The organism is Prevotella sp. P4-67 (genome assembly GCF_002251325.1).
Lineage (GTDB): Bacteria > Bacteroidota > Bacteroidia > Bacteroidales > Bacteroidaceae > Prevotella.
The window spans coordinates 1-57,671 of the sequence record NZ_NPJL01000068.1 but is presented as its reverse complement, the minus strand read 5'-3'; the positions used below and the strand labels follow the sequence as shown (position 1 = coordinate 57,671).

At 51.8% G+C, this 57,671-nt stretch carries 44 protein-coding genes, 9 tRNA genes and 2 pseudogenes (1 of these 55 running past the window's edge); 32 read left to right on the top strand and 23 right to left on the bottom strand.

What is annotated here, in order from left to right:
• The 7 genes from CIK92_RS12100 to mnmG form a co-directional block, all read right to left on the bottom strand.
• Positions 1–187, bottom strand: the 5' portion of a protein-coding gene (locus tag CIK92_RS12100) for a nucleotide pyrophosphohydrolase (protein WP_022311227.1). The gene continues 134 nt to the left of window position 1, outside the view; 187 of the gene's 321 nt are visible here — the first part of the coding sequence; its start codon is at positions 185–187; its stop codon lies off the left edge, out of view.
• 2 nt (positions 188–189) lie between these two features.
• The gene (locus CIK92_RS12095) at positions 190–432 is read right to left on the bottom strand and encodes a hypothetical protein (protein WP_022311226.1); all 243 of its coding nucleotides are present in this window, start codon (positions 430–432) and stop codon (positions 190–192) included.
• Positions 433–462: 30 nt separating this feature from the next.
• Positions 463–756, bottom strand: a complete 294-nt coding sequence (locus tag CIK92_RS12090; protein WP_094389236.1) for a hypothetical protein — start codon at positions 754–756, stop codon at positions 463–465.
• A gap of 9 nt (positions 757–765) precedes the next feature.
• Positions 766–1,218 carry a D-aminoacyl-tRNA deacylase gene (gene dtd / locus CIK92_RS12085; RefSeq protein ID WP_094389235.1) on the bottom strand — a complete coding sequence of 151 codons (453 nt, stop codon included), beginning with the start codon at positions 1,216–1,218 and terminating at the stop codon, positions 766–768.
• A gap of 466 nt (positions 1,219–1,684) precedes the next feature.
• Positions 1,685–3,520 carry an excinuclease ABC subunit UvrC gene (gene uvrC, locus CIK92_RS12075; RefSeq protein WP_094389233.1) on the bottom strand — a complete coding sequence of 612 codons (1,836 nt, stop codon included), beginning with the start codon at positions 3,518–3,520 and terminating at the stop codon, positions 1,685–1,687.
• 179 nt (positions 3,521–3,699) lie between these two features.
• A complete protein-coding gene (locus tag CIK92_RS12070) occupies positions 3,700–4,230 on the bottom strand; it encodes an adenine phosphoribosyltransferase (RefSeq protein WP_094389232.1) in 531 nt (176 codons plus the stop codon).
• A 43-nt stretch (positions 4,231–4,273) separates the two neighbouring features.
• On the bottom strand, positions 4,274–6,145 hold the full coding sequence (gene mnmG / locus CIK92_RS12065; protein WP_094389231.1) for a tRNA uridine-5-carboxymethylaminomethyl(34) synthesis enzyme MnmG: 1,872 nt from the start codon (positions 6,143–6,145) through the stop codon (positions 4,274–4,276).
• Positions 6,146–6,366: 221 nt separating this feature from the next.
• On the opposite strand from mnmG, the gene CIK92_RS12060 reads away from it, so the two are divergent.
• The 7 genes from CIK92_RS12060 to CIK92_RS12030 all read left to right on the top strand — a co-directional run bounded on the left by CIK92_RS12060 (position 6,367) and on the right by CIK92_RS12030 (position 16,787).
• Positions 6,367–7,044: a fumarate reductase transmemBrane cytochrome b subunit gene (locus tag CIK92_RS12060; protein WP_022311220.1), complete on the top strand. Its 678-nt coding sequence runs from the start codon at positions 6,367–6,369 to the stop codon at positions 7,042–7,044.
• A 49-nt stretch (positions 7,045–7,093) separates the two neighbouring features.
• On the top strand, positions 7,094–9,076 hold the full coding sequence (locus CIK92_RS12055; protein WP_094389230.1) for a fumarate reductase/succinate dehydrogenase flavoprotein subunit: 1,983 nt from the start codon (positions 7,094–7,096) through the stop codon (positions 9,074–9,076).
• A gap of 5 nt (positions 9,077–9,081) precedes the next feature.
• Positions 9,082–9,840 (top strand): succinate dehydrogenase/fumarate reductase iron-sulfur subunit, encoded by a 759-nt coding sequence (locus tag CIK92_RS12050; RefSeq protein ID WP_094389229.1) that lies wholly within the window; start codon positions 9,082–9,084, stop codon positions 9,838–9,840.
• A 963-nt stretch (positions 9,841–10,803) separates the two neighbouring features.
• Entirely contained in the window at positions 10,804–13,548 is a 2,745-nt protein-coding gene (locus tag CIK92_RS12045; protein ID WP_144289422.1) for a hypothetical protein, read from the top strand.
• A gap of 19 nt (positions 13,549–13,567) precedes the next feature.
• The gene (locus tag CIK92_RS12040) at positions 13,568–13,780 is read left to right on the top strand and encodes a hypothetical protein (RefSeq protein WP_094389227.1); all 213 of its coding nucleotides are present in this window, start codon (positions 13,568–13,570) and stop codon (positions 13,778–13,780) included.
• 755 nt (positions 13,781–14,535) lie between these two features.
• Positions 14,536–15,771, top strand: coding sequence for a class I SAM-dependent methyltransferase (locus tag CIK92_RS12035; protein ID WP_254046088.1), 1,236 nt, complete (start codon positions 14,536–14,538; stop codon positions 15,769–15,771).
• A gap of 62 nt (positions 15,772–15,833) precedes the next feature.
• The gene (locus CIK92_RS12030) at positions 15,834–16,787 is read left to right on the top strand and encodes an N-acetyltransferase (RefSeq protein ID WP_254046087.1); all 954 of its coding nucleotides are present in this window, start codon (positions 15,834–15,836) and stop codon (positions 16,785–16,787) included.
• 1,358 nt (positions 16,788–18,145) lie between these two features.
• Here CIK92_RS12030 and CIK92_RS13520 read toward each other — a convergent pair.
• Both CIK92_RS13520 and CIK92_RS12020 read right to left on the bottom strand, forming a co-directional pair.
• Positions 18,146–18,442: a hypothetical protein gene (locus CIK92_RS13520; RefSeq protein ID WP_144289420.1), complete on the bottom strand. Its 297-nt coding sequence runs from the start codon at positions 18,440–18,442 to the stop codon at positions 18,146–18,148.
• A 316-nt stretch (positions 18,443–18,758) separates the two neighbouring features.
• The gene (locus tag CIK92_RS12020) at positions 18,759–18,941 is read right to left on the bottom strand and encodes a hypothetical protein (RefSeq protein WP_094389225.1); all 183 of its coding nucleotides are present in this window, start codon (positions 18,939–18,941) and stop codon (positions 18,759–18,761) included.
• A gap of 303 nt (positions 18,942–19,244) precedes the next feature.
• On the opposite strand from CIK92_RS12020, the gene CIK92_RS12015 reads away from it, so the two are divergent.
• The 5 genes and pseudogenes from CIK92_RS12015 to CIK92_RS11995 all read left to right on the top strand — a co-directional run bounded on the left by CIK92_RS12015 (position 19,245) and on the right by CIK92_RS11995 (position 24,630).
• Complete coding sequence (locus CIK92_RS12015) at positions 19,245–20,612, top strand: ATP-binding protein (RefSeq protein WP_094389224.1); 1,368 nt, start codon at positions 19,245–19,247, stop codon at positions 20,610–20,612.
• A 333-nt stretch (positions 20,613–20,945) separates the two neighbouring features.
• Complete coding sequence (gene ruvB, locus CIK92_RS12005) at positions 20,946–21,983, top strand: Holliday junction branch migration DNA helicase RuvB (protein ID WP_022311211.1); 1,038 nt, start codon at positions 20,946–20,948, stop codon at positions 21,981–21,983.
• Entirely contained in the window at positions 21,980–22,426 is a 447-nt protein-coding gene (gene coaD / locus CIK92_RS12000) for a pantetheine-phosphate adenylyltransferase (protein WP_094389222.1), read from the top strand. The genes ruvB and coaD overlap by 4 nt, the downstream gene beginning before the upstream one ends.
• Positions 22,423–22,842, top strand: a pseudogene (gene ybeY, locus CIK92_RS13925) (rRNA maturation RNase YbeY); the annotation flags it as partial. The gene coaD and the pseudogene ybeY, both read left to right, overlap by 4 nt.
• Before the next feature lie 51 nt (positions 22,843–22,893).
• Positions 22,894–24,630: an alpha-amylase family glycosyl hydrolase gene (locus tag CIK92_RS11995; RefSeq protein ID WP_173823849.1), complete on the top strand. Its 1,737-nt coding sequence runs from the start codon at positions 22,894–22,896 to the stop codon at positions 24,628–24,630.
• Between the two features lie 167 nt (positions 24,631–24,797).
• Here CIK92_RS11995 and CIK92_RS11990 read toward each other — a convergent pair whose 3' ends face one another.
• Positions 24,798–25,832 (bottom strand): helix-turn-helix transcriptional regulator, encoded by a 1,035-nt coding sequence (locus CIK92_RS11990; RefSeq protein WP_158214792.1) that lies wholly within the window; start codon positions 25,830–25,832, stop codon positions 24,798–24,800.
• A 438-nt stretch (positions 25,833–26,270) separates the two neighbouring features.
• Between CIK92_RS11990 and CIK92_RS11985 the strand changes: the two genes are divergently transcribed.
• From CIK92_RS11985 to CIK92_RS11920, 14 genes are all read left to right on the top strand, one after another.
• Positions 26,271–27,848, top strand: a complete 1,578-nt coding sequence (locus CIK92_RS11985) for a hypothetical protein (RefSeq protein WP_158214791.1) — start codon at positions 26,271–26,273, stop codon at positions 27,846–27,848.
• Positions 27,849–27,928: 80 nt separating this feature from the next.
• Positions 27,929–31,009 (top strand): SusC/RagA family TonB-linked outer membrane protein, encoded by a 3,081-nt coding sequence (locus CIK92_RS11980; protein WP_094389218.1) that lies wholly within the window; start codon positions 27,929–27,931, stop codon positions 31,007–31,009.
• A 13-nt stretch (positions 31,010–31,022) separates the two neighbouring features.
• The gene (locus CIK92_RS11975) at positions 31,023–32,423 is read left to right on the top strand and encodes a RagB/SusD family nutrient uptake outer membrane protein (RefSeq protein ID WP_094389217.1); all 1,401 of its coding nucleotides are present in this window, start codon (positions 31,023–31,025) and stop codon (positions 32,421–32,423) included.
• 7 nt (positions 32,424–32,430) lie between these two features.
• Positions 32,431–32,889, top strand: a complete 459-nt coding sequence (locus CIK92_RS11970) for a Calx-beta domain-containing protein (RefSeq protein WP_022310115.1) — start codon at positions 32,431–32,433, stop codon at positions 32,887–32,889.
• Between the two features lies 1 nt (position 32,890).
• Positions 32,891–34,405, top strand: a complete 1,515-nt coding sequence (locus CIK92_RS11965; protein ID WP_094387607.1) for a hypothetical protein — start codon at positions 32,891–32,893, stop codon at positions 34,403–34,405.
• Positions 34,402–35,904, top strand: a complete 1,503-nt coding sequence (locus tag CIK92_RS11960; protein ID WP_094389216.1) for a calcineurin-like phosphoesterase C-terminal domain-containing protein — start codon at positions 34,402–34,404, stop codon at positions 35,902–35,904. Before CIK92_RS11965 ends, CIK92_RS11960 begins: the two co-directional genes overlap by 4 nt.
• A gap of 83 nt (positions 35,905–35,987) precedes the next feature.
• Positions 35,988–36,308, top strand: a complete 321-nt coding sequence (locus CIK92_RS11955; protein ID WP_094387609.1) for a metal-sulfur cluster assembly factor — start codon at positions 35,988–35,990, stop codon at positions 36,306–36,308.
• A 12-nt stretch (positions 36,309–36,320) separates the two neighbouring features.
• Complete coding sequence (locus tag CIK92_RS11950; protein WP_022310111.1) at positions 36,321–37,085, top strand: UDP-2,3-diacylglucosamine diphosphatase; 765 nt, start codon at positions 36,321–36,323, stop codon at positions 37,083–37,085.
• 39 nt (positions 37,086–37,124) lie between these two features.
• Complete coding sequence (locus CIK92_RS11945; protein WP_216821923.1) at positions 37,125–37,475, top strand: Fic family protein; 351 nt, start codon at positions 37,125–37,127, stop codon at positions 37,473–37,475.
• A gap of 298 nt (positions 37,476–37,773) precedes the next feature.
• Positions 37,774–39,549, top strand: coding sequence for an L-fucose isomerase (gene fucI / locus CIK92_RS11940; protein WP_094389215.1), 1,776 nt, complete (start codon positions 37,774–37,776; stop codon positions 39,547–39,549).
• Positions 39,550–39,683: 134 nt separating this feature from the next.
• On the top strand, positions 39,684–40,988 hold the full coding sequence (gene fucP, locus CIK92_RS11935) for an L-fucose:H+ symporter permease (protein WP_094389214.1): 1,305 nt from the start codon (positions 39,684–39,686) through the stop codon (positions 40,986–40,988).
• A gap of 210 nt (positions 40,989–41,198) precedes the next feature.
• Positions 41,199–42,008 (top strand): hypothetical protein, encoded by an 810-nt coding sequence (locus tag CIK92_RS11930; protein ID WP_144008238.1) that lies wholly within the window; start codon positions 41,199–41,201, stop codon positions 42,006–42,008.
• A gap of 822 nt (positions 42,009–42,830) precedes the next feature.
• Complete coding sequence (locus CIK92_RS11925) at positions 42,831–45,527, top strand: SusC/RagA family TonB-linked outer membrane protein (RefSeq protein WP_094389213.1); 2,697 nt, start codon at positions 42,831–42,833, stop codon at positions 45,525–45,527.
• Positions 45,528–45,539: 12 nt separating this feature from the next.
• Positions 45,540–47,156 (top strand): RagB/SusD family nutrient uptake outer membrane protein, encoded by a 1,617-nt coding sequence (locus CIK92_RS11920; protein ID WP_094389212.1) that lies wholly within the window; start codon positions 45,540–45,542, stop codon positions 47,154–47,156.
• Between the two features lie 89 nt (positions 47,157–47,245).
• On the opposite strand, the gene CIK92_RS11915 is transcribed toward CIK92_RS11920, so the two are convergent.
• From CIK92_RS11915 to CIK92_RS11905, 3 genes are read right to left on the bottom strand one after another with little or no spacing between them, the layout of a single operon-like run.
• Positions 47,246–48,079 carry a CPBP family intramembrane glutamic endopeptidase gene (locus CIK92_RS11915; protein ID WP_094389211.1) on the bottom strand — a complete coding sequence of 278 codons (834 nt, stop codon included), beginning with the start codon at positions 48,077–48,079 and terminating at the stop codon, positions 47,246–47,248.
• Positions 48,076–49,008, bottom strand: a complete 933-nt coding sequence (locus CIK92_RS11910) for a bifunctional riboflavin kinase/FAD synthetase (protein WP_094389210.1) — start codon at positions 49,006–49,008, stop codon at positions 48,076–48,078. The genes CIK92_RS11915 and CIK92_RS11910 overlap by 4 nt, the downstream gene beginning before the upstream one ends.
• Entirely contained in the window at positions 49,005–49,619 is a 615-nt protein-coding gene (locus CIK92_RS11905; protein ID WP_371594238.1) for an HAD family hydrolase, read from the bottom strand. Before CIK92_RS11905 ends, CIK92_RS11910 begins: the two co-directional genes overlap by 4 nt.
• Before the next feature lie 306 nt (positions 49,620–49,925).
• Between CIK92_RS11905 and CIK92_RS11900 the strand changes: the two genes are divergently transcribed.
• The 5 genes from CIK92_RS11900 to CIK92_RS11875 all read left to right on the top strand — a co-directional run bounded on the left by CIK92_RS11900 (position 49,926) and on the right by CIK92_RS11875 (position 53,955).
• Positions 49,926–49,999 (top strand) — tRNA-Ile (locus tag CIK92_RS11900).
• A 635-nt stretch (positions 50,000–50,634) separates the two neighbouring features.
• Entirely contained in the window at positions 50,635–51,255 is a 621-nt protein-coding gene (locus CIK92_RS11890) for a hypothetical protein (protein WP_094389209.1), read from the top strand.
• Positions 51,256–51,303: 48 nt separating this feature from the next.
• Entirely contained in the window at positions 51,304–53,097 is a 1,794-nt protein-coding gene (locus CIK92_RS11885; RefSeq protein WP_094389208.1) for a tetratricopeptide repeat protein, read from the top strand.
• Between the two features lies 1 nt (position 53,098).
• Positions 53,099–53,608 (top strand): hypothetical protein, encoded by a 510-nt coding sequence (locus tag CIK92_RS11880; protein WP_094389207.1) that lies wholly within the window; start codon positions 53,099–53,101, stop codon positions 53,606–53,608.
• Positions 53,605–53,955 (top strand): hypothetical protein, encoded by a 351-nt coding sequence (locus tag CIK92_RS11875; protein ID WP_158214790.1) that lies wholly within the window; start codon positions 53,605–53,607, stop codon positions 53,953–53,955. Before CIK92_RS11880 ends, CIK92_RS11875 begins: the two co-directional genes overlap by 4 nt.
• Before the next feature lie 522 nt (positions 53,956–54,477).
• On the opposite strand, the pseudogene CIK92_RS11870 reads toward CIK92_RS11875, so the two are convergent.
• Positions 54,478–55,059, bottom strand: a pseudogene (locus CIK92_RS11870) (IS982 family transposase); the annotation flags it as partial.
• A 127-nt stretch (positions 55,060–55,186) separates the two neighbouring features.
• The gene (locus tag CIK92_RS11865; RefSeq protein ID WP_094389276.1) at positions 55,187–56,110 is read right to left on the bottom strand and encodes an IS982 family transposase; all 924 of its coding nucleotides are present in this window, start codon (positions 56,108–56,110) and stop codon (positions 55,187–55,189) included.
• Positions 56,111–56,268: 158 nt separating this feature from the next.
• On the opposite strand from CIK92_RS11865, the gene CIK92_RS11860 reads away from it, so the two are divergent.
• The gene (locus CIK92_RS11860; protein ID WP_025002845.1) at positions 56,269–56,685 is read left to right on the top strand and encodes a hypothetical protein; all 417 of its coding nucleotides are present in this window, start codon (positions 56,269–56,271) and stop codon (positions 56,683–56,685) included.
• A 49-nt stretch (positions 56,686–56,734) separates the two neighbouring features.
• Here CIK92_RS11860 and CIK92_RS11855 read toward each other — a convergent pair.
• The 8 genes from CIK92_RS11855 to CIK92_RS11820 all read right to left on the bottom strand — a co-directional run bounded on the left by CIK92_RS11855 (position 56,735) and on the right by CIK92_RS11820 (position 57,413).
• A tRNA-Cys gene (locus tag CIK92_RS11855) sits at positions 56,735–56,808 on the bottom strand.
• Positions 56,809–56,815: 7 nt separating this feature from the next.
• Positions 56,816–56,888, bottom strand: a tRNA-His gene (locus tag CIK92_RS11850).
• A 7-nt stretch (positions 56,889–56,895) separates the two neighbouring features.
• Positions 56,896–56,982 (bottom strand) — tRNA-Met (locus CIK92_RS11845).
• Between the two features lie 6 nt (positions 56,983–56,988).
• Positions 56,989–57,061 (bottom strand) — tRNA-Trp (locus CIK92_RS11840).
• 4 nt (positions 57,062–57,065) lie between these two features.
• Positions 57,066–57,147, bottom strand: a tRNA-Tyr gene (locus tag CIK92_RS11835).
• A 9-nt stretch (positions 57,148–57,156) separates the two neighbouring features.
• Positions 57,157–57,229, bottom strand: a tRNA-Phe gene (locus CIK92_RS11830).
• Positions 57,230–57,234: 5 nt separating this feature from the next.
• Positions 57,235–57,322 (bottom strand) — tRNA-Ser (locus tag CIK92_RS11825).
• Between the two features lie 6 nt (positions 57,323–57,328).
• A tRNA-Ser gene (locus tag CIK92_RS11820) sits at positions 57,329–57,413 on the bottom strand.
• Between the last annotated feature and the right edge of the window lie 258 nt (positions 57,414–57,671).

The window sequence follows — 57,671 nt, the reverse complement described above, 5'->3', positions numbered from 1 at the left end:
TCTCTTCGCCCAGGTTGGGCTTTTCGCCCGCCTTGAAGCTCTGGTCGCCATAGGTGCGCGCCATGACGCGTGCCAGTTCGCCCACCTCTTCGGTGAGGCAAGCCATATTGGTGAGCTCAGAGAAGTAGCGCACTCCATACTGCCTTATCCATTCGTCTACTCGTTGTTGTGCTTCTTGTATAGTCATAATCAGTGGGTTAGGAGGTATGCTGCGATTATGCCCAAGAGCGTCAGGGCCATGATGAGGTAGACCACGGCGCTTCGGCGCTTGTCCTTCCAGTTGCGCAGGGCGGTGATGGTGTAGTAGATGGTACACAAGATGCCGCCTATGATGAGCCATGTGGCGCTCTTCATCAAGATTCCGCCCACCACGATGGCGAGCATGCCCAGGATGTTGATGAGCCAGATGGCCGTTTCCTTGATTTCGTTCATATCTATCACTTAGTTGAAGGCTGCTGTGGTTCAGGCTATTACGCCGTCTATCATAGCCCGCATGGCGAGCATCACGGTCAAGAAGGCGAAGATGAGGGTAATCACCGCATAGTAGGCGAGCATGCCCTTGTGCCACACGCCCGTAGCGATGCCGATGCGGAGAATCTGGATGAGCGTCTGGAGCAATATGCCGAAGAAGATGGCAAAGCCCACGCACGCTACGGCTGCTGCCGAGAGGTGGAGCAGGCGCCCCAGAGTCTTGCTGAGCAGTATGATGGCAAGCGCCACAATTTTTGCGATAGTCTTGATATTCATGTTGTTCATTGCTATAGTTTACTCTTTGTTCTTGGTGTCCATACAGATGGTCACAGGGCCGTCGTTGACCAGTTCTACCTTCATGTCGGCGCCAAACTCGCCCGTGCCTACCTGCTTGCCGAGCGCCTCGCTCATTCGGGTGCAGAAGTAGTTGTACAGGGGCACCGATACGTCGTGCGTAGCGGCTCGGAACCATGCCGGGCGGTTGCCCTTCTTGTAACTCGCGAAGAGCGTGAACTGTGATACCACGAGTATCTCGCCCTGTACCGACAGGATATCACGGTTCATGACTCTCTGTTCGTCCTCAAAGACGCGCAGACCTATAACCTTGTGTACCAGCCAGTCGGCATCCTCGCGGGTGTCGGCGCCTTCTATTCCCACAAGGATAAGGTAGCCTTTGCCGATGGATGATTTGACCTCGCTGTCTATGGTGACCGATGCGCGCGAAACGCGCTGTATGACAATTCTCATAGTGACTATCGTTGTGCTATAATCTGCAAATATACTAAATTTGCCATAATTTAACCCATCATTTGTTTTATTTTTGCTCGCGAGGGTCGAAATATCGTCTGTAACAGCCATTCTGAGCCCTCCGAGAGCCTCTGTAGCGGCGTTTTGGGCTGCCGTGGGTATGGAGGTACCCTCCAGCCTCGCAGAGGGGCTCTCCAGCCTCGCAGAGGTACCCTCCAGCTTTGTAAAGGTACCCTCCATGATTGTAGATGCAAACTGCATGCTTTCAGATCTAAACTGCATGGTTGGCGATGTAATCGCTATGATTGCTGTGAAGGTCGGAAAGGTGGTCGTGGTGGGCTGTTGTTATATGTAATACAGTACCGCTGAAGCTGTCACTGACGGCGCGGCATAAAAAGACTATCAGCGCAGTGGTGGAGGCTACTGCGCTGATAGTCAATGGGTTAACGAGTGGAGTGGGAGAGAGCTACTCGCTCGCAGGGTGGAAATGGTCGTAAATCACCTTGGCTTTGGCGTTACCCACTGAGGCAGAGAGGGTTGGGAGCGAAGCCTCGCGGATGGCCTTGACCGTCTTGAACTGCTTTAGGAGCGCCTCGCGCGTCTTGGGGCCTATGCCTCGGATGTCGTCGAGCTGAGAGTGGAGCGCGTGCTTGGACCGCTTGTCGCGGTGGAAGGTGATGGCGTAGCGGTGAACCTCGTCCTGGATGCGCGTGAGGGCATGGAAAAGCTCGCTCTTGACATCGAGCGCCACCGTGCAAATGGGGTCGCCGAAGAGCAGTTCATTGGTGCGGTGGCGGTCGTCCTTGGCGAGTCCAGCCACGGCAATATTGAGTCCCATCTCGCCATTGACCACAGCCGATACGACATCCATCTGGCCCTTGCCACCATCGGTGATAATCAGGTCGGGCAACGGCTGGTGTTCGTCGGTCATGCGCTGATAGCGGCGGCGCACTACCTCCTGCATAGACGCGTAATCGTCGGGTCCGACGACGGTCTTGATGTTGTATTTGCGGTATTCCTTCTTGGCGGGGCGCATGCCCTTGAACACCACGCAACCCGCCACGGCGTCGGAGCCAGAGATATTGGAGTTGTCGAAACACTCGATGTGGTAGGGGAGCTTGGGCAGCTTCAGTTTGGCCTGCAGCTCCTTCATCAGGCGCGTCTGCTTCTGCTCAGGGTTGAGCTTTTCAGCTTGTTTGAGCCTGTCGAACTTGTACTGACGGCTGTTCATTTCAGATAACTCCAGCAGATGGCGCTTGTCGCCCCGTTTCGGCACGGTGAAGGTGACGTTGCTGAGCTGCCACGACAGTTCGAACGGCACTATTACTTCGCGTGCCGTGCTTTGAAAACGCTCGCGAATCTCGGGAATGGCGTCAATGAGCAGCTCTTCGCACGTTTCATCGAGCTTACGCTTATATTCAAAGGTGAAACTCTGGTTGATGGTGCCGTTTTTCACGTGAATATAGTTGATATATGCATTCCGTGACGCCTCGTCGTCAATAATGCTGAATACATCGACGTCGGTAATGGTGTGGCTCACCACCTCGCTGCGGCTCACGAAGCCCTGGAGCAGCATATAGCGCTGCTTGACCTGCTCGGCCTCCTCGAACTTGAGCGCTGCAGACAGTTGCTGCATCTGCTGATACAGCAACTCGCTCAACTCGCGCGTATTGCCCTTGAGAATTTCGCGTGCCTGGCGGATACATTCCATATAATCATCGTAGCTCTGACGACCACAACACGGCGCACCACAATTATGAATGTGGTATTCGAGGCAAGGCTTGTACTTACCGGCAGCGATGCCTTCGGCGGAAATAGGGAACTGACACTTGCGCGGCTTGTAAATTTTGCCGATTAGGTCGAGAATATTGTACATGCTACTGATGTGGCTGTAGGGGCCAAAGTATTGTCCGCCCTTGCGGTTGATGGTACGCGTCTTGAAAATTCGGGGCAGATATTCCTTGGTGATACAGATGCTGGGGTAGGTCTTGCCGTCTTTGAGCAGCACATTATAGCGCGGGTTGTAACGCTTGATAAGGCTGTTTTCGAGCAGTAGCGCGTCTTCTTCGGTGTTGACCACGGTGTAGGTGATGTCGCAGATTTTGGACACCAGCACCTTGGTCTTGAACCTATCGACCTCGGTATGGAAGTAAGACGAAACACGGCTCTTCAGCCTTTTGGCTTTTCCCACGTAAATGATGGTGTGGTCCTTGTCATAGAACTGATAACTGCCCGGTTTCTCCGGCATATTGAGGACAATGTTTTTGAGTCTTGCCAATAGTTCCTCTTTCTCTTTCTTCATGCTTAAACCTATTGGAAACAAATGAAATAGCCGCTTAAAGTTTCACGTGAAACTTTAAGCGGCCTTTAATCTTTGCCGTCATTGTTTCATGCTCGCCGCCGATGGTTCCGACAGTTGTCGGGATGGTGGAGTGGGGCACGGGAATGATGCAAAGCCTAAAGGCCGCTCTCGCTAAAATATTAAACCTGTATGAGAGATGTCACTTCGATATCGTCGTCGAAAGCATCTCGGCCATTGAGACCCTCATTGACAAGCTCGATGATGAAGTTGCAGTACACCTTTTTGGGGTTGAACTTCTTGACCAGGTCACAGGCAGCCTTCATGGTTCCGCCGGTAGCGAGCAGGTCGTCGTGGAGCAACACCACATCGTTCTCGTTGATGGCGTCCTTGTGGATTTCGATGGTGTCGATGCCATACTCCTTGGCGTAGCTCTCCTGTACGGTCTCGCAGGGCAGCTTGCCAGGCTTGCGGCAGAGCACGATGCCTGCGTTGAGCTGGAGTGCCACTGCCGACGACATCACAAAGCCTCGGCTCTCGATACCCACAATCTTGGTAATGCCCTTGTCCTTGTAGAGGTCTACCATCTCATTGGTAATAATCCTAAGACATTCGGCGCTCTTGAAGAGCGTGGTTACATCTCTGAAATTTACGCCCTTGATTGGCCAGTCGGGAATGCAGCGTAAATTCTTCATTAATACTTCGTTGTTCATTGCAATTATAATATTTATAGATTTATCCTTGTTTCACGTGAAACTATCTTCCCATAAGTACCAGCAGCACATTGATGTCGCTGGGTGACACTCCAGGGATGCGGCTTGCCTGTGCCAGGGTCTCGGGGTTAATCTTCTCGAGCTTCTGGCGACCCTCGGTCGAGATTTCGTGGAGCTCGCTGTACTTGAAGCGACCCCTAATCTTGATATTCTCCAGTCTGTGCATCTTGTCGGCAATGATGCGTTCGCGCTCGATGTAACCCTTATACTTGATTTTGATTTCTGCCGCCTCGCTGGTTTCCTCCTTGCGGTTGGGCAGACCCTCTATCAGTGCGCGGAGCTGGGGCACGGCGTCGGCCATCTGCTGGATGCTCACCTGGGGACGGCTGACGAGGTCGGCGACCTTGCATCCCATGCGGAGTGGGGTAGTGCCGATGCTCTCGAGCCACGGGTTGATGTCGGCGGGCTTGACGCTGGTGCTGGCGCAGAAGTCGATGATGCGCTCTATGCCCTCGCGCTTCTGCAACCACCAGTCGTAGCGCTCGCGCGATGCCACTCCGAGGTGATAGGCACGCTCAGTGAGTCGGGCGTCGGCATCATCCTGTCGCAGAAGTATACGGTATTCTGCGCGCGAGGTAAACATGCGGTAAGGCTCGTCGACCCCCTTGGTGGTGAGGTCGTCGATGAGCACACCTATATAACTCTCGTCGCGCGCCATGACAAACGGCTGGCCTCCGCCACACTTGATGGCAGCGTTGATGCCCGCCACGAGACCCTGTCCTGCAGCCTCTTCGTAGCCCGTGGTGCCATTGACCTGTCCGGCGAGGAAGAGCCCGCTGACGACCTTGGACTCCAGCGAGTGGTCGAGCTGGGTGGGGTCGAAGTAGTCGTACTCGATGGCGTAGCCCGGGCGATAGAAGCGCGCGTCGCGCAGTGCGGGGATGGCGTGGAGTGCCTGCAGCTGTATGTCGATAGGCATGCTCGACGAGAAGCCATTGAGATACATCTCATTGGTATTCTCCCCTTCGGGCTCGAGGAACAGTGGGTGCTGCTCCTTGCCGGGAAAGGTGACGAGCTTGGTCTCTATCGACGGGCAGTAACGCGGTCCGGTGCTCTGTATCTGCCCGTTGAAGAGCGGCGAGTCTGCCAGTCCGCTGCGGAGTATGTCGTGAGATTGCTTGTTGGTATAACAGGTCCAACAAGGCAGTTGCTGCAGTGTGCGGAGAGGAGCCATATAACTGAACTGATGAAATCCCTGTTCGCCGGGTTGCTCCTCTGTGTCTTCGAAGTGTACGCTTCGTCGGTCGATGCGTACGGGTGTGCCCGTTTTCATACGTCCTACGCGTATGCCGTGGCTGGCTATGCTCTCGCTGAAGTTCAGGACAGCCGGCTCGGCGCATCTGCCACCCGGCACCTTATGCTTGCCGATGTGCATGAGTCCGTTGAGGAATGTGCCTGCCGTCACCACCACCGCGCGGGCATGGAATGTTACTCCCCAGATGGTGGTAACTCCCACAGCCACACCGTCTTTGACGATGAGTGTGTCTGCCTGGTCCTGCCAGATATCCAGATTGTCGGTGTGGTCAAGTATTTCGCGCCATTTCCAGATGAACTTTCCCCTGTCGCATTGCGCCCTTGGCGACCAAACGGCTGGGCCTTTTCCCTGATTGAGCATTCTGAACTGTATGGCAGTGGCGTCGGTGACGATTCCGGTCTGACCGCCGAGAGCATCAATCTCCCTGACTATCTGTCCTTTAGCTATGCCACCGATGGCCGGGTTACAGCTCATCTGTCCAATCTTGTTCATGTCCATAGTAATCAGGCACGTCCGAGCGCCCATCCGGGCAGCTGCGGCAGCGGCTTCGCAGCCTGCGTGTCCGCCTCCGATTACTATCACATCATAATCAAATTTCATTATGTTGTAATATTTTCCGCAAAAGTAAGAAATTAAATCCAATTTTTTGATGGTTTTGCTTTGAATTATAATAAAAATATAGTATTTTTGCATCCGCTGAGCCTCTATCATACCTTATAATAATGTGCGAGCAGTCATTTTAGGGTCTATGATAGTGGCTCTCGGTAGTATTGTCATGATATAACATTACTAACAATTAAATAATTAAATTACAATCATTTATGTGGTTAATCAATTCATCTATTGGTAGAAAGGTAGTGATGTCTGTAACCGGCATTGCGCTTATCCTTTTTCTGACGTTCCATTGCTGTATGAACGTTGTAGCCCTATTTTCGGGTAAAGCCTACAACATGATTTGTGAGTTGCTTGGTGCCAACTGGTATGCCCTCGTGGCTACTCTTGGTCTGGCTGCTCTCGCAGTGTGTCACATCGTGTACGCGTTTATCCTCACCGCACAGAACCGTCGTGCGCGTGGCGCTTCACGCTACGAGGTAACCGTCAAGCCCGAGAAGGTAGAGTGGGCTTCGCAGAACATGCTCGTGCTGGGTATCATCATCCTGCTGGGTCTGCTGCTCCACCTCTTCAACTTCTGGTACAACATGATGTTTGCCGAGCTTACCGGCATGGCTGTTGGTCATCTGCCCTCTGACGGCTTTGCCTTCATCCAGGACACCTTCAAGAATCCTGTTTATGTAGTGCTGTATCTCGTGTGGCTTGCCGCTCTGTGGTTCCACCTCGCTCACGGTTTCTGGAGTTCTATGCAGACCCTCGGCGTAAGTGGCAAGGTATGGTTCAAGCGTTGGCAGTGCATCAGCGTGGTTTACACCAGTCTGCTCATGCTCGCCTTTGTAGTAGTGGTTCTGGCTTTTGCCTTCAATTGTGCCCCCAGCCTCTGCTGAATCGCCTAAGTAATTAATTCATGTAACAATCGAAAAAGTAATAGTAATTATGGCTAAGACTTTAAATTCAAGAATACCCGAGGGTCCAGTAGCTGAGAAATGGACCAATTACAAGGCTCATCAGCGCCTGGTTAACCCCAAGAACAAACTCAAGCTCGATGTCATCGTCGTAGGTACAGGTCTGGCTGGTGCCAGTGCTGCCGCCTCACTCGGTGAGATGGGATTCAACGTGCTCAACTTCTGCATCCAGGACTCTCCCCGTCGTGCTCACTCTATCGCCGCCCAGGGTGGTATCAATGCCGCCAAGAACTATCAGAACGACGGCGACTCAGTATATCGTCTTTTCTACGACACCGTAAAGGGTGGTGACTATCGTGCCCGCGAGGCCAACGTATACCGTCTGGCTGAGGTGTCTAACAATATCATCGACCAGTGTGTAGCCCAGGGTGTGCCTTTCGCCCGCGAGTATGGTGGTATGCTTGCCAACCGCTCTTTTGGTGGTGCCCAGGTTTCACGTACCTTCTATGCCAAGGGTCAGACCGGCCAGCAGCTGCTGCTCGGTGCCTACTCTTCTCTGAGCCGCATGGTTCAGGCTGGCAAGGTGAAGCTCTACACCCGCTACGAGATGGAGGATGTGGTAATCGTTGACGGCCACGCCCGTGGTATCATCGCCAAGAACCTGGTGAGCGGCGAGCTCGAGCGCTTCTCTGCCAATGCTGTGGTTATCGCCACCGGTGGTTATGGCAACACCTACTTCCTCTCTACCAATGCTATGGGTTGCAACTGTACCGCTGCCGTTCAGTGCTACCGCAAGGGCGCATACTTTGCTAACCCCTGCTACGTACAGATTCACCCCACCTGTATCCCCGTTCACGGTGACAAGCAGAGCAAGCTGACCCTGATGTCTGAGTCGCTGCGTAACGACGGCCGTATCTGGGTTCCCAAGAAACTTGAGGACGCCAAGCGTCTGCAGGCTGGTGAAATCCAGGGTTCTGATATCCCCGAGGAAGACCGCGACTACTATCTGGAGCGCCGCTATCCCGCCTTCGGTAACCTCGTTCCGCGCGACGTGGCCTCACGTGCAGCCAAGGAGCGCTGCGACAAGGGCTACGGTGTCAACAATACCGGTCTGGCCGTATTCCTCGACTTCTCTGAGTCTATCAACCGTCTCGGTATCGACGAGATTCTCCAGCGTTACGGCAACCTCTTCGACATGTATGAGGAGATTACCGACGTCAACCCCGGCAAGCTGGCCCGCGAGATTGACGGCGTGAAGTATTACAACCCCATGATGATCTTCCCCGCCATCCACTACACTATGGGTGGTATCTGGGTAGACTATGAGCTTCAGACCACCGTTCCCGGTCTGTTTGCTATCGGTGAGTGTAACTTCTCTGACCACGGTGCCAACCGTCTGGGTGCTTCAGCCCTCATGCAGGGTCTCGCCGATGGTTACTTCGTGCTGCCCTACACCATCCAGAACTATCTGGCTGACCAGAGCCTCTGGCCCCGCCTTTCTGTCGATATGCCCGAGTTTGACGCGGCTGAGAAGGGCGTTCAGGCCGAGATTGACCGCCTGATGAACATCCACGGCAAGCGCTCTGTAGACTCTATCCACAAGGAGCTTGGCCATATCATGTGGGAGCACGTAGGTATGGGCCGTACCAAGGAAGGTCTGGAGAAGGGTCTCGAGCTGCTCAAGGCACTCCGCGACGAGTTCAACAGCAACCTCTTCATCCCCGGCACCAAGGAAGGTCTCAATGTCGAGCTCGACAAGGCCATCCACCTGCGCGACTTCATCCTCATGGGCGAGCTTATCGCTTACGACGCCCTGCACCGCGAGGAGAGCTGCGGCGGTCACTTCCGTGAGGAGCACCAGACTGAGGAAGGTGAGGCCAAGCGCGACGACGAGCACTTCTTCTATGTAGGCTGCTGGGAATACCAGGGCGACGACAACAAGGCCCCTGAGCTCATCAAGGAGCCTCTGGAGTACGAGGCAATTAAGGTTCAAACACGTAACTATAAGAATTAATAATCATGGCTAAGAATATATCATTCACACTAAAGTATTGGAAGCAGAACGGACCCAAAGACAAGGGCCATTTCGATACACACGAGATGAAGAACATCCCCGACGATACCTCGTTCCTTGAGATGCTCGACATCCTCAACGAGGAGCTTATCGAGGCTGGTCAGGAGCCTTTCGTTTTCGATCACGACTGCCGCGAGGGTATCTGCGGTATGTGCTCACTCTACATTAACGGTGTGCCCCACGGCAAGACCGAGCGTGGTGCTACCACCTGTCAGCTCTACATGCGCCGCTTCAACGATGGCGACGTGATTACTGTAGAGCCCTGGCGTTCGGCTGGCTTCCCCGTTATCAAGGACTGCATGGTAGACCGCGGTGCTTTTGACAAGATTATCCAGGCTGGTGGCTACACTTCTATACGTACTGGCCAGGCCCAGGATGCCAACGCCATCCTTATCTCCAAGGAGGCTGCCGACGAGGCTATGGACTGCGCTACCTGTATCGGCTGCGGTGCCTGCGTGGCTGCCTGCAAGAACGGCTCGGCCATGCTCTTCGTCAGCTCTAAGGTAAGTCAGCTCGCACTGCTGCCCCAGGGCCGTCCGGAGGCTGCCAAGCGTGCCAAGGCCATGATAGCCAAGATGGATGAACTCGGATTTGGTAACTGTACCAACACCCGTGCCTGCGAGGCCGTGTGTCCTAAGAGCGAGTCTATCGCTAACATAGCTCGCCTTAACCGCGAGTTTATCTGCGCCAAGCTCAGCGACTAACACGTCGTCACAGCATACAGCTAAAGAGCCCTGCAAGCACCCTCACCGGGTAGCCTTGCAGGGCTCTTTTTTAGTCTGTCGTCATCGCGGGCTCCGCTGTAGCTCTCCCTCGCCACCGCCTTATAACTTACTTTCTACATAAGGTCTCCCCGTGATTTATAACTGCCACTGTTTTAGTGGTTATAAATCTCTCTCTTCATACGGATACACTTTTATGAGGGAATGTCTGCTGCAAGTGTACATTTTTATGGGGGGGAATAATCAAGCTAGAGGCACACTTTTATGAGGCAATGTGGGCTCCTGGCCCCCTTAGCGTCCTCGCCGTAGGCAGGGGCATATCCTTTCATAGCCTGTCCTAAGTCTCCCCCTGCGCCCTTATTCTCCGCAAAAACGGGGCGAATATGCGGAGAATAGCACAGCTAATTTCCTATCCGCCCGTGCCGGTCGCGGGAAATGGGGAGACCGACCTTTACGTTTCCCGGAGCCGTCATTAGCGAGCTGGGAGCCGTCATTAGAAACGTGGAGACCGGTCTTTTCTTCTCTCGTGGTGTCCACTCTGGCAGTGCTTGCCTTTTCACATCCCCCATTGGAGGCTTGGGGGCCACTTACTTTTTTACTTTTCCCGTGGTTGGCCGTTAGTTTGCCGGTCGGAGCCGTCCCGGCGTTTGTCTTTAGTGTTATTTAACTATTGTTGGACGCATTTTTAACGTTTGTGTTGCCTTTTTGTAACATTACCGCTGTAATTTTGCAAATGAAGTCTAAAATATCTGAAGAAATGACCATCACCTTAGCCATCTGAGTATGTTTGGCCCCAGTGGTGCTCATCATCTTCTTACCCCATCAACCAACTATGGCCCAGGGGGTTGTCATCGCCCCCCAGCCTATTAACCATATAGCTCTATAACATATATATCGCAAGTTCTAACAAGTATCTGGAATAATAACTATTAAATAATTAATTTTATGACAAAACATTTACGATTATTAATGCTGGTTCTCCTTGCAATAGTGTGTATGGGGGGGTATTCTCAGACTAAGTCTGTAGTATGTACTTTGGATAAAGAAGCTGCAAATTGTACTACTGACAATTCAGATTTTAAGGTGTCTTGGGTCTATAGCTTAGATGCGTATGCCAAAGTTGAAAATGGGGTGCAATTTCTTGCTAAAGAAGGCCAAAAGTCATTTACTTTGACAGCGACTATGCCTTCTTCTGTTAAGATTAGTTCTGTAACCGTAGAGGCTGCCAGAAGTAGTGTGAAAAAAGGAACTAAGACATTGGAAGTTTTAATTGCAAACTCAAGCATTGGAACGCAAACAATTACTAAAAATACGCTTCAAGATTTTTCGTTTGTACCTATAACCCCAATACTATCAAACTCTTTAGTATTACAATTGGAGAGTAGTGTTACGGAAGCCTCACATTTTATTAAAACTGTCACAATAGAATATGAGGAAGTAAATTCTGGCTTAACTGCTACCACAACCTCTTTCGGTTCTGATTACGATAACAAAAACTTTAACTTCGTAGATGGCGTATTAGCTGGTTTTACCCCCCCCGTTGCAACATGTAAAACAGAGGGCGTAGCAGGAACAATCGCATATAGTAGTTCTGATAACGATATTGTTACCGTAGATAATGAAGGAAAACTTAATTTTACTAATACCAAGTTTGGCAAAGCTACTATTACAGCTACTTTCACTCCAAGTGACCAAGATAAATACGCAAAGTCTACTGCTACTTATACAGTAATAAACACGCATATTTATAATAGTATTGCTGACTTAAAGAAAGCCATCACTTCTACATCTACAACTAATCCCGATGAGCTAAAGATTAATCTTACAGATGCCGTTGTAACATACGTAAATGGATCTAATGCTTTTATTCAGGATGCCACTGCGGGCGTACTGGTTTATATGAAAAACCATGGGCTTAATGCTGGTGATAAGTTTACGGGAGTGGTAGATGTAAAAGCCTGCATATATAACGGTCTTCCAGAGATTACCAGTTGGAAGCCATCTGCTGATATAGCAAAAACAGAGAATGTAGATATTCCCGTAACAGAAGTGACGCTTGCTGATATTGCCGGTGATAATTATAGCAAATATGAGAGCGTGCGCGTTAAGGTCATAAATGTAGAGGTTACTTCTGCAATGAATGGACAGGATGCTAAGATTTCACAGAATGGTACAGAACTGGCTGTTCGGGCAGGCGTAACTGGCCTTAAAGAAATGGATGCAAGTCAGCATCTCGATATAGTTGGCTATCCTGGTGTGTATAATACCACTATTCAGCTGAATGTTTGGGAACAGAGTGACATAACCATACATCAGGAGGCAGATAAGGCTGACCCAGAGATAGCTTTCAAGGAGACAGAGAAGACAGTAGAACTGAAAGAGGATGCAATAGAATTGTCAACCTTGATAAGTAATCCTCACGAACTTCCTATTACATATACATCCAGCAATGCCGAGATAGCCGAGGTCTCAAAGGGTGTAATATATATGTATAAGACTGGCAAGGTGGATATTACCGCTAAATTTGCAGGAGATGATACGTATAATGCAGTTGAGAAAACGTTGGCTCTTACGATAGAAGATAGTCGCGAGGGCGTAAAATCAATAGTGGAAATAACTTCCCAAGAAGATTATACAACAGAACTAAAAATACAAAAGGAGAATGTTACTTTAAAATGTAGTGATGGCAACTTGAAAAATTCAACAGAGTTTCGTCTGTATGGAAGCAGTAATACAACTATATCTGTAACAAGTGGGCAAATTGTAAAAATAGAATTAACAGGAAAAATAAAAAATTCAATAGGCTTGGACAAATTAACACCAACTCCAGGTGTATATGAAGTTGCTACGGATAAAAAGTCTGCAGTTTGGACAGGTGAGGCTGCTTCTGTTGTATTTAGAAATACTGCCAGTTCGCAAGTGCAGGTGACAAGTATTAAGGTATATATAAAAGAAACTAAAGTTCCTGTTGTATTAGACGAAAATGATAATAGTAACACATTTGAGGAAAACAAGGATGTAAATGTTACCATTAAGCGTACATTCTATAAGGATGGAGACTGGAATACACTCTGCTTGCCCTTTGATGTAAGTGAAGAAGAGGTTAAGACTGCTTTTGGTGATGATGCCAAGTTACGCCAGGTAGACGAGGCCAATAGCAAGGGCAATACGGTGGCCTTTACTGAAGCTAACGCTATCAAGGCAGGGGTGCCTTATCTTATCAAGTTTGACAAAGTAGCTGAAAATGCAGATCAGCCACAGGAGTTTAACCATACTTTCGAGGGTGTAACACTTACAAAGAAAGTTGAATATAGCGTTTTGGCTGACTGTAATATCATTTTTGCAGGCAGCTATTCAGCCTTTACCCCTGAGGATTTCTTGAAAGAATATGATGTTTGTGATGTTGTGGCCTCAATGGCAGCAGCCAATACACTGAAGAAAGTCAATGCCAGAACTACTATTAAGGGTCTCCGTGCTGTCTTCGGTCTTGCTTCATCCGTACAGCCACAGGCTGTTAAGGTGATCATTGACGGTACAGCCACAGGCATTGGTGACCTGCATGTAGACGGAACCACCGTAGCCAATGGGCGTGTGTACAACCTGAATGGACAGTGCGTAGGTACCAGTCTTGAAGGTCTCAAGGCCGGTGTATATATCCAGAATGGTAAGAAAGTGATAATAAACAAGTAAATAATAGGAGATATATAATATGAAGAAGACATATATAAGTCCCGCGACAGAGATAATAGTTATCAAGGGTACAGCGATTCTCGCTGGCTCTAACACGGTGAGCAATGATGATAATGGCATAGACTTCAATGTTGGTACTATGGGTAGTCACGATGGTGGTGCCTCGCGTACTATGGGCAACTTCAACCTGTGGGAAAACATTGACGAGACCAACGGGTACGTGGAAAAGTAAATATAAGGTAACATGAGCTACCCTTAGTGGGTGGCCCGATATATGGCAGACGCGCTGTAAGGTGTGGGAGTGGTTCCTGGCCTTGCAGCGCGTTTTTTATAGGAAACAGCCCTAACCGTTCCGATGGGGGAGTGCTGTTTTAGTTTTGGGGCGATAGCTCCCACAGGGCTGTATCTCCATAAAAATATGGAAATTGCTTGTTTTATTGCTAAATAAAAATTAACTTTGCGACCCGTGAGGGCAACGTGCAAGCCTGTGTGGCCAGCGCGTGCTGGTTGCGGAGGCATCCCCGTCACATCCGAAGTTCCCGCAAATATTCCCGCAACCATCGTGAGAAATACAAAGACCGACCTCCACGAAGAAAAGTAAAAAGATAAAATGGTGAAAAAGGACTTTGAAAAGTAAAAAAGTAAAAAGGTAGAAAAGTAAAAAGGGTGGCCTGCTTGCTGATGTCGGCTGCCTGCACGCCCGTGGTAGCTATGGGAGAAGAAAAGACCGACCTTTGGCCGTCTCATGACGGCTCCCAGCTCGCTAAAGACGGCTCCCAGAATAGAAACGAGCGGTCTTTCGTAAATTGCGAGGACTTCTATGACCGCGAAAGTAGCTGATTTCTCCTTTGGAGGACTTAGTGGACTTTAGGATGGTATCTGTCTCTGTGCTTTTTGCCATCTTGCTTTTTGCTTTTTTACTTTTAGGGGGCTTTCAGGCTGTCTTTCGGCCGCGCGGTGATGGTGGCTACGGCCCTACGAATGACTATGATGAAGAACGAAGATACAATACGGTTTGTGCGCGAGCACGCCTCAGACGACGTGCGGGCCTTGGCCCTTATGGGCGACCGTCTGGGCACGGTAGACATGCCCTGGGCGCTTAACCAGATACGCGGCCGGCAGACGGCGATGAAGAAACTGCCCACGCTGGCCATGACGGAGGGTATAGTGTATCCTCCCCACCTGTCTATGGAGCAGTGCTCGAGCGAGCAGACGGCCGCGTGGAAAGCTGCGGTGTGTGCCACGGGCGCTCATGAGTCCATGGCAGACCTCACGGGCGGTTTCGGCATAGACTTCATGGCCATCTCTAAGGGTTATACCCATGCCACCTACGTAGAGGCCAACAGCGAGCTGTGCGACACCGTGCGCCACAACCTGGGCGTGCTGCACCGCAGCGCTAACGTGGTGTGTGCCGATGCCACCAACTATCTGCACACCATGGGCCACGTGTCACTGATATACATAGACCCAGCCCGGCGCAGCCAGAGTGGTGCGCGCACCTATGCCATAGCCGATTGCAGTCCCGACGTGACGGCGCTGTGCGATGAGTTGTTGGCCAAGGCCGACAGGGTACTCGTCAAGCTGTCGCCCATGCTCGACTGGCACGAGGCCGTGCGCCAGCTCCGTGGCGTGCGCGAGGTACACATCGTGTCGGTCGACAATGAGTGCAAGGAGCTGTTGCTCCTGCTGTCGGGCCAGTCGAGTGCTGAGGCTGAGGCCCAACCGATGCCCCCAGGCCAGGCGGCCCCCTTGGTGCGATGTGTAGACTTCACGACGCGGAGCGCGGAGCCCCTGGTCGAAACCTTCAGCGCCGCTGAGGCCACTGAGTCCCCCGCTATCCTGACCGGTGCCGTCGCCCCTGGTGCCTACCTCTACGAACCCTCTGCTTCGGTGATGAAGGGCGGATGCTTTGGCCCCCTCTGCCGCCGCTATGGCCTGCGGATGGTGGCCCCCAACTCGCACCTGTTCGTGGGCGACGCCCCCGGCGATTTCCGCTCGGGCCGCTGTTTCCGCGTCGTGGCCGTCAGCACCCTCAACCGCAAGCAGCAGCGCCGCGCCCTTGGCGGCATAGAACGTGCCAACGTCTCCGTGCGCAATTTTCCCCTGTCGGCCGACCAGCTCCGCCGTCGCCTCGGCCTGCGCGATGGTGGCCCCGTATATATCTTTGGCACAACCCTTTCGGACGGAGGTCACGTAGTGCTTATCTGTGAAAAAATCCGCTGATTTCTGCCGTTGTCTCCGTTTTATTTGCTATTTTTGCACTCTTAAAGAGTTTTTTTGTTAATATGTCAGACATACGTATCAAGCGTGTGGAAACCAAGAAAGACCTCAAAGCCTTTATTGAGTTCCATTACGATTTATATGAAGGCAACGCATACGATGTGCCCAATCTTTATAGCGACGAACTGAACACGTTGAGCCCTGAGCGCAATGCTGCCTTTGACTTCTGCGAGGCCGAATACTATCTGGCCTACCGCGACGGTAAGTTGGCCGGTCGCGTGGCCGCCATTATCAATCACCGCGCCAATGAGAAGTGGAACCGCCGCGATGTACGCTTCGGCTGGATAGACTTCGTAGACGACATCGAGGTGTCCAGGGCGCTGCTCCAGGCCGTAGAGGACTACGGGCGGGCCAAGGGCATGTACAGCGTGGTGGGCCCCTTAGGCTTTACCGACATGGATCCCGAGGGCATGCTTACCTTCGGCTTTGACAAGTTGGGCACCATGCCCACCATCTATAACTACCCCTACTACCCCGAGCACATGGAGCGCCTGGGAGGCTGGAGTAAGGACAACGACTACGTGGAGTACTACCTGGAAGTGCCCGAAACCATACCCGAGAAGTACACCAAGATAGCCCGGATGATAGAGCAGCGCTACAATCTGCACGTGCGCAAACTTACTAAGAAAGACGTGTTCGAGGGAGGCTATGGCCGTAAGCTCTTTGACCTGGTCAACGCCACCTATAAGGACCTCTACGGTTTCTCCGAGCTCACCGACAGGCAGATAGACCAGTACGTCAACATGTACTTCCCTCTGGCCGACCTCAGTCTTATCACCGTCATCGAGGATGGCAATGCCGACAACCGCCTGGCAGGCATGGGCATCACCATCCCTTCGCTCTCGCGCGCCCTGCAGGAGTGCCACCGCGGCCGCTCTGTGGCAGTGAGGCGTCGTCGAGTCCGATGGCACTGGCTGATGCGTCCTTTCCAGACATCTCCTTCACGAGCAGTGTCATGATGGAGCGCAGCTGTTTGCGGGTCACGGGTTTGGTGTAGTCGTTGCCGAGCACGGCGTCGTCGATGAGGTTGTCGCACAGGGCGCGGTTTACGCCGTCCTGCGCCCACACGCTCATCTTGGCTTCCGACTTGCGTGGCAGTATGAACATCTGGTCGCTCGGCAGCTCCGTCTCCAGCAGGCATATATCTTCCTCGCTCTTCATACTTTCGAGCGTTGAGACTTTGAAATCTTCGAAAGAGCCTTCCATACCCATCATTTTCTGGTCTCTGGGTGTGAGGTGTCTCATGTGATAGCTGTGTGAGATACCGCAATAGATGCAGCTCTTCCAGTAGAGGTGCTCACCGGCTGCGTTTACGCCGATGTATGCCTGGTCGTTGGCTATGTTCTCGTTCATGTCGTGCCATTCCAGTACTTCGGCTGCCGGTCTGGCGCTGAAGGTGTGCGCTTTGTTTCGTTCGCACTTGCCGCAAACCTTGCATGAGTAGTACCATTTGAACGGTTGCTTGCATGTGTTGTACTGGCACACGCGGTCGGCAGCCTCTATCTTGGCTGTGAACACATGCTTGGTGCAGGTGAGAAGTTTGGTGGCTGCCACGCCAGCCTTCTGTGCCTCAAACACATCGCCGCGGTATGTGTGTATGGTGTATGTCGGCTCGGTGGCGTCGAGAGCCAGACAGTCGAGCACAGCCTTGCCTGCGTTCTCGGGGATGAACAATGTGCCCTTGGCGGTGTAGAGCTTTGTGCTCTGTTCCATATAATTGCGTCCCCATTTTGACAGCCGCTCGACGGTGGCCTCGTTGAGGTCTTTTACGTATTTCACGGCATCCACCTTGGGGCTAAGCCACACCTCTTTCAGATTGAATGTGGTGGAGAATGGGGCACCGAGTGTATTTGCGAATTCTGAGATGTTGTAGTTTTCCGCCCCGTTGCTTACGTCGATTATCAACTTGGTCATCAGCAGGGTGTTGTGATTTTTGTATGCATGTCCGCTCGACGAGATGTATTTCTCATGCATGAATTCGTAGAGCTGATCGATCTTGTCGACTACGAGCACATCCAGCGGGTGGTAGTGTGGATATACTTCGTCGGCCTCTTTGCGCGATATGTAGGGCAGGGTGGAGCGGTATTCCTTCTTCAGCACGTCGTAGTCGGAGGAATGGTCATCTTTCTCCTGCGGTCCGGCCTTGCCGCCAGGTATGGTGAATTTCACTTCCATAATGGGGAAGTAAGGGGCGCTTGTGAGCACGCGTGCCGGTATCCCGTTCACCGTGGCCTTGAAGTTTTCGGTCGACAGAACGTTGGAACCGTCTCTCTTTACCCATTCGGTCTGGTAATCTCCGTCCGGGTCTATCACTATCTCAATTGTGGCTATGTAGGGGTATCCAGCCTTCAGTGTGGGGATGCCCTCCTTGTTCTCGCCGAACTCGCCATCCCATGAGATGTCGCGCATTGATGACACCGCTCTTGAACAGGTCGCCGTAGGCGGTGTTCACCGCTTTCAGGGCGAGTTTTTCGGCTTTCTCTAAGTCCATTCCTGGAGTAGGGGCGTCAATCGTTATCTCCACCGATTTTATTTTCTTTTTGGCGGTGTCGGCCCACAGCGTGGCGGGCAGCAGAAGCAGAGCCGCTGCAAATGTCAAAAACAGCTGTTTCATATTGTGATTAATTTGATTGTGTTATGTTGAATTGTTATTTATGGTGTTTGGTTACTGTTAGTTTTTGATGGATACTGGTCGCATATGCAAACTTATCCTTAATTCCGCAACACTATTACAAATTAAACTTTTTAAGTACCTGAGCAACAAAAAGTTCTCAGACAAGCCAAGCGGCAGAGCCGAGCGCCCCAGGATTTTGCCATGTCAAAGACTTCACTTATTTTAGTGTTGCAAAAATAAACAAGAGAATCTGACGATAGACATGGCAAACATACAAATTAAATCTGAGAAACTCATTCTTTTTGGAGGAATGTTTTCAAGTAGGAAACTTTTTTAATCGTTTTTTCAAAACTGATAGACACATTGTGGCTGTCTGCTTGCTGTCTCCACTCCATATACTATCGATAACCGAGCCGATGACAAAACCGGCGATGGCTCCCAGCACACTCTGTGTCTGGGCAAATCCGCTAAAGAGTCCTATCCATTTGATAAATCCCATAGTTGTACTTATTTTGCCTGCAATTATATCGGTTTCTCATGTCCTATCCAAACAAATCACCCGAAATCGTCCTTTCCCCGTGCCTTTAGGCCCCGTGTCGGCGCCCGTTTATCCTTGTTTTGGCGCCGATTGCGGTCTCGCCGACGCCCCCTGGCTCCGTATTCATTGCTCCGCCGATGGCGCAAGTCGATGGATAATAGTTAAATAATGAAAGAAAAGTCCCTTTTTGTTTGTTATTATGTTCCGAAAACATTATTTTTGCAAAACATAATAATTGTAGTCAGATATAAAGAGCGTAGAGTTATGAAGTTTGTAGACAGAATTGACGAACAGCGACGTCTCCACGACGCCCTCCATGGCGACCATCCATCTGCCCTTGTCGTGGTGTATGGCAGGCGAAGGCTCGGCAAATCCACCCTCATCAAGAAGGTGCTCCGAGATGATGATGTCTATTTTATGGCCGACAACTCCGAGTCCGTTCAGCAGCGCAGGCTGTTGGCCAAGGCTTTGAGTTATCATTTAGCGGGATTTGACAAGGTCGAATATCCTGACTGGGAATCGTTGTTCCAGCAGCTTAACTACCGCACTACTGGGCATTTCACCCTCTGTATTGATGAGTTCCCCTTTTTAGTGAAGGTAGATAGTACCTTGCCGTCTGTCCTTCAGAAGCTCATCGATACCAAGGCTCTGAAATACTCCATACTCCTTTGCGGTTCGTCGCAGCAGATGATGCAAGGGCTGGTGCTCGACGCCGCCGAGCCACTCTATGGCCGCGCCGACACCATCATTCAGCTGACACCCATCAAGATTCGGTTCTTGCAGGAAATCCTGCAGAGCGACGCCGTGGCCACCATCGAGGAATATGCCGTATGGGGAGGTGTTCCCCGTTATTGGGAGCTTCGCGAACGCGAACCTTCGCTGATGGAGGCGGTGCGTTATCATATCCTTGACGTCAACGGCACACTCTATGAGGAACCTTCCCGCCTCTTTATGGATGACCTCACCCAGACCACGCTCTCTTCCACGCTTCTTTCTCTTATCGGCAACGGCGTCAATCGCTTGTCCGAGATAGCCGGCAAGATGGGTAAGCCTTCCACGGAACTGAGTCGGCCTCTGGGCAAGCTCATCAACCTGGGATTTGTAGAGCGCGACATCCCCTTCGGGGAAAGTCCGCGCAGCACCAAGCGTAGCATCTACAAGGTCGCCGACCCGTTTATGAACTTCTTCTACCATTATGTCATCCCCAATCGTTCGTTGATAGCTTTGGGCAGGTCAGAGATGGTCTGCCGGATGATACAGTCGGGCCTGTCCGATTATGTGGCAGCCTGTTGGGAGATGCTCTGCCGTCGTGCCGTGAGCGGAAATGTCATTGACGGAACGATATGGAATGTCGCCGGAAAATGGTGGGGTAGCGTTTCCCGCGACAAGAGTGTAGAACTCGATATCGTGGCCGAGTCGCAAGACAAGAAGCGCGTGCTTATAGGCGAATGTAAATGGACCGAGGGCGAATATGCCGAGCGCCTGTTTGATGACCTTAAGGAGCGCGCTCGTCTCTGTCCTTTCATCAAGGGTCGGCAGGTGGTTTATGTCCTGTTCCTCAAGCGTCCGGCTAAGGATGGCATCACCACCAACGTGTTCCTGCCCCAGGATGTAATCAACGACGAGTTCTAATAAGTGTCTCGTTACTTGTAGACGCTATGCCCGTCACCCCCACGGCTATCGCCGTGAAATTAGGCTTCGTCTCGGCAATAAAAATAAACGAGTTTATTTTGTATTTCGCTCGACTTGCGCACTTTACGGCTGTCGCCGTGAAGTTAGGCTTCGTCTCGGCAATAAAAATAAACGAGTTTATTTTGTATTTCGCTCGACTTGCGCACTTTACGGCTGTCGCCGTGAAGTTAGGCTTCGTCTCGGCAATAAAAATAAACGAGTTTATTTTGTATTTCGCTCGACTTGCACTAACTTTGCACCATACATTATTAATTATTAAAATAAGACTATACATTGAGAGACGATTTTGATATACGGGAGGAGTCGATGTCTTCTTCTGAGAAGGAGTTCGAGAACGCGCTCCGACCACTTCGCTTCGGCGATTTCTCTGGCCAGAAGAAGGTAGTCGAGAACCTTGAAGTTTTTGTCGAGGCAGCCAAGTACCGCGGCGAACCCCTCGACCACACCCTGCTGCACGGCCCGCCCGGACTGGGTAAGACCACGCTGAGCAACATCATCGCCAATGAGTTGGGAGTGGGATTCAAGATTACCAGCGGCCCCGTGCTCGACAAGCCAGGCGACCTTGCCGGCATACTCACCTCTCTCGAACCCAACGATGTGCTCTTTATCGACGAGATTCACCGCCTTTCGCCCGTGGTCGAGGAGTATCTGTACTCGGCGATGGAAGACTACCGCATCGACATCATGATAGACAAGGGTCCCTCAGCCCGCTCCATACAGATAGACCTCAATCCCTTCACCCTCGTGGGAGCCACCACCCGCAGCGGCATGCTCACCGCCCCGCTGCGAGCCCGCTTTGGCATCAACGCCCACCTGGAGTATTACGACCCCGAGACCCTGAAGCGCATCATCAGCCGCTCGGCAGGCATCCTGCGTGTGCCCATCGACGACGATGCCGCCCTGGAGATCAGCCGACGCTCGCGCGGAACGCCCCGTATCGCCAACGCCCTGCTGCGGCGTGTGCGCGACTTCGCCCAGGTCAAGGGCAACGGACGCATCACCACCGAGATTACCCGCTTTGCCCTCAGTGCGCTCAATATCGACCAGTATGGTCTCGACGAGATTGACAACAAGATACTCCTCACCATCATCGACAAGTTCCGCGGCGGACCCGTGGGACTCTCCACCATCGCCACCGCCATCGGCGAAGACATGGGCACCGTCGAGGAGGTCTACGAGCCCTTCCTCATCATGGAGGGATTCATCAAGCGTACTCCCCGTGGCCGCGTAGCCACCCCATTAGCTTACCAGCATCTGGGCCGCAACCCTCTGGGTGGCGAACCCCTCATGCAAGACTTGTTCGGACAATGAAGACAGCACTATTCACAGGCACTTTCGACCCCTTCACCATCGGCCATCACTCTGTGGTGACGCGCGCCCTGCCCCTCTTCGACCGCATCGTCATCGGTGTGGGCGTCAATGAGCGCAAGCAGACCCGGCTCAGCGCCCAGGAGCGCCGAGAGGCCATCGAGCGCCTCTATGCCGATGACTCCCGCGTCGAGGTAGTCACCTACACCGGTCTCACCGTCGAGCTCGCCCATAGCGTGGGCGCCTCGTGCATCCTCCGCGGCGTGCGCTCTGTCGCCGACTTCGAGTATGAGCGCCAGCAGGCCGACCTCAACCGCCGCATCGGCCACATCGAGACCCTCCTGCTCTATGCCGAGCCCGGTATGGACAGCATCTCGTCGAGCGCCGTGCGCGAACTCGAGCATTTCGGTTATCCTACAGACTCTTTTATTCCCCATAAGCAATGATTACATACAATGTAGAGGGCGTGCGCATGCCCGCCATAAAGAAGCGCGCCACCAATGCCTGGATCAGGGCCGTAGCTGCCAGCCACGGACGTCGTGTGGGCGAGGTGGGATATATGTTTGTTGACGACGAGAAGATACTCGAAGTCAACAACGAGTACCTCGGCCACAACTTTTATACCGATGTCATCACCTTCGACTACGATGAAGACGATGTCATCAATGGCGACATCGTCATCAGCCTCGATACCGTGCGCTCCAATGCCGAGCTCTTCGGCAAGACCTACGACGACGAGCTCCACCGTGTCATCATCCATGGCATCCTCCATCTCTGTGGCATCAATGACAAGGGTCCTGGCGAGCGCGAGCTGATGGAAGCCGCCGAAAACCGTGCCCTCGCCCTGCTCAGCGACATGCAGCGTCAGGGCAGAGGCTCCCAGCCCCGCTCTGGCTTGCTTTATCCTTCTTCCATGAAACGACAGTTTCTCCCCATCCTGCTGGCGGCATTTCTTGCAGCCTCCGGCGTCCAGGCCCAGCCATCCGCCAAGGGCCCCGAATGGCTTTCACGCGCCATTTTCTATCAGATATACCCTTCTTCCTTCCAGGATAGCGACGGCAACGGCATCGGCGACCTGCCCGGCATCATCTCCCGCCTCGATTACATCCAGTCTCTTGGCGTCAATGCCCTTTGGCTCAATCCTGTCTATGAGTCCGGGTGGTTTGATGGTGGCTACGACATCATCGACTTTTACCGTATAGACCCCCGATTCGGTACCAACAGCGACATGGTGCGTCTCATCGACGAAGCCCACAAGCGCGGCCTGCGCGTGTGCCTTGACCTGGTAGCCGGCCACCCCCCCGACCGCTGCCGGTGGTTTGTCGAGTCGGCCACCGCCGACCCCAACAGCCGCTACAGCGATTACTACATCTGGCCCGACTCCATCTCTGCCGCCGAGCGCGAGCAGATACGCCTCCGCCATGCTTCTGCCCATCCCGCCAGCGACACCCGTGGCCACTATGTCGAGAGCCCCTATCCCCGTGCCCGCTACTATATGAAGAATTACTTTGAGTGCCAGCCCGCCCTCAACTATGGCTACGCCCACCCCGACCCCTCCCGACCCTGGGAGCAGGCCGTCACCGCGCCCGGTCCGCAGGCTGTGCGCCGCGAGCTGCGCAACATCATGGCATTCTGGTTTGACAAGGGCATCGACGGGTTCCGTGTCGACATGGCGTCGTCGCTCGTCAAGAACGACCCCGACCGCTCTGCCATCCGCCAGTTGTGGCAGGAGATGCGGCAGTGGCGCGACAGCCACTACCCCCATTGCGCCCTCATCGCCGAGTGGGCCAACCCCGCCATGTCCATCCCCGCCGGCTTCGACGTCGACTTCTTCATGCACTTCAACCGCCCCGGTTACCCCTCTCTCTTCTTCGACCGCGACACCCCTGCCGGCAGCCGTTCGCCCTTTGAGTACAGTTACTTCAACCGCAACGGCCGTGGGCGCATCGACCAGTTCATCGACAATTTCTCCGAGTGCTACCGCCTCACCCGCGACCGTGGCTACATCGGTCTGCCCACCGCCAACCACGACTTCCAGCGCCTCCGTGCCGGCAGCCGCAATACCCCCGACCAGCTGCGCGTGGCCATGACCTTCCTGCTCACCATGCCCGGCATACCTTTTGTCTACTATGGCGACGAGATAGGCATGCGCTACCAGCCCGACGCCCCCGATGTCGAGGGAGCCACCGACCGTGCCGGCAGCCGCACCCCCATGCAGTGGGAGCCAGGCCCCACTGCCGGCTTCTCCACCTGCGCCGTCGACAGCCTCTATCTGCCTGTCTCTACCGATGGCGGCCTCCTCACCGTCAGAGCCCAGGAGGCCGACCCCCGCTCGCTGCTCCACTACGTGCGCCATCTGCTTCGTCTGCGCCGCGATGTGCCCGCGCTGGCCAATGAGGCTGGCTGGACGCTGCTCAGCGACAAGATGCGCCCTTACCCCATGGTCTACCGCCGCTCCACAGCCGACGATGTCTGCATCGTCGCCGTCAACCCCTCTGCCGCCAGCGTGAGCGCCTCCATCCCCACGCTCTCGGCGCCAGTCGAGGCCATCGCCCAGAGCGGCAAGGTCAAGTACAAGCGCGGCGCCACCACCGACCGCATCGTTATGGGCCCCGTCTCGGCTGTCGTCTACCGTCTTTCCCGCCCTTAGCCACCGTCACCATACAAGTATGGGGGATGACAAACCGCCTTTTCTGGCGAGGATGTCATCCCCCATATTCTTTTCGTAAGTTTTGCTGTCGTTGAGGCTCCAGCCGCTTGTCGCTTCAGTCCTCCGCCGGAGACCACTGGTGGTGCTGGCTGTTGTCTTTCCTTTTCTTAGGGGCGGTTTTTACCCCCCCCGTCGGCCTCGCTCTGCAGGTTAATTCTGTATTCACTCGGCGACATGCCCGTCTGCTCACCGAATACACGGTAGAAGGTCTGCACGCTTGCCATTCCGCACTCCTGCGATATCGCCTCTATCGTGTAGTCAGGGTGCAGTTGCATCAGTTCGATGGCTGCATCTATGCGCAGAGAGTTGATATAGTTCTTGAAATTGGTGTGTACGTAAGTCTTGAACAGGTTGGCAAACTTGTTTTTGGGCACATAGACCTCTTTGATTATGTCTTCGCGCGAGAGGTTGGGGTTCAGATACATTTTCTTTTCCACGATAGCCTTCATAATCTGGGCAAACAGATGGTCTTCTTCTGTCGACCCCGGGCGCATCAGCCACAGTTGCACAGCCGACTGGTCGCGTGGCGCTTCCACCAGTTCACCTCTCTCATAGCCGTAGAGCAGTCGCTTGTAGCGCTGCAGTCGTCCCAGTATCTGCATCTGCGCCTTGTCCTTGCGGCGGGCCCTGTGTATGTAGTACGAGAGGAAGCCTGTGGCCATCACAGCGTAGATGAGCGCCAGCGCGCAAGCCACGGCGAGCACATAGTCGATGTCGTAGTTGTCGCCCTCGTCCTCTGCCGCCTTTACCGGTGCTTTCGTCACCGCTTCGGTCTTCCTTTGTCGTGTCTCCCTATTGTTGGGCTGAATTTCCGACCGTGTTGCCTTCTTGCGGTTAATCATCATGATGCGGTAGCTTATGTAGGTGGCTTCCTCGTAACGCTTCAACATGCGGTAGCACTCAAATTGAGGAGCCAGAAACACTACGATGAAGCTCGCTGTCAGCGTGTCGTTGGCTGCGGCATACGTCTTCTCGGCTTTCTGAAGCAGCTTCAGCGCCTCTTCATACTCCCCCCTCTCGATGAGTCGGTTGGCCTGGCTGCTCATAATCACGCTGTTGGCCTTGTCGTCCTCGCGTTGCTGCGCATACAGGTTGCTGGCAGTCATGAGGAAGATTATAATCAGTAGTCTCAGAGTGTACATGTGTGTTCTATTACGGATAAACAGTTCTCTTTGGATTGTAATTCTTACAAAATTAGAAAAAGATATCCTATAAACCGTTGTTTTTACATTATTTAAGAGTATCTCCTTCTGTTTTGCAGTCATCTTCATGTTTTTTGCGAGACTTGAAACCATCATTTCGCGTCGTGCAATGCTGGTTTCGCATCGTGCATTATCCGTTTCGTGCCTTGAAATATAGATTCAGACCATCCCGGCGCAGCCCGCGGCGACTCCGCCCGTATCGTGCCTGCCCGCCCTGCTTCCGACAAGGGTCATCGTCAGCGCCCGAATTCACACTTTTTGTATGAAAAGTCGATAAATAATCAAGAAATGTACATAAAAACGGCGAAAATCTAACAAAAAATCATAAAAGTGCGTGAAATTATGTATCTTTGCATGGTCAATAGCAACTACAGGCATATGGAAAAGCTACCCGAGAGTAACAGTAACCGTTGGCCGAGGCCCGTCCAGATGCGCGGTGAGACACCTCGCACAGGATTGTTGGCGCTTCGCCGAGGCTGTAGGTGCATCGCTTTTCTTGCCGCTTGCTGTTTCGGTCTTGCAGCTACAGCCCAGAACCCTTCAAGTTATGTTCCCACGAAGGGCGAGATAGTCTTCAGCCTCTACCAGTCGTCAGAGGGAAAGCCTATCCACACCCGGCCGAGCAACCCCTTCACCTCCCATCGCCGTGCCAACCAGTTCTACATAGACCTGGACAACGCCCAGGTCATGCAGACCTACGACGGGCTGGGCATAAGCCTTACCGACGCGTCGTGCTGGCACCTCTCGCAGTTGCCCCAAGCCCGTCGCGACAGCCTGTTGCGTATGGTCTTCACCGCCGACGGGCTCAATATGTCGATGATACGCCTCAACTGCGGTTCGAGCGACTATGCCACCCAGCCCTACAACTATGACGACCATGCCGGCGACGAGCGCATGCGCCACTTCAGTATCGGCCGCGACGCCATCTACATGATACCCGTCATCAGAGAGGTGCAGCGGCTGCGCCCCGACATCTTCACCTTCTCCTCGATGTGGAGTGCACCGGGGTGGATGAAGGACTCGGGGCTCATGTATGGCGGCAGCCTGCTCGACCGCTGGCTTCCCGCCTTTGCCAACTACTGGGCCAGCTATCTCAACGCCTATCGTGCCGCCGGCGTCAGGGTCGATGCCATCACCGTGCAGAACGAACCTATGACCGACCAGCAGGGCTTGAGCGTAGCCACCCTCGTGTCGGCTGCGCAGGAGGCCAAGCTCATCTCCCGCCTGCTCCCCGACGCCTTTGCCCGCTATGGTCTCACTCCCCAGATATGGATGCTCGACCACGACTACGACTATGCCGACAGAGTCTTGCAGACCCTCGCCGCCCCGGGCGTGCTGGAGCATACCAGCGCTGTGGCATGGCACCCGTACACGGGCAATGCCCGCGAGATACTGGCTGTGCGTGAGCGTTATCCCGACCTCAAGTTCCATCTCACCGAACGCGGGCCCGCCATCAATGAGCGCGACGTGCGCGACGAGAAGTGGTGGACCGACATGGTCTTCGACGCCTTCAACTGCGGTTGCAGTTCGTTCAGTGGCTGGAACCTCCTGCTCGACGAAAACGGCACCCCCAATATCGGTCCCTTCGGCTGTGGCGGCCTTGTCACCGTCGACAGTTCCACCGGCGCCCTCACGCCCGACTGTATGTGGACGGTGCTGCGCCATATCGGCCCTTACGTGAGCCGTGGTGCCCGGGTCCTCGACATAACCCCCACCCAGGCCGAGCACTGGGTAAGGATGGCGGGCGAGAAAGACGCCCATATGCGAAAATACAACGTACTGGCTTTCCGCAATCCCGATGGCAGCCATGTCATCGTTATCGGCGGCGGACACTACAAGTGGCCCCGCCAGGTCAATGTCAAGTATCGTGACCAGTATATGACCGTGCAGCTGCCTATGGGCACATGGTCCCTGACCACCATCGTCATCCCCGCTGCTGGGGACATGGCGTCGTGACACTTAGCACAATTAATGTATGACCCTGCATCGACGAGCGTCGGTGTATGGTCCAAGTCGAATTCAGTTTATATAATGTTATGAAGAAGATTGTTTATTTATTCTTGCTTCTCATGCTTGCTCTGGCATACCCGTCGGTATCGATGGCGTCGCCCACAGGCATGGAGACAGGCACCGACCAGGATGGCAACAATTCCATCTCGGGTATCGTGACCGACCAGAATGGCGAGCCGCTTGCCGGCGTTACCGTGCTGCAGCGTGGCACCCAGAACAAGACCATCACCGACCTCGAAGGCCGCTACACCATCCGTCTCAAGGCGGGTAGCGGGCGTACTCTCGTCTTTACCTATATCGGTATGGTGTCGCAGACCATCCCTGTCAAGGGCAGCGTGGCGCGTGTGATGATGAAGGAAGACGCCACCGCTCTGCAGGATGTGGTGGTAATCGGCGCCTATGGTACCGCCCAGAAGCGCAGCGACCTCGTGGGTAGTGCCTACCAGGTCAACGCCGACCAGCTCAAGGGCTTGCCCCAGCAGCGCCTCGACGTGATGCTCGACGGACTCATCCCCGGTGTCAAGATAGACCCCAATACCGCCGACCCCGGCAGCCCCCGTACCCGCTACGAGGTTCGTGTGCGCGGTGAGGCTTCGCTCAACGCCTCCAACGAGCCCCTCTGGGTTGTCGACGGCACGCCCATGTACACCGGCGACCGCACCAACCTGATGCCCGGTACCAGTTATACCGTGAGTCCGCTGTCATTCCTCAACCCCGAAGACATCGCCTCTGTGACCGTGCTCAAGGACGCCACCGCCACCTCTATCTACGGTGCCGACGGAGCCAATGGCGTAATCCTCGTCACCACCAAGAAGGGCCGTCAGGGCAAGATGCGCATTACCGTCAATACCCAGTATGGCATCGCCCATATCGACGAGAGCACTGCCCCCAAGGTGCTTGGCGCCAAGGAGTGGCTCTCGCTGGCTCGCGAAGCCTACGCCAACTCGGGCAAGGACATGCGCACCTTCCCCTTCCAGGACAATGAGCTCAACCAGTACTCCACCACCGATACCGATTGGCGCGACGTCTTCTACGACACCGGTACCACCTTCCTTACCAATGTGGGTGTAAGCGGCGGCAACCAGAAGTCAGACTACTACGTCTCGGGCCAGTACTACCAGAACGACAAGACCGTCAAGGGCAATACCCAGCAGCGTCTGTCGCTCGCCACCAACATCAACCTCAAGCTCAACAAGCGCCTCAAGGTGGGTGTCGACATCTCAGCCTCTTACAACAACAACGACCTCTTCGCCCTCGGCCGCGAGTATTATGAGCTGCTGCCCATCTATTCGCCCTACAATGCCGACGGCACTCTGCGCCTCTACAATATGGAGGTCGACGGTCTCAATGCCGACGGCACTCCCCACTTCACCAAGAAGCGCTTCATCAGCAACTCAGTCCTCGAGCGCGAGCAGAACGACAACAACCAGAAGACCTGGTACCTGCGCTCCAACTTCACGCTCAAGTATGAAATCCTCAAGGGCCTCACCTATACAGGCCAGTTTGCCTACGACTACAACAGCACCCTCGAAGAGACCTACAGTTCGCAGAAGAACTGGACCGGTATGGACTCCGACGGCACGCCCATCGGCTATGCCCGCCGCTCATCCGTAGACATCACCAACTGGAATACCATCCACCGTCTCAACTTCAACCGCACCTTCGGCCGTCACTCCGTGTCAGCCCTCGCCGGTTTTGAGGCCGGTTCGCGCGACTACACCACTATGTATGTCACCGGTTCGGGTTTCATCAACGACAATATCCGCGACGTGAGCCAGGCCAACACCACCAAGGGCTACAACTCGAGCAGCCGTCGACGCAAGGTGTCGCTGCTGGGTCAGGCCACTTACTCCTACGACCACCGCTACTACCTCACTGTCAACGCCCGTAAGGACGGTAACTCCCAGTTTGGCAGCGATGTGCGCTGGGCCAACTTCGCCTCTGTCGGCGCTTCGTGGAACGTGCACAACGAGAAGTTCTTCAACATCCCATGGGTCAACGTCCTCAAGCTCAAGGCCAGCTATGGTGCCAACGGTAACTCACGCCTCGGCTCTCAGGAGTCGCAGGGTACCTACGTCTACAGCAGCTCCTACTCCTACAACGGCGAGCTCGGCGGTGTGCTCGGCACTATCCCCAACAGCCGTCTGAGCTGGGAGACCACCTATATGACCAACCTCGGTCTGCGCCTGGCTGTGCTTAACCGCATCGACTTTGAAATCGAGTATTACCACAACCAGACCAAGAACCTCCTGAGCCGTCTGCCCATCTCGCTCCTTACCGGCGACACCCGTGCCTACCGCAATGTGGGCGAGATCGTCAACAAGGGTATCGAGATCAACCTCACCACCCGCAACTTCGTGCCCAAGAAGGACGGCGACTTTGCCTGGACCACCGACTTCAACCTCGCCCACAACCAGAACCGTCTCACCAAGTCGTACAACGGCACCCAGGTCAACTTCGGCGAAATCTCCTGGATAGAGGGACAGGACACCAAGACCTACTACATGGTGCGCTGGGCAGGTGTAGACCCCCTCGACGGCAGCCCCATGTGGTACGATGCCAACGGCAACATCACCAAGGTCTATGACAGCACCAACAACCGCGTGCGTGGCAAGAGTGCCAATCCCACCGTCACCGGCGGTATGACTAACACCCTCAGCTACAAGAACTTCTCGCTCCGCTTCCTGCTCAACTACCAGTTTGGCGGCTACGCCTACAGTTCGTTTGCCAGCATCATGAACTCCGACGGTTACAATGTGCTGAGCTACAACCAGGCCATCGAGCAGCGCAACTACTGGCGCAATCCCGGCGACATCGCCATGAACACCCGTCCTCAGGCGGGCGTCTCTACCGGTTCGTCGCGCACCTCTACGCGCTATCTCTACAAGAAGGATCTGGTGCGCCTGCAGAACGTGGTGTTCACCTACCAGCTGCCCCGCAGCCTCGTCAATGGCTGGAAACTCTCCAATGCCTCGGTATCGCTCATCGCCGACAACCTGTTGGCCTACAGCCCCTACTCAGGCAGCGACCACAACTCCTACAAGACGCTCATGAGCGGCTATCCGCTCGAGCGCACCTTCACCCTGTCACTCAATGTCGGATTCTAAACCCAGTATCACAATGAAGAAAACTATTATATATGTCGCTTTAGCGATGGTCACTCTGCTCACCTCGTGCGACGGCTTCCTGACCGTCGATGAGAAGGGCAAGGCCACCATACCGTCGTTCCTTTCCGACCCACGCGGTCTGCGTGCCGGTCTGTTGGGTGCCTACACCCAGTACTACAACAGCTACGACAACGAGTTCTTGAAGTATCCCGAGGTAGCAGGCAATATGACGTCGCTCAACCTCTCCTCCGGATCGTCCATGCTCGACCAGTACAACTATGTGCCCAACCCCGTGTCGGCTACTACCTCCTATTACATCTGGTACCGTATCGGCGAGGCTGTAGCCAATGCCAACAACATCATCAAGTATGCCCCTGCCGTGGCTGCCGACTATCCCACCCAGAAAGATGCCATCGACAATATCCTGGGTCAGGCCCTCGTGCTGCGCGCGCTCTGCCACTTTGACCTCGTGCGTGTCTACGGCCAGCCCTACAACTACAGCGCCGATGCCTCTCATCTCGGTGTACCCAAGGTAGACCGTCCCCTCGGCCCCAACGACATCCTCGGCCGCAGTTCGGTCAAGGACATCTACGCCTTCATCCTCGAAGACCTCGGCAAGGCTGCCGCCCTGCTCAGCGACAGTCACGCCGCCGATGTACACTACGTGTCGCTCCAGGCTGTCAATGCCATGTACTCGCGCGTCTATCTCTATATGGAAGACTGGGACAACGCCCTCAGGTATGCCCAGCTCGCCCTCAACGGCGAGAGTCTGGCGCAGGGTGCCGACTATATCAATATGTATGACAACCTGAGCACCCGTGGCGAGGCCATTCTCCGCCTGAGCGGCGCCGACCTCACCGGCCGTCAGAAGGAGTTCTATGCCAGCGAGTGTCTGCCCGCCGACACGCTGCTCTCGCTCTACGACGCTGCCGACCTGCGCCTGCAGCTCATCCACAAGGACGGTGTGAAGCAGTGTGTCAAGTACACCGCCACCACCATCCCCGACAATCAGCCCAAGCGCGAAGACCCCATCGTCTTCCGTCTCTCCGAGATGGTGCTCAATGCGGCTGAGGCAGCCTGCCACATCAGCGGCAAGCAGGGCGATGCCCGCCAGTATCTGCGCCAGCTGCTCGAGCGCAATGTGGGTGCCGAGAAGGCTGCCCAGGTGCTCGACGCCACCGCCGACGGCGACCTGCTCGCCCTCGTGCAGCGCGAGCGCGTCAAGGAGCTTTGCTTCGAGGGCCACAACTTCTTCGACATCACCCGCTGGAAGCAGAACCTCGTGCGCGAGCACAACACCAACTCTACCGTGCGCTCGCTCGCTTACCCCAACGACCTCTTTGTGCTGCCCATCCCTCAGTATGAGCTCGACGCCAATGAGAATATGAAGCCCAACCCCACTGTAAACAAGTAGAAACGTCATGAAGAAAATCATAGTAATGCTCCTGGCTCTTGTCGCCCTGTGCGGCTGCCAGAAAGAAGAGTTCGAAGGCTTTGATATGCCCTTCGTCAAGGTGACAACCACTACCGGCGCTTCACAGACGGTGGTGCTCTCCAATGTAAACAATATCAATACCTACGTGGTGTCGGTAAGCAGCAAGATGCTTACCACCGCCCTCGTGGTCAACTACGAGATTGTGGTGGGTGACGGTCTGCAGGAAGGTGTCGACTACGAACTCGTCACCACTGGCAACCAGCTCACCTTCGAGCCCGGTATCTACGACATGCCCATCCGCATCAAGTGGCTTGCCCATCCCGTCGATGAGACCAAGGACAATACCCTCACCATCCGTCTCACCGGCAACAGCCAGAACCTCCATTTGGGTGTTCCCGGTCCCGATGGTCTCCAGAAACAACTTGTAATCGAAAAAAAGAACTGATATGAAACACTTAGGATATATCATAGCGCTGCTGGTGGTGATGCTTGTCCCCGCCGCCTGTACAGACAGCAACAATTATGTATATAATGATGTCAACGCCCCCGCGATGCTCAGCTTCGGTTTCTACAAGGCCGACAACCCCGGTGTGCTTGGCTCCGACTATGTGGTAGAGCTCACTGCCGACCAGACAGGTGGCGCCGCCACCCAGACCGTAAGCGTGGCGCTGCCTCCCACGGTAGAGAAGGACAACCTCGTGGCACGCTTCACCACCAGCGAGGGCACCACCGTCAAGGTGGGTGGCGCCGAGCAGGTAAGCCAGACCACCGCCAACGACTTCAGCCAGCCCATCGACTACATCCTCACCCGTGGCAGCGTGAGCCGCCGCTGCGAGGTCACCGTCACCAAGGCTTCGCTCCGCTGGGTTGAGACTGCTCAGGTGGCAGGCATCACCACCTACGGCAACCCCGTGCTCAAGATTAGCCCCGTAGACCAGAAGCCCTACATCGGCTTCAAGACCCGTGCCGGCAACTCTGCCACCGCTGCCAACCACAGCACCGTGCTCACCCTGGGCGACGACGGCGAGTGGACAGCCGTGGGCGGCGAAGGTTTCGGCCACACTGTCAACTCTTCTTACTTCGACTTCGACATCGCCCCCGACGGCACACTCTATGTGGCTTATGCCGACCAGCAGGCCACCGTGCTCAAGAACGGTATGAGCGTGATGAAGTATAACGGCAGCGACTGGGAGTTTGTAGGCACCGACAAGGGCCTGCTCAAGGCAGTGTCCAACTATGTGGGCTTCTGTGCCCTCGACGGCGAGCTTGTGGGCGCCCAGGTCAACAACTCTTCCAAGGCCGACTATCCCAACCGTACCCTCGTCGTGTCCAACTATAAGGACGGAGCCTGGAACAGTCAGGTGCCCGGCGCCATCACCAACCAGGTGTATATGGCCAATGTGGCTGGCGGCAAGGACGCTGCCTATGTCATCAGCATCAACCGCGGCGCTGTCAATGGCGTCAACTATGGCTACAACGTGCTGCGATACCAGGGCGGAGAGTGGACACCGATGATTGTCAACTATCTCGAGCCCGGCAATGCCACCAACAACATCGCCATGATAGGCGTCACCGTGACCGCCGACGGCACCCCCTACATCTGGACTATGGACGACGCCAGCGGACAGCTCGGCGTGCGCGTCAAGTATTATGACAAGACTCAGGACGCCTGGCTCACCCTCGGCGGCAACGTGCTGCCCCTCGGCTTCACCCCCGACCGTCATACCGAGGTGGCCCTCGACACAGCCCCCAACGGCACGCCCTATGTGGTCTATACCAACACGCTCGACCAGGGCTTCCCCTACATGATGTATCTTGACCCCGACACCCGCCAGTGGAGCAATCCTGCCAAGCTCGCCGACCTGGACGCTTCTGGACTTAACCTCAAGTTTACCTCCGACGGTGTGGGCTATGTCACCTTTACCAACAGCAATCACTTGCATACATTACGCACCGAATGATAAAGACTTTTTCAACCTTATTGATACTCGTGCTCTCGGTAGTGGAGGCTGCGGCGCAGCCCACTGCCGGGGGCAGAGTGTTTATAGACGCCAATGGCAACGGGCGCTACGACCGTGGTGAGACGCTGCTTGCTGGTATTCCCGTCTCCGACGGCTGCCGTGTGGTCACTACCGACGCCAAGGGCCGTTACCGCATCGAGGTGGGCGAGGGGAGCAGCCTCTTTCCCATCCTGCCTGCCGGCTACACCATGCAGGGCCACCGCCTGGTCAACAGTGCCTTCGTCTATCCCGCCGTTGCCGGCTCCCGCCACGACTTCGCCCTCGTCACCAAGCCCGTGAGACAGCGCTTCAGACTCAACGCTATCGGCGACATCCAGGTGGGCAACTCCCAGGAGCTGGAGTTTGCCTCGCGCACCATCCTGCCCGAGCTCATGACCAAGGACAGCACCGATGTCAATATTTTCCTTGGCGATCTGGTCAACAACAACCTCGCGCTCTATCCCCACCTGCAGCGCATGATAGCCCAGTTGCCCTCGCGCTCCTATACCGTGGTGGGCAATCACGACCGTGACGCCGACAGCCTGCTCTGGCGGCAGACCGCCACCTACAGCGCCTCCTTCGGCTCGCCGGTCTATGCCTTCAACGAGGGCGACGTGCACTTCATCGTGCTCAACAATGTCTATGGCCGTGGCGCCCGTGGCTATGAGGGCCGTGTGAGCGAGAGCCAGCTCCAGTTTGTGCGTGAAGACCTCGCCCATGTCGACCCTTCACGCCTGGTAGTGCTGGTGATGCACATCCCCCTCGCCGTGACCCGCAACCGCGACGGACTCTTCGCCGCCGTGGGAGCGCGCCCCGTGCTGGCCCTCACCGCCCATCTCCACCGCGTGATGCGCGACTTCCACCGCTACGACGGCCGCACCATTCCCGAGTTGGGCGTCGGCGCCACCTGCGGCTTCTGGTGGGTCGGCGAGCGCGACTGGGAAGGCGTGCCTATGGCACTCCAGCAGGGCGGCACTCCCCGCAACTACTTTGTGCTCGACTTCGACGGTCCCCGCTACACCTTCCGCTGCAAGGGCGTGGGCCTCGACGACCACCGGCAGATGACGGTGCATGTCGTGGGCATAGACAGCCTCGACCACCGTCTGCGCGACCTTCGCGATGTGGCTCCCCGCCAGGCCCTCATCACCGTATGGGGCGGCTGCGACTCCACCCGCGTGCGCTGTCGCGTCGATGGCGGCGCCTGGACGCTCTGCCAGCGTGCCGACGTGCTCGACCCCAATGCTGCCCGTGTGCGCGAGCAGAACCTCTCCAAGGGTTATCCCACCCCCTACAGCCGCCGCAACCCCATCCGCCATCTCTCTTCGCCCCAGATATGGTCGCTGCCCCTCAGCGAGGCTCAGTGTAAGGGTGCCCATGTCATCGAGGTCCAGGCCGACGACAGCTACGGACTCCGGGCCCACGCCCTGCGCCCCTACTGCTATGTAGAGCCCGCCCGCTGACGCCGCTGCCGAAAAAACAAGCTGAAAAGTTTTGTCCTTTGGGCCTTTTCCACTAATTTTGTCGTATCAATCAATTCACAGCTATGACACAAGAAGAGAAAACCCAAATAGAGGAGCGCATCGTGGAGGTGCTCAAGACCGTGTACGACCCCGAGATACCCGTAGACATCTGGAACCTCGGCATGATATACAAGATAGATGTCAAGGACGACTACACCGTAGACCTCGACATGACCTTCACCGCCCCCTCGTGCCCCGCCGCCGACTTCATCCTCGAAGACGTGCGCACCAAGGTCGAGAGCCTCGACCAGGTCAAGACCGCCAATGTCAATCTGGTCTTCGACCCCGCTTGGGACCAAAGCATGATGAGCGAGGAGGCGAGGGTAGAGCTCGGCTTCGATTAAAACGGAATGGTTATGAAGAACGTCTATTTCCTCTCCGATGCCCACCTGGGCTCGCTCGCCATCCCCCACGCCCGTATGCAAGAGCGCAGGCTGGTGCGGTTTCTTGACAGCATCAAGGACAAGGCCGCTGCCATCTATCTCTTGGGCGATATGTTTGATTTCTGGAACGAGTACCGCTACGTGGTGCCCAAGGGCTACACCCGATTTCTCGGCAAGCTCTCCGAACTCACCGACAGCGGCGTAGAGATACACTACTTCACCGGCAACCACGACCTCTGGACCTACGGCTACCTCGAGCAGGAGTGTGGCGTCAAGGTCCACAAGTCGCCTATGACCACCGAGATTTACGACAGCGTCTTCTACATGGCCCATGGCGACGGTCTGGGCGACCCAGACCCCAAATACCGCTTCCTGAGACGCGTTTTCCACAGCCCTCTGTGCCAGCGGCTGCTCAATATGATGCATCCGCGCTGGGGCATGTGGCTCGGGCTCAACTGGGCCAAGCACAGCCGACTCAAGCGAGCCGACGGCCACGAGCCCCCGTATATGGGTGAAGACCGCGAGTATCTCGTGCGCTATGCCAAGGACTACCTCGCCACCCACAAGGATATAGACTACTTCATGTTCGGCCACCGCCACATCGAGCTCGACCTGATGCTCTCGCGCAAGACCCGCCTCATGATACTCGGCGACTGGATATGGCAGTTTACCTATGCCGTCTTTGATGGCGAGCACATGTTTATGGAGACCTATGTGGAGGGCGAGAGCCAGCCCTGACCCTTCCCCGAGAATTACATTTAACCAGATGCGCCATATATGCAGCGTGGTAACTGTTGCCACTGCATATATGGCGCATCGCCTTTGTTGCGGGTCGCTGGAGCGACGGTCTGCCGCCGTGCCAGACCTTCTTTGTCGCTTAACTTGGTCACTGATGAAGAAAAAGTGACCAAGTCGGTGACTAAGTTAAATGACACGCTTAATGACATTATCGATTTCTGTTCTACTCCGCGTAGTATGATTGAAATCATGGAGCATATTGGACTTAAACACAGATACAATATGAAGCATCGCTATATTGATCCGCTTTTAGAGGGTGGCTTCTTGGTTATGACTGTTCCTGAGAAATCTAATAGTCGTAGTCAAAAATACAAGAGAGCTTTGACTTAGTCACTTTACTTAGTCAGTAGTGAGTGACCAAGTTGATTTGTGGCGGAACGTTCATTAGTTATGCGTCAATAGATGCACTTTAGAATTATAGGGCATGCTCACTGTCACCGCTCCCGATACCCTCGGCGTCGGTATTTTATTCTTTTAACATTAAAAAGGGTATGAAAGACAAAAAAAATGGCTACTTTTGTTTCCATCTACACAAGAGTAGCCATTGCCGTGTCACCGAGGGTGGTAGCGTCGATGGTCTCTCTGCTAAAGACCGGTAAATCGTTTAACATTATAATACATAAAAACCATGAAGTATCCTAAAATTGGAATCCGCCCCACCATCGACGGCCGTCAGGGTGGCGTTCGCGAGAGTCTTGAAGACAAGACTATGGCCCTGGCTCAGGCTGTGGCTAATCTCATTTCGACTAATCTTAAGAATGGCGACGGTTCGCCAGTAGAGTGTGTCATCGCCGACAGCACCATAGGTCGTGTGGCTGAGAGCGCCGCTTGTGCCGAGAAGTTTGAGCGAGAGGGTGTGGGCAGTACCATCACCGTCACCTCATGCTGGTGCTATGGTTCGGAGACCATGGATATGAACCCCCACTATCCCAAGGCTGTCTGGGGCTTCAACGGTACCGAGCGCCCCGGCGCCGTGTATCTGGCTGCCGTTCTGGCTGCCCATGCCCAGAAGGGTCTGCCTGCTTTCGGCATCTACGGCCATGATGTGCAGGACCTCGACGACAACACTATCCCTGCCGACGTGGCAGAAAAGATACTGCGCTTTGCCCGCGCCGCACAGGCTGTGGCTACGATGCGCGGCAAGAGCTATCTGAGCATGGGTAACACCTGTATGGGTATTGCCGGAAGTATCGTCGACGCCGACTTCTTCCAGGACTATCTCGGCATGCGTACCGAGTATGTGGACCTGGTCGAAATCCTGCGCCGTGTGGACGAGGGTATCTATGACCCTGAGGAGTACAAGAAGGCCATGGCTTGGACCGAGAAGTACTGCAAGGCCAATGAGGGCCACGACTACAACGAGGAGATAGGCAAGGCCAAGACCCGCGAGCAGAAAGACAAGGACTGGGAGTTCACCGTAAAGAATATGCTTATCATCAACGACCTGATGCACGGCAACCCTCGTCTCGAGGAGCTGGGTTTCAAGGAGGAGAGTCTGGGCCACAACGCCATCGCTGCCGGTGTGCAGGGCCAGCGCCAGTGGACCGACTATATCCCCAACTTTGACTTCCCCGAGTCGCTGATGTGTACCTCGTTTGACTGGAACGGCATACGCGAGGCCAACGTGCTGGCCACCGAGAACGACTCGCTCAACGGTGTGGCTATGCTCTTCGGTCATCTGCTTACCAACAAGGGTGTGATGTTCTCTGACATCCGTACCTACTGGAGCCCAGAGGCTGTGAAGCGCGTCACCGGCAAGGAAGCCACCGGTCTGGCTGCCGGCGGTTTCATCCACCTCATCAACTCGGGTGCCACGACGCTCGACGCCACTGGTGCGATGACCGACGCCGAGGGCAATCCCACCATGAAGCATCACTGGGAGATGACCCAGGAAGATGTTGAGGCTTGCCTCAAGGCCACGACATGGTATCCTGCCTGCCGCGACTACTTCCGTGGCGGTGGCTATTCAAGCAACTTCCTCACCCGTGGTGGTATGCCTATGACCATGATACGCGTGAACAGAGTCAAGGGCTTGGGTCCCGTCATCCAGCTCGCCGAGGGTTGGAGCGTAGACCTCGACCCCGAAATCCATGACATCCTCAACAAGCGCACCGACAAGACCTGGCCTACCACATGGTTTGTGCCACGCCTCGATGCTTCGCGCGACGCCTTCAAGGATGTGTACTCGGTGATGAACAACTGGGGTGCCAACCACGGTGCCATCGCCTATGGCCACATCGGTGCCGACATCATCACCCTCGCCTCTATCCTGCGCATCCCCGTATGTATGCACAACGTGGCCGACGACCAGGTGTTCCGCCCATCGGCATGGAATGCCTTCGGTATGGACAAGGAGGGTGCCGACTATCGCGCCTGCCAGAACTTCGGTCCTGTGTACAAATAATGGGTCAATGAACAATAAGTAGACAATCATAGAGAGAGGAGAGACGCCGTGGGGCATCTGGTCTGTAACGGCCATGGTGCCGGTGGCGGCTCCCCTCTCTCTGTCGTTTTAATCGTGTAATAGAAATTGAAGCAATGAACAAACCTCGATTAGTGGAGAAGAAGTATCTCTTGCCCTTCGTGCTCCTGACCACCCTCTTTGCCCTCTGGGGATTTGCCAATGATATCACCAACCCCATGGTGGCAGCCTTCCAGACGGTGATGGAGCTCAAGGCCAGCGAGGCGTCGCTTGTGCAGTTTGCCTTCTATGGCGGCTATGCCACCATGGCGGTGCCTGCGGCGCTCTTCATACGCCGCTACAGCTACAAGAGCGGCATCATGCTGGGTCTGGCACTCTACGCGTTGGGCGCATTCCTGTTTATACCGGCTGCGGCGTATCAGGAGTTCTCCTTCTTCTGCATCTCGCTCTATGTGCTTACCTTCGGACTGGCGTTTCTGGAGACCACGGCCAATCCCTTTGTGCTCTCGCTGGGCAGCAAGGAGACATCGACACGCCGTCTGAATCTGGCGCAGGCGTTCAACCCCCTCGGTTCGCTCATGGGCATGGGCGTGGCGTCGTTTATCGTGCTGCCCCACCTGTGGTCTGACCGTCGCGACGCCGCCGGTGCCATCATCTTCCCGACCCTCACCGAGGCAGAGAAGTCTGGCATACGTCTGCACGACCTGGTGGTGATACGCGACCCCTATGTGGCTATCGGGCTGGTGGTGCTCATCATGCTGATGGTCTTTGCCCTCACGCGGATGCCACGCACGGAGAGCACAGGTGAGCATGCCCGCGTGGGCGACACCATGCGCCGGCTGCTGGACAACAAGCCCTACATGGCCGGCGTGGTCACACAGATGTTTTATGTGGCTGCGCAGATTATGGTGTGGACCTTTATCATCCAGTATGCCGACCGTCTGGGCATCAACAAGGCTACGGCGCAGACCTACAACATCGTGGCGATGGTACTCTTCCTCAGCGGACGATTTATCAGCACCTTCCTGATGCGCTATGTCAACACCCGTCTGCTGCTGGCTATCTTTGCCACCGGCGCCGCCCTCTGCACGCTCTGCACCATCTTCATCCAGGACATCGTGGGCCTCTACTCGCTGGTAGGCATCAGCGTATTCATGTCGCTCATGTTCCCCACCATCTATGGTATAGCCCTGGAGAATGTCAATGCCGAAGACGCCAGTCTGGGTGCCGCCTTCCTGGTGATGGCCATCGTGGGCGGAGCCATCATGCCTCCGCTCCAGGGTATGATCATAGACCGGGGCGTGGTGATGGGTCTTCCCGCCGTCAACGCCTCGTTTGTGCTGCCTCTCATCAGCTTTGTAGTGGTTTTCACCTACGGTTTCTGCCAGTATCAACTGAGCCGCAAGCATGGCGGTGTGTAACCGTGTGACACTATAAATAACGACAAGGGCCATCCACACCAGCGGATGGCCCTTGCTGTTGATGGCGGGCGGAGGGGGCGATGGTTAACGATTAACGGTATTGATTTTTAACGGAAAAGACTTGCTCCGTATCTTCCATTTTCCCTATCTTTGGGCTGTAATCTATCAAGAGAGAGTTATCCCAATGTGTAACATCCAATGTATTTGCCTATGAGAAAGTGTTTGATGACCGGCATCCTCCTGATGGTGGCATGCCTGGCGTTTGGGCAGACGCCCAAAGTGTTGGTGTATAATCCGTATACGAAGAAGGGCGACTTGCCGCCCGAGTGGTTGAAGAACAAGGTGACCCAGCAGCAGTATGACTCGCTGGCACGCCTGTCGCAGCATTATGCCGTGAGCTATGACCACTTCAAGGCGCGTGGGCTGACTCAGGACGACATACGTCGGTATGTGAAGCGTACGGAGGTGCTGCTCAGCGAAGCGCAGCTCAAGAACACCACCGGTGGCTCTGGTCCTGAAGAGTGGAGGAAGAAAGGCATAACGCTGACCGACACCTGTCATTTCAAAGTGCAGCCTCTGCCGGTGGGTGTGGAGCCTCTGATGCAGGCCAAGAATGACGAGGGCGATGAGGTGGTGCGCTACATCCTCTATTCTGACATCGACGGCTATGACGCCCATGTGATGGTCGAGGTAAAGCTCTCCAAGGACGATAAAGGCAATACGCAGTTTGTGGTGAGCAGGCTGCTTCCCTACAGCGTGTCGGGACTCAGAGTGGAAAACCGTGCTACGCTGAGGCGTTCCGATGGCGTTGCCATGCGTGAAGTCAGCAGCGGAACCTTTGATGCCGGTGGCTGTACGCCCGTCTACTTCCTGCAGGGCTTCTTTGGCTTTGACGATGCCAAGGGCTACAAGCACATGTGCAGCCTCAACCATCAGTTCTTCCTGAAGCTGGGCCCCGACAGTGACTCCCGTCCTGCCAATGTTGCTCCCACGGAAGGCTGGGGTGCCGGCGGCAGTTAGCGGTCTGCCTCTGGGTGTGGGCAAGGGAAGTGTGAGTGACCTCTATATAATATAATGTATAGGTATAGACTTGCTCCCGCTTTAGAAAGATTGGGATAGGGTCTTCCCGTGGCATCTCCCTGCCTATCAGCTTTGTGCCGGTTGCCTCCGGTTTAGAATTATTGCTGGGAGAGAGGCTCCTAAAAGCCCCTCTCCCAGACGCGTCTCAAGAGAAACGGAGTCATACTCTCGGACTTCGTACCACGCCCTGCGCCGTGTGTCATCTGCGGTGGCTCAGATATGACCAATGCAGTCGTAAACGGAGAGAAAAAGTAGACAACCGCAGTGTTATTGATTATGTAGACTTGCATAACCACTATGAAAACATTTTTCTATCACTGACAAGAAAACCACAAAGTGTCTTTCGTGGACTCACTATAGTATAACTCTCCAAATGAAAGATGCCGGCGCGCACTCTTGGCATGAGAATGAAACTGCCAACGAGATGTAGAACACTTACACTTTAGAGCTCAACGTATTCTCTCAGTACAATCATCGTCTCTTGAAGTTGCAGAACTTGTAATGCAGAGTATCAGTGAAATAAGGGAAAAATCCAATAAATGCATAAACTTAGTGCTAATTACATTCTCTTTACATAAGAGTAACAGTCTCAGTTTCTTGTTTTGCACTGACGCCATGTAATTAACAGAAGATAATGCGACTATTAATGGTTTCTATCGTTAATAAAGCATAAATATTGGAGCCTGTATACTTTTTTTCATGTGTTGCGCCTTATCTTTGTTTCTTGGAAATCATCCTTAACCTAAATAATAGAAATAGAAAATGGCAAATGGCAAAAAAACCACATTACTTCTTCTATTGCTCTTTTGCAGTTCTTTGGCTCATGCACAAAAGCAAGTTCCTATAGAACGGAAAGATACCATTGCCAATGAAAGTAATATAATAAAGATAGTTGGAAATCATTCCAACAAGGGTGCTGCCAACAACGCCCTCGACGTGTTGAGTGGTCAGGCTGCTGGTGTCAATGTGACATCCAACGGTCTGGATCGTATGGCTATGCTCAATAGTGTGCGAGTACGTGGTACAACCTCCATTATCGGAGGTAACGACCCTTTGGTACTGATTGACGGTGTCACATCCGATGTGTTTACACTTTCTACAATCTATCCTGCCGACATTGAGAGTTTCCGCATCTTGAAGAATGCTACCGAGACTGCCATGTACGGCTCACGAGGAGCTTCGGGTGTCATAGAGGTGAAAACCAAGAAAGGCACAGGACGAGGATTCCAAATCTCGTATGAGGGTAATGTTGGCTTCGAGCGGAGGTACAAACACCTGGAGATGCTCAATGCTGCTGAATATGTCGCAACGGCAAAGGCATTGGGTATCTATTGCAACAACGGAGGTTTCAATACCGATAATTATAAGGTGATAACACGCACGGGTATGGTGAACAATCATTACCTTGCATTCAGCGGAGGTACGCCACAGTCAAACTATCGTGCATCTTTCGGAGTAATGGACCACAACACCATCATCAAGAAGATGGACTATAACGTTTTTGTTGCCAAGGTTGATGTAACCCAGAAAGCCTTCAATGACAGACTAACCGGAGAATTCGGAGTTTTCGGCTCTTCATTCAAGAACCATGATATTTTTGACACACAGATGCTCTTCTATTCTGCAGCCTGCCAAAATCCGACATTGCCAGCGGGAACTGACGAGAACGGGAACTGGCTGAAGAACGAGTCAGCCACCCACGTCAACCCTCCTGGCATAGTGCTTGACGAGAAAAACGACTCCAGGGATTTGAATTTTGACGCACACATAAAGCTGAGCTATGACTTCAATCCAAACTGGCGCATTTCCACATTCGCATCATATCTGTATGGTTCTACGGAAAACGGAATGTTCTGCCCTACATGGGTATGGGCACAGGGCAACGTGTACCGTGGCGAGTTCAAGAAGGAGGAATGGCTGGGCAATGTGGCCCTCAGTTTCAACAAGCAGATAGGCATACACAGAATATCCGCAGAGGCAAGCAGCGAATACCGAAAATTGACAAAGACAGCCTTTTGGATGTATGCCAAGGGCATTCCGACAAATGATTTCGGTTACAACAATCTGGGTGCTACCGCAGCCCGACCTTATGGCGGTACAGAAAGTACATACGAAGATCAGTCCTTGGCTTCCGTGATGGGAAGTGTCACCTACTCTTTGCTTGACCGCTACCTGCTGTCGGTTAATGCACGTGGTGACGGTTCTTCAATGGTTGGCGACGACAATACATGGGGATTTTTCCCGTCCGTATCATTCACTTGGGATATGAAGAAGGAGAATTTTCTTGTCAACGTGAAGCCGTTGTCCATGCTCAAGCTCCGTACAGGCTTGGGACAGGCTGGCAACCTTGGCGGTATCTCTGCCTACACAACCATGAACACCGTAAGACAGACGGGTATAGTACCTGTAAAGAGCTCGCCAACAGTGACACTCGGAATGGTGAGAAACAACAATCCTGACTTGAGGTGGGAAACAAAGACCACCTTCAACATCGGTGCTGACTTCGGTTTCTTTGCCAACCGCATTATGCTCACGGCAGAGTACTACTATTCAAAGACCTCCGACATGCTCTATGCCTACGAGGTTCCCGTTCCGCCATTCGCTTATAACACATTGCTGGCAAACATCGGTTCCATGTCCAATCGCGGATTGGAGCTTGGCTTGTCAGTACAGCCCATAAGCAAGAAAGACATGGAACTGAACATCAATATGAATCTGTCGTTCCAAAGTAACAAACTTATCTCTCTGAGCGGAGATTACAAGGGTATGAGCATGACGGCAGCGAACGTCACCGCCATTGGTTCACTGGACGGTGCAGGACAGAACGGTGGCGACAACAATGTGGTCTATCAGATAGTAGGACAGCCACTTGGCGTTTTCTACCTGCCACATTGCAAGGGACTCGTCAAGAATGAGAACGGCAGTTATTTTTATGACATTGAGGACCTTGATCACAACGGTAAGGTTGACTTGAGCGATGGTGGCGACCGATACATTGCCGGACAAGCCACACCAAAGGTGACTCTTGGTTCAAATATTAGTTTCAGATACAAGGACATCTATGTCGCGTTGCAGATGAACGGTGCATTCGGGCACAATATCTTCAACGGAACAGGACTGGCTTACACAAGTATGGCGTGCTTCCCGGACTACAATGTATTGAAGGATGCTCCAAAGAAGAACATCGTAGACCAGAGAGTCTCAGACTATTGGCTCGAAAAAGGCGATTATCTGAACTTTGAACACTTGACATTAGGATATAATGTACCTTTGAAAAGCAAGTTTGTACGTTCCTTGCGTGTATCATGCAACATTAGCAACCTTGGAACAATCACAGGCTATAGAGGTTTGACCCCAATGATAAACAGCTATGTTGTTAACAGCACGATGGGTATTGACGACAAACGCAACTATCCATTATACCGTACTTATTCATTGGGATTGAGTGTACAATTCTAAAACGAAAAGAGCATGAAGACGATTATTAAATACATATTAGCAGTACCGCTAATGCTTTGCTTCAGTAGCTGTCTGGATGAGCATCCCAAAGACCAACTGGACCAGGAGGCAATCTACAATAATGCAGATAATATATACAAAAACGCAGTAGCTTCCCTGTACAACTACATAGGGAGCAATCAGGAGTCTGAAGGGCTTCAAGGAACTTGCCGGGGTATTTACGACTACAATACTTTGACTACCGATGAGGCTATGATTCCGATTCGTGGAGGAGACTGGTATGATGGCGGTTTGTGGGAGAACATGTACCAGCACAAGTGGAATGCCAATGATATTAACTTATATAATGTATGGAAATACCTCTTCAAGGTAATAGTTATATCTAACCAGTCGCTTTCTATCATTGATAGCCATAAGACTCTGCTTTCAGCAGAACAGACAAGAAATTTCACGTCAGAGGTAAGAGCTGTACGAGCCTTGTTCTACTATTATGCGATGGATATGTTTGGGCGTGTTCCTATCGTGACATCATACGACGTGAAATTGGAGCAAGTGGTGCAAAGCGAAAGAAGCGAGGTATTCAAGTTTATTGTTGACGAGTTGCAGGATGTTGCCCCACAGCTCGCCGATGAGCATTCCAACAAGGAGGGTGACTATTACGGACGTGTGACACGCCCGGTCGTAAACTTCCTGCTTGCAAAACTTGCCTTGAATGCGGAAATATATACGGATGACAATTGGACCGACGGCAAGCGACAGGATGGGAAAAGCATTTACTTCAATGTGAATGGTGAGAAGAAGAACGCTTGGGAAACCTGCATCTGGTATTGCGAGCAACTGCGGCAAGAAGGCTATGAATTAGAAGGTGATTACGCTTCAAACTTCGCTGTTCACAACGAAAGTTCAAAGGAGAATATTTTTACTATTCCGTTGGACAAGAACCTATATTTGAATGAATATCACTATCTTTTCCGCTCACGCCACTACAAACATGGTGGGGCTTATGGTGGTTCTTCCGAAAACGGCACATGTGCAACAGTCTCAACCGTCAAGGCTTTCGGTTACGGAACGGACCATGTTGACAATAGATTCAAAATAAACTTCTATGCAGATACCGTGCTTGTTGACGGAAAGAAGATATATTTGGACAACGGAAAACCATTGGTTTATATGCCGCTTGAGCTGAAACTGAACCTCAGTGACAGTCCATATAAACAGACGGCAGGTGCCCGTGTGGGCAAATACGAGGTTGACCGAACCGCCTATTCGGACGGACGGCAGGTTGACAACGATATCGTCCTTTTTAGATATGGTGACGCGCTGTTGATGGAAGCCGAGGCGAAAGTTCGCAATGGCGAGGATGGTTCAATAGAGCTGAACGCTATAAGAGACCGAGTAGGAATGCCTCATGTGGAAGCCAATTTGGACAACATTCTAACGGAGCGTCTGCTGGAATTGGTTTGGGAAGGTTGGAGACGTCAAGATCTCATCCGTTTTGGTGAATATACCAAGGCATATGATCAAAGAACTCCATTAGAAAAGGAGTTTACTGGGTTTACAACGGTTTTTCCAATACCACAAAGATGTTTAGATTTAAACAAGAAATTAAAACAGAATCCAAGTTATTAATATAATAGTCATTGATTAAGTAACCTTATATGCCAAGCGGGGTATCGATGGATGTCGATACCACGCTTGGCTAATGGTTGTTGATGGCTTTATGCCTTCTTGAGCCTTACTGCCAACTGGAAGAGGGCAGGGATGAAGAGGCAGAGGCTGAAGCCCACGGCCATCCATACGTGCTGCTGGGTGCCGAAGACGTCGATGAGGCGCGCTTCGGGATTGGCAGTCACGAGATTGGTGACGATATATACGGCAGAATTGTTGATGGAGTGCATGATGACGCCGGGCACGATGCTGTCGGTGCGATAGTAGAGCCAGCCGAGCAACAGTCCCATGGGTACCACGTGGAGCATCTGGGCGAGGTTGCCGTGGACGGCGGCGAAGAGCACTGCCGAGATGGCTATAGCCACCCAGTGGTAGCGGCGATGGGTGAGGGTGAGCAGGGTGCGGAGGATGGCGCCGCGGAAGACCAACTCTTCGGCAAGCGGCACGAGCACGCCCAGGACGGCGTAGCTCACGGGTTCGCGCAGCATGGCAGAGAAGGCGCGAAGGGTGGCTTCGGGCATCTGTACATCGGTCAGCTCTTCGATAAAAGCGAAGGGGATGAGGGTACCCAGAGAGAGGATGACTACCCAGAAGAGCACGGCCCACGGACGCGACTGCAGGTAGCTGCGAGAGACGGGCGCCCAGCCTCGGCGCACAAAGAGCAGCGAGGCGAGCACGGCATTGATGGCAAAGAAGATACAGAGCGTCTTGCCGTCGGACAGCATGCTGCCGTCGGTCATACGAGTGACAATCTCTGAGGCGTTGAAGCCCTGGGCCAGAAGCGAGCAGATGCCTACCACCTGCATGACCACAATCTGGATGACTATGAATACGAGCAGATAGATACCTACCTGCACTAATCCTTTGGCTATTTTCTTGTTCATATCGTGTGAGTTAAAAGTTGTCGGGCTTGGCGCTCGTCGTCGGCGAGCTGGGCAGCGAGGGCGGCCTCGTCGGCAAAGCGGCGTTCGTCGCGCAGCCGATGGCAGAATGCCACCTCAAGGCTGTGGCCATAGAGGCTGGCGTCGAAATCGAAGATGTAGGTCTCTATGGTGGTATCGGTGCGGCTGAAGGTGGGGCGGCATCCCACATTGGTCATGGCGGGGAGCCATGCGCCGGCATCGTCGATGCGCACGCGGGTGGCATAGACGCCACGGGCAGGCAGCATCTTGGAGATGTGGGTCATGTCGAGATTGGCGGTGCGGAACCCCATGCGCCGGCCTTCGGCATATCCGCTTACGATGGGGGCTCGGAGCGAGTAGGTGTAACCCAATGCCTGTCGGGCGCTGTCGACATCGCCCTCGGAGAGACATCGCCGTATGAGCGACGAGCTCACCCTCATGCCCTCATGCTCGAAAGGCGTGCCAGCCATCACGTCGATGTCCAGCTGTCGGCCGTAGGTTACGTAGTCGTCGAACCCCTCGGCACGGTTGTGTCCGAAGCGGTTGTCGTAGCCGGTGACGAGTACTCGCGCGTGGACTTGCTCGCGTAGCACCTGGCGCATAAAGTCATAGGCAGAGAGCGCGGCGAGACTGCGGTCGAAGTGGAGCAGTACGCAGTAGTCGACACCTGTGGCTGCGAGCATCTTCAGTTTCTCGTCGGTGGTGCTGAGCAGTTGGGGGATGAAGTCCTGCTGCAGCACCTGGCGCGGATGAGCATCGAAGGTCACCACCGCTGTGGCCAGCTTGCGCTCGGCGGCAATGGTGCGCACGTCGTCAATGAGGTGGCGGTGGCCCAGATGCACGCCGTCGAAGAAGCCTATCGTGGCTACTGTGGGCTGGGGTATGGTGTTGGTATGGGTGATGATTTTCATAAGCGTTGCATCCAGTCGTTGGCCGCAGACTGCAGCAGTGTGTGTATGCCCAAGGACTGGGCTGCGCGGCAGTTGTCGGCATTGTCATCGATAAAGAGCGTCTCGTCGGCCTGTAGACCGGCGTCGGCGAGCACATGGCTGAAGATGGCAGGGTCGGGCTTGGCCAGATGCAGCCGGTAGGAGAGATAGATGCGCTCAAACATGTCGTCGGCACGCCAGGGGCCATAGTTGAAGAGATGGTCGGCGCAGAGTCGCCAGTGCATATCGTTGGTATTGCTGAGCAGGAACACGCGGTAGTCGCGGCGCAGACTGAGCAGGCGTTGCTTCTTCTCGTCGGCGATGGTGGTGAGCAGCGCATTCCAGGCTCCGACAATCTCGGCGTCGGTGGCTGACGTATGGGTTATGCTCCTCACCTCACGGCAGAACTCGGCGGTGGTGGTGTGGCCTATCTCTATGTCGTAAAACAAGTCTTCGGTGCGGTGGAGGCGCACGTAGTCGCTGATGGCGTGGCATCCGATGGCATCGAAGGCATCGATGCAGCGCTTTCCGTCGAGGTCGACGAGCACGCCGCCCAGGTCGAAGACTATATTCTTAATCCCTGTTAGCATCATTATTATAATTATTGTGGTGCAAAATTACTGAAAGTATAGAGCAGAACAAAGCAAGTTACCCTATTTTTTTGCTCGGGCGCACTGTAATTTGTTCAAAATTAACCAAAGTCACGGATTTCGGGCGTCGGCATACCCCTGCCACAGCCCGCGTCGGCTATCATTTTGTCAACCATCGTCTTAATGGTTGATTCCAAATGCGGAAAGTAGATGCCCTTTTCAACTTTTTTGCCGAAAAATTTGGTAAATTCCATCCAAAGCAGTATCTTTGCACCCACAAAAGCGAGTACGTATCTACGTATGAGCCCTGGACTTGTAGCTCAGTTGGTTAGAGCAACAGACTCATAATCTGGAGGTCCCAGGTTCAAGCCCTGGCTGGTCCACGCTTCTATTACAGCGACTTACGCTTCGGCGTAGGCCGCTGTTTTTTCGTTTATGCGTAAACAATGCGCAAACAAACTGTTTGAGTTTTGGGGATGTGGCTGTGATAATCTATGAAACTCCCCATCATTCCATAAGATGTTATATCATGTCTTGTTTTAATGTGCGATTGAAGTATTTTGCTTCATTCCAATAAATTTCTCATTGAAACATGATACATTGTCATGCAAAAGCCTTACCTTTGCGATGTCTATACTCATACCGAAAGCCCCAATGGGCAGAGGTTGGGCAGACATATACATAATAAGGCGTAACTGTACGCTTTGGTTTTGACTTGTTAGAACTTCGCAAACTCTATGGATTGTCAAAAACAAAGCAACGGAAACGCCTCATGGGGTGTATTGTATACAGCCCTCAGTGGCTTCGGACGGCTCTGCCGCTCGTTGTCAAGAGGTTGGATTATATACTTACACTAACGTGGGGCTTTCAACGTTGCTCGTTTCGACAATCCGGGCAATGCGAAGGCCTTAACAAGTGGAACGAGTGACAGAACTGGCTCCACGTTTCTTATTTTTGTATATCTATAACTGAGACCATAACCAACTCTGTGGTAGCCAAGAGTCCAAAATATTAAACTATGGCTATTGCATTAAGACATCCAATTACAGCAAGGGTTGATGACAGGGCCAGCTTTTTACGCAGTCTTTTAGAGGAATATCCAAGATTCTTGAATGAATGGGAGAATAGCACAGAGGAAGAATTTGCACAAACAGCTAAAGACAATGCTGATGGTGATAAAGAAATAGAACATACAATATATTCCTCGCTATGTTCTGCATTTAATGATAATGCATATAGGATGAACATGTTTTATCAGTCGGTTTTCTTGATGTGCTTTTCATATTATGAGAGTTGTGTAGCGCAACTAAGCAAAAACACGAAGACTAAAGAAGCCATACAAGCGATATGTAAGTCTAAGAATATCTCATTGTCAGAAGAGTCTCTCAATGCTATTGACTACTTGCAAAATGACATAAATGACTTGAGAAACAATATTTGTCATAATAATTTTGGAACATACCGTAAGACAAATTCCCTAAAAAGACTGTCAGAACTTAATATTGGTTTTGATTATGATGACAACACTTTGATTTTTACAGATTCAAAGCTAATAATAGATGCTTTGGATAAGATGCATATGGTCCTACATGAATTGTGCGAAAAGCTGGGATATAAAACTAAATTTATTGGAAAGTAAAATTTCGTATTCGCAAATAGAATTGTTAACAATCTTATTATTAATCAAATGAAACATTATTTATTATTATTGTTTTGTATTTTTACTTCTATTTCTTGCATTAGTCAAGTTAAACTAATAATGGAGAAACATGGCAACGTATATTACATTCCAGGCAAAGTGAATGGACTTCCTATGAAATTCATTTTTGATACGGGAGCAAGTAATGTGTGTCTATCTTTGACAGAAGCTATCTTCATGTTGAAGAATGGATACATCAAAGAATCAGACCTTGGCGATAAAAGTTTTTCCCAAATAGCAGATGGTAATATCGTGGAGAACACAAAAGTTATTCTTCGCAATATCGAGATTGGAGGTATCACAATAAATAATGTAGCTGCCGTCATTACAAATAGTCTTGATGCTCCATTGTTGTTAGGCCAATCAGCCATCCAAAAGTTGGGACCAATTCAGCTTGATGGCAATATGCTTGTCATTGCTAATGGTAAGAATTTTCCATCAGAAGAAATGGCAATGAAGCTATATAAACAAGCTTACCAACAAGTGGAAGCAAAAGAATACAACAAAGCCATTGAAAGTTCGTTGGAGGGTATAAAAAACACGATCGATACAAAATTACTTGCTTCACTATATGACAATTTGGGAACTGCATATTATTTAAACGGCGACAAAGAAAAGGCAATAGAAAGCCTGAACCATGCTTTGGAGAACGACATGAATAATGTTCAAGCAAGGTATAATCTCGGAGTATATAGTTATGAAATGGGACTACAGGGACAAGCTTTGCGAGCCTTTAAATTGGTGACATCCAATCCTAACAGCAATAATACAGATTATCTGCCTGCGGCATATGCCTATTTAGGAGAAATCCAGAGACTACAAGGATGCTATAAGGAAGGAGAAGAAAACTTCTTAAAAAGTATCCAGTTGCATCCAAGTTCAATGGCATATTTGGGATTGGCAGACCTTTATAGTGCGAAGAACGATTTTGCGAAAGCAGCAGAATATTATAAAAAAGGAATAGAGTATGCCCCCAACCGCCCAAGCAACATAAAACGCTATCATCAACTTGGAATGTGCTTATTTTTTGAAAATAGAATAAATGAAGCATACAATGCATTCAACAAATGTATACAAACGTCCGTTTTGTACCATGATGTAATGAGTGAGTTAATAAATGAAAATGATAGCATAACTATACAACTTGCTTCGTTCTCCGTAAACGCAGGATTATGGGTAGCAAGGACTGCCCCTAGTGCAGCTGAATCGATAAAAAGGTATACTTTTTTTATAGATACAAATAGAGAAAATGAACTCATTCGTGATGACTATTTTTTGCTGGCTAGGGCATATGCATCATGTAAAGAGAAGGAGAAAGCTATTTACATATTAAATAAAGGGTTGGAAAAATATAATGATGATTCAGAATTGCTCTTTGCGAAATCCTTTTGTTGTCAGCATTGGCAAGAAAAAATAGATATACTAAGAAAAGTGCTAAATAATGAGTATAGATATGAACCTAGAAATTTTGATTATGGAACAGTGTATAACAACATAGCATGGGAGTATTGTCTTCAAGAAAAATATAACGAAGGATTACCATATTCATTAAAAGCCATACAAAGAAATCCAGAACATGGCTACATTTGGGAAACCCTTGGGGAAATCTATTTTAACCTTGGAAAATATCAAGAATGTATAGATGCTATGACAAAATGCATCAAATGTAATGATACATCGCAATATAAATCAGCCTACAGATTTAGAGGACAAGCTTATATCCAGATAGGAAAATCTAAGGAGGGTAAAGCAGATATAAATAAATCTCAAAATATGTACTAGTATGAACAACAGAATTACGATAACAAATATAGCCAGGTATTATGTAACAATAATATTTGTATTTATAACAGCTTTGTGCAGCGCAAGAGGAAATGAACCTGGAAACAATCTTGGTAAGACAATTAGTGAATTACGTCAAGTATTTCCAAATGCACGTTATGTGCGTACTGAAGCTAAGGGCGACTTCTATACGGATGGCGAAGATCCATCAGAGGGATTAAGTTGTTTTTTCTACTTGAAGAACGATAGGGTTATTGAAGAGTGCATGATTATACAGAGTAATGATGGTTTCCCCAAAATGGTATACGACCAATGGATAAACACATTCTCCAAATACATGTCAGTAGCTGCGTTTGGTGATGGAGTTAATCATATGTGTTTCTCTACATTCTCTATGCATATAATGTTCTTTGCAGAGTATGGCAAAAACACAGCCTTATTGGTTTACCAAGCAGGTGGAGTTAATAATGGTATTACATATAACGATTTTATGAACAAATGGAGCAAATGAGATATATAAAAAAAACACTGCAAATATCATTATTTATGATTGCTTTTCTTACAATGCAGTCATGCTATACCACTCAACTCGTTGATAGGTATGTGTCTGTTATAAACGATTTAAACGATAAATACATAGGTAAAACAAAAGAGTATATTATAGAAAACTTTCCAGTCTCTCCAACTGATGTTAAACGTTTAGACAATCAATATGAAATACTTATATTTGAAAGATACCGAAATCAACTTGTTGGTTATGGTATAACAAAATTCCTTTTAAAAAATGGGGTATGTTATAAAATAGAAACGAATGAATACAAATTAGAACAGCGATTAGAAAAAGTAAGCATTTTTTGATTGACCTATTATTGTTTTAGAGTCTGTCAATAGGCAATATGCATTCTTGTTATTCAATATCAAAATAGTATGGGGCGACTTCAAATCACCCCATACTCCGCTTATTTGTCGATATATGATGCTACAAAATAGACAATCGAAATGACTGTATAAAGGAAACACGGCAAGAACATCCAAAGCAATGTCTTGATCCAACCATTCGATAACCAAACGCCTTCATTCCTTGACATCATATTAAACATGTCATAGAAATGGCGGACGAGAATTTCCTTATTTATTGCTGTCCGCTAAAATTCTAAAAAGCACAGATCAACCGCCCGAAGTCCTCTGAAAATGGGACTCCGGGCTTGTTTTACCGAACAGCAATAAAAGTAAACTTTATTTGGACTTTACAATTCTGCATTTTGCCATCCATATTGTTTGGAGGGTAAATGTAATATACATCTGTCGGAAAACTGACATAGCAAGGAAAATGACTGTCACTTATCCCAAACTCAGGTTATTTAACGTGAGTTCGACGAATTAGAATAAGGTCAATTGTCTATCTATAGTTCTTTGAACGGCAATTGTAGGTTTCTTAGGAACGAAACAATATGCTGCCAAAGCTCCAAGAGTATTGACAATGAAGTTGTCGAAAGATCTGTGTCTGGAATGTTCCACCTGTGCAATATTCTTAAGTTCATCGTTAACGGTCTCTATGATAGCCCGCTTTCTAAGCAAGAGTCTATCTGATATTTTCATGATAGAACCCTTCATGTTGCTTTTTAGTTTCGTGATAAGTTGTATCCCATCAACGAAAAGTTTATCGAATAGGTTCTTGCCTATATACCCCTTGTCTCCAACAAGTTTGCCGTAGATGAAATCAACAAAGGCTTTATATTCCAAGGGCTTACGGTCGTCAATATCACCAGGAGTAATCATAAAATTCAGCAATTCTCCTTTTTCATTACATATCAGATGAATCTTAAAACCGAAGAACCATCCCATAGAACATTTACATCTTTGAGCGATACCTTTAAATGTCTTATGGATAAGGATTCTCTGGTTCCTACATACACGAAGAGGGGTGCTATCCACGAAACTGATTCCTGTACATTTTCCTAAAAACCTGAGTTCGGGATAAGCGACTGTCGTTTTTCTTGCTATGCCAGATTTCCGATAGGTGCATATTACATTTGCCCTCCAAACAATATGGATGGCAAAATGCAGAATTGTAAAGTCCAAATGAAGTTTACTTTATAACAGCAAGCTGTCCGTCAACATTCTCTATGCAATAGTCAATGTTGATGGATGGCTTCTTTTCAAAGAAGCTATACGCAGCCAAAACAGAAAGGACATTCATTACGAAATTGAACACGCTACGATGTCTTGAATGTACAAGTTGTGCAACATTCTTAAGTTCGTCATTGATGGTTTCTATGACAGATCTTTTGCGCAACAGAATCTTGTCATACAATGGCATAAGCTTGTTTTTCATATTGCATTTCAAGCCAGTGACAATTTCTATACCGTTGTTAAACAATCTCTCAAACAAGCCATGCGAAATATATCCTTTGTCTGCGAATAATTTTCCGAACACATTATCGCTCAATCTGTTAAAAACATCTGTATTCCTATCGTCAACATTCGCTTTCGTAAGCATAAAGTTAAGCAGTTCACCTCTCTCATTGCATATCAGGTGTAACTTGAAACCGAAATACCATCCCATGGTGCTTTTACCTCTTTCTGCATAATCACGGAATACCTTATTTCTTGTTATACGCTTGTTGTGGCATACAGGAATGCATGTGCTGTCAATGAAACTTATACCCGTGCATCTGCCAAAGCAAAACAGTTGGAGGAACAGCATCATCTCAACCGCGACTCTGGACTCGAGTTCAACAAAGCGGTTATATGAAAGCAGCTTGGGGAACAGGTCGTGCAGGTGAACCTTGACATAAAAAAGGTAATAATGCTTGAAGTTGCGGAAAGTGTTGAAATGAAAGTAGATGAGTATCGTCATGATTTCCGACCGGCTCATAGTCCATTTCCGATTGCGGTGCTTACGCCCATCTGACTCACAAATGGACATGCGGGCAATTTCCTTATCATATTCTTGGCAAAAATCATCGATAATACAGAAAATTTCCGTAATTTTGTTCTTGGTAATCTCCATAACTATAGTATCCTTTAATTTTATAATTAATTGATTCACAATCATAAAGGTGCTAAAAATTATTGAGATTACCAACTTTTACAAAGACTTTCTTATCCCGAACTCAGGTTAATAGCAATATAAACAAATTATGGACTCTTTAAATTATAAATACATTCATGCCAGTAAACAAAAACGCATTATTGCGTTACAAGATAATAGACAGATGCCTACGAAACAGATACAGAAGATGGACGATAGAGGACCTGGTTGATGAAATATCTGAAGCGCTGTATGATATGGAGGGTATCCGCAAAGGCATCTCTTTGAGAACTGTTCAGAACGATATTCAGATTATGCGTTCTGACAAGCTCGGATACAATGCGCCCATTGAGGTATATGATCAGAAGTACTACAAGTACGCTGATCCGAACTACTCTATTACAGAGTTGCCCCTGACAGCTGAGGACTTCAATCTTATTACTAAAGCTGTGAAAATGTTGGAAACGACAGAGGACAAACCAGAGTTTCAGCAAATGGGTAGAATACTCACACGGGTTAAGAAAAGGCTGACGGCAATTCTTAACTATGGATAATGGAAAGACTCCAGTTCCTTTTATCGGCAACTGGAGTCTTTATTTGTTGAGTGAGGAATCGGATTCGAACCGATGAATGACGGTTTTGCAGACCGTCCCCTTAAACCGCTCGGGCATCCTCACGTAATAGGGAGTTTGACAGGTTTCGAACCTGCGACCACCAGAGCCACAACCTGGCGCTCTACCTACTGAGCTACAAACTCCATGTAGTTGCGGGAGCAGGATTCGAACCTGCGTCCGGTTTTTGGCCGGCCCAGCTTATGAGACTGGTGAGCTGGGCCACTACTCTATCCCGCGATTTTGCAGAAGCAGAAGGGTTCGAACCTCCGACCTTCGGTTTTGGAGACCGACATTCTACCAACTGAACTATGCTCCCATCGTTGAGGTGGAGGGACTCGAACCCACGAAGCCGAATGGCGGCAGATTTACAGTCTGCTCTCGTTGCCGCTGGAGAACACCTCAATATATTTGTGGAACCTCGTGGAGTCGAACCACGTTCTCAGGATTTTCAGTCCTGCGCATACACCAAGTCTGCCAAAGTTCCATCAGAGGAGGCTAAGGGATTCGAACCCTTGGAGCGTTTCACCGCCCTCTGGTTTTCAAGACCAGTGCAATAGACCAACTCTGCCAAACCTCCAATTTGCGGAAGCAGAAGGATTCGAACCTTCGGAGCCTTGCAGCTCGGCACGTTAGCAGTGTGCTGGTTTCGACCGCTCACCCATACTTCCATTGGATTTCGGGTGCAAAGGTCCAATGCCACTCTGCAGCCTTTCTGCGTAACAAGAAAAAGTTACAAAAAATGATTATTTTTCGCTAATGATTATTGACAAATTAGCTTTTCCCATAAGTACAAAGCATAAACCCAAATCGGTCATTAGAAAAAGTTTCTTGTCATTTTCTAATGACCGCCATTAGAAAAATAGCTTTGTATATGCTTGATTCATAAATATTTACTAACTTTACCACGAAAAAAAGAATATACTCCG

What these genes read in the sequence shown, in the direction of transcription:
- CIK92_RS12090 (WP_094389236.1), bottom strand. Translation starts at nt 756, where the DNA reads ATGAACAACATGAATATCAAGACTATCGCAAAAATTGTGGCGCTTGCC.
- CIK92_RS11970 (WP_022310115.1), top strand. Translation starts at nt 32,431, where the DNA reads ATGAAGAAAATCATAGTAATGCTCCTGGCTCTTGTCGCCCTGTGCGGC.
- uvrC (WP_094389233.1), bottom strand. Translation starts at nt 3,520, where the DNA reads ATGAAGAAAGAGAAAGAGGAACTATTGGCAAGACTCAAAAACATTGTC.
- fucI (WP_094389215.1), top strand. Translation starts at nt 37,774, where the DNA reads ATGAAGTATCCTAAAATTGGAATCCGCCCCACCATCGACGGCCGTCAG.
- CIK92_RS11955 (WP_094387609.1), top strand. Translation starts at nt 35,988, where the DNA reads ATGACACAAGAAGAGAAAACCCAAATAGAGGAGCGCATCGTGGAGGTG.
- CIK92_RS11860 (WP_025002845.1), top strand. Translation starts at nt 56,269, where the DNA reads ATGCCAGTAAACAAAAACGCATTATTGCGTTACAAGATAATAGACAGA.
- CIK92_RS12020 (WP_094389225.1), bottom strand. Translation starts at nt 18,941, where the DNA reads ATGGGATTTATCAAATGGATAGGACTCTTTAGCGGATTTGCCCAGACA.
- CIK92_RS12030 (WP_254046087.1), top strand. Translation starts at nt 15,834, where the DNA reads ATGTCAGACATACGTATCAAGCGTGTGGAAACCAAGAAAGACCTCAAA.
- CIK92_RS12040 (WP_094389227.1), top strand. Translation starts at nt 13,568, where the DNA reads ATGAAGAAGACATATATAAGTCCCGCGACAGAGATAATAGTTATCAAG.
- CIK92_RS11880 (WP_094389207.1), top strand. Translation starts at nt 53,099, where the DNA reads ATGAACAACAGAATTACGATAACAAATATAGCCAGGTATTATGTAACA.
- coaD (WP_094389222.1), top strand. Translation starts at nt 21,980, where the DNA reads ATGAAGACAGCACTATTCACAGGCACTTTCGACCCCTTCACCATCGGC.
- CIK92_RS11920 (WP_094389212.1), top strand. Translation starts at nt 45,540, where the DNA reads ATGAAGACGATTATTAAATACATATTAGCAGTACCGCTAATGCTTTGC.
- CIK92_RS11985 (WP_158214791.1), top strand. Translation starts at nt 26,271, where the DNA reads ATGGAAAAGCTACCCGAGAGTAACAGTAACCGTTGGCCGAGGCCCGTC.
- CIK92_RS12015 (WP_094389224.1), top strand. Translation starts at nt 19,245, where the DNA reads ATGAAGTTTGTAGACAGAATTGACGAACAGCGACGTCTCCACGACGCC.
- CIK92_RS12070 (WP_094389232.1), bottom strand. Translation starts at nt 4,230, where the DNA reads ATGAACAACGAAGTATTAATGAAGAATTTACGCTGCATTCCCGACTGG.
- CIK92_RS11960 (WP_094389216.1), top strand. Translation starts at nt 34,402, where the DNA reads ATGATAAAGACTTTTTCAACCTTATTGATACTCGTGCTCTCGGTAGTG.
- CIK92_RS11950 (WP_022310111.1), top strand. Translation starts at nt 36,321, where the DNA reads ATGAAGAACGTCTATTTCCTCTCCGATGCCCACCTGGGCTCGCTCGCC.
- CIK92_RS11905 (WP_371594238.1), bottom strand. Translation starts at nt 49,619, where the DNA reads ATGATGCTAACAGGGATTAAGAATATAGTCTTCGACCTGGGCGGCGTG.
- CIK92_RS11925 (WP_094389213.1), top strand. Translation starts at nt 42,831, where the DNA reads ATGGCAAATGGCAAAAAAACCACATTACTTCTTCTATTGCTCTTTTGC.
- CIK92_RS11975 (WP_094389217.1), top strand. Translation starts at nt 31,023, where the DNA reads ATGAAGAAAACTATTATATATGTCGCTTTAGCGATGGTCACTCTGCTC.
- CIK92_RS11915 (WP_094389211.1), bottom strand. Translation starts at nt 48,079, where the DNA reads ATGAACAAGAAAATAGCCAAAGGATTAGTGCAGGTAGGTATCTATCTG.
- CIK92_RS11885 (WP_094389208.1), top strand. Translation starts at nt 51,304, where the DNA reads ATGAAACATTATTTATTATTATTGTTTTGTATTTTTACTTCTATTTCT.
- CIK92_RS11995 (WP_173823849.1), top strand. Translation starts at nt 22,894, where the DNA reads ATGAAACGACAGTTTCTCCCCATCCTGCTGGCGGCATTTCTTGCAGCC.
- CIK92_RS11875 (WP_158214790.1), top strand. Translation starts at nt 53,605, where the DNA reads ATGAGATATATAAAAAAAACACTGCAAATATCATTATTTATGATTGCT.
- CIK92_RS11910 (WP_094389210.1), bottom strand. Translation starts at nt 49,008, where the DNA reads ATGAAAATCATCACCCATACCAACACCATACCCCAGCCCACAGTAGCC.
- CIK92_RS11865 (WP_094389276.1), bottom strand. Translation starts at nt 56,110, where the DNA reads ATGGAGATTACCAAGAACAAAATTACGGAAATTTTCTGTATTATCGAT.
- CIK92_RS12035 (WP_254046088.1), top strand. Translation starts at nt 14,536, where the DNA reads ATGATGAAGAACGAAGATACAATACGGTTTGTGCGCGAGCACGCCTCA.
- CIK92_RS12095 (WP_022311226.1), bottom strand. Translation starts at nt 432, where the DNA reads ATGAACGAAATCAAGGAAACGGCCATCTGGCTCATCAACATCCTGGGC.
- CIK92_RS11980 (WP_094389218.1), top strand. Translation starts at nt 27,929, where the DNA reads ATGAAGAAGATTGTTTATTTATTCTTGCTTCTCATGCTTGCTCTGGCA.
- CIK92_RS11945 (WP_216821923.1), top strand. Translation starts at nt 37,125, where the DNA reads ATGCAGCGTGGTAACTGTTGCCACTGCATATATGGCGCATCGCCTTTG.
- CIK92_RS13520 (WP_144289420.1), bottom strand. Translation starts at nt 18,442, where the DNA reads ATGAAACAGCTGTTTTTGACATTTGCAGCGGCTCTGCTTCTGCTGCCC.
- CIK92_RS11990 (WP_158214792.1), bottom strand. Translation starts at nt 25,832, where the DNA reads ATGTACACTCTGAGACTACTGATTATAATCTTCCTCATGACTGCCAGC.
- fucP (WP_094389214.1), top strand. Translation starts at nt 39,684, where the DNA reads ATGAACAAACCTCGATTAGTGGAGAAGAAGTATCTCTTGCCCTTCGTG.
- CIK92_RS12060 (WP_022311220.1), top strand. Translation starts at nt 6,367, where the DNA reads ATGTGGTTAATCAATTCATCTATTGGTAGAAAGGTAGTGATGTCTGTA.
- CIK92_RS12055 (WP_094389230.1), top strand. Translation starts at nt 7,094, where the DNA reads ATGGCTAAGACTTTAAATTCAAGAATACCCGAGGGTCCAGTAGCTGAG.
- CIK92_RS12050 (WP_094389229.1), top strand. Translation starts at nt 9,082, where the DNA reads ATGGCTAAGAATATATCATTCACACTAAAGTATTGGAAGCAGAACGGA.
- CIK92_RS11890 (WP_094389209.1), top strand. Translation starts at nt 50,635, where the DNA reads ATGGCTATTGCATTAAGACATCCAATTACAGCAAGGGTTGATGACAGG.
- CIK92_RS11930 (WP_144008238.1), top strand. Translation starts at nt 41,199, where the DNA reads ATGAGAAAGTGTTTGATGACCGGCATCCTCCTGATGGTGGCATGCCTG.
- CIK92_RS12045 (WP_144289422.1), top strand. Translation starts at nt 10,804, where the DNA reads ATGACAAAACATTTACGATTATTAATGCTGGTTCTCCTTGCAATAGTG.
- dtd (WP_094389235.1), bottom strand. Translation starts at nt 1,218, where the DNA reads ATGAGAATTGTCATACAGCGCGTTTCGCGCGCATCGGTCACCATAGAC.
- mnmG (WP_094389231.1), bottom strand. Translation starts at nt 6,145, where the DNA reads ATGAAATTTGATTATGATGTGATAGTAATCGGAGGCGGACACGCAGGC.
- CIK92_RS11965 (WP_094387607.1), top strand. Translation starts at nt 32,891, where the DNA reads ATGAAACACTTAGGATATATCATAGCGCTGCTGGTGGTGATGCTTGTC.